At 51.1% G+C, this 57671-nt stretch carries 54 protein-coding genes and 3 tRNA genes (2 of these 57 cut by a window edge); 36 read left to right on the forward strand and 21 right to left on the reverse strand.

Translation table 11 applies throughout. The features are described 5' to 3' along the window. The 4 genes from cls to FWG96_03495 form a co-directional block, all read left to right on the forward strand. A protein-coding gene (gene cls / locus FWG96_03480; protein ID MCL2032315.1) for a cardiolipin synthase crosses the window boundary here: on the forward strand, nucleotides 1–1101 show its 3' portion. 378 nt of this gene lie to the left of the window's left edge; 1101 of the gene's 1479 nt are visible here — the last part of the coding sequence; the start codon falls outside the window, past its left edge; its stop codon occupies nucleotides 1099–1101. A gap of 114 nt (nucleotides 1102–1215) precedes the next feature. Next, nucleotides 1216–1632, forward strand: coding sequence for a 30S ribosomal protein S6e (locus FWG96_03485; GenBank protein MCL2032316.1), 417 nt, complete (start codon nucleotides 1216–1218; stop codon nucleotides 1630–1632). Beyond that, a complete protein-coding gene (locus tag FWG96_03490; GenBank protein MCL2032317.1) occupies nucleotides 1632–2867 on the forward strand; it encodes a translation initiation factor IF-2 subunit gamma in 1236 nt (411 codons plus the stop codon). The genes FWG96_03485 and FWG96_03490 overlap by 1 nt, the downstream gene beginning before the upstream one ends. Before the next feature lie 4 nt (nucleotides 2868–2871). Beyond that, nucleotides 2872–3228, forward strand: coding sequence for a twitching motility protein PilT (locus tag FWG96_03495; GenBank protein MCL2032318.1), 357 nt, complete (start codon nucleotides 2872–2874; stop codon nucleotides 3226–3228). Here the strand turns inward: FWG96_03495 and FWG96_03500 are convergent. Both FWG96_03500 and FWG96_03505 read right to left on the reverse strand, forming a co-directional pair. Next, complete coding sequence (locus FWG96_03500) at nucleotides 3182–4051, reverse strand: DUF2099 family protein (protein ID MCL2032319.1); 870 nt, start codon at nucleotides 4049–4051, stop codon at nucleotides 3182–3184. The two genes, FWG96_03495 and FWG96_03500, sit on opposite strands and share 47 nt — an antisense overlap. Beyond that, complete coding sequence (locus FWG96_03505) at nucleotides 4048–4527, reverse strand: peptidylprolyl isomerase (protein ID MCL2032320.1); 480 nt, start codon at nucleotides 4525–4527, stop codon at nucleotides 4048–4050. The genes FWG96_03500 and FWG96_03505 overlap by 4 nt, the downstream gene beginning before the upstream one ends. Nucleotides 4528–4737: 210 nt before the next feature. On the opposite strand from FWG96_03505, the gene FWG96_03510 reads away from it, so the two are divergent. The 4 genes from FWG96_03510 (at nucleotide 4738) to FWG96_03525 (ending at nucleotide 6459) form a co-directional block, all read left to right on the forward strand. Continuing rightward, nucleotides 4738–5451 carry a TraB domain-containing protein gene (locus tag FWG96_03510; GenBank protein MCL2032321.1) on the forward strand — a complete coding sequence of 238 codons (714 nt, stop codon included), beginning with the start codon at nucleotides 4738–4740 and terminating at the stop codon, nucleotides 5449–5451. Then, on the forward strand, nucleotides 5448–6116 hold the full coding sequence (gene thyX / locus FWG96_03515; GenBank protein MCL2032322.1) for an FAD-dependent thymidylate synthase: 669 nt from the start codon (nucleotides 5448–5450) through the stop codon (nucleotides 6114–6116). The genes FWG96_03510 and thyX overlap by 4 nt, the downstream gene beginning before the upstream one ends. A 36-nt stretch (nucleotides 6117–6152) precedes the next feature. Next, nucleotides 6153–6344, forward strand: coding sequence for a 30S ribosomal protein S17e (locus FWG96_03520; GenBank protein ID MCL2032323.1), 192 nt, complete (start codon nucleotides 6153–6155; stop codon nucleotides 6342–6344). A 38-nt stretch (nucleotides 6345–6382) separates the two neighbouring features. Beyond that, a tRNA-Arg gene (locus tag FWG96_03525) sits at nucleotides 6383–6459 on the forward strand. A gap of 1 nt (nucleotide 6460) precedes the next feature. On the opposite strand, the gene FWG96_03530 is transcribed toward FWG96_03525, so the two are convergent. Further along, a complete protein-coding gene (locus tag FWG96_03530) occupies nucleotides 6461–8386 on the reverse strand; it encodes an NFACT family protein (protein ID MCL2032324.1) in 1926 nt (641 codons plus the stop codon). 242 nt (nucleotides 8387–8628) lie between these two features. Here FWG96_03530 and FWG96_03535 point away from each other — a divergent pair, with 242 nt between their 5' ends. The 6 genes from FWG96_03535 to FWG96_03560 all read left to right on the forward strand — a co-directional run bounded on the left by FWG96_03535 (nucleotide 8629) and on the right by FWG96_03560 (nucleotide 15101). Beyond that, the gene (locus FWG96_03535) at nucleotides 8629–9783 is read left to right on the forward strand and encodes a pyridoxal phosphate-dependent aminotransferase (GenBank protein MCL2032325.1); all 1155 of its coding nucleotides are present in this window, start codon (nucleotides 8629–8631) and stop codon (nucleotides 9781–9783) included. Between the two features lie 76 nt (nucleotides 9784–9859). Beyond that, entirely contained in the window at nucleotides 9860–10930 is a 1071-nt protein-coding gene (locus FWG96_03540) for an aminotransferase class V-fold PLP-dependent enzyme (protein ID MCL2032326.1), read from the forward strand. Further along, nucleotides 10927–12516 (forward strand): phosphoglycerate dehydrogenase, encoded by a 1590-nt coding sequence (gene serA, locus FWG96_03545; GenBank protein ID MCL2032327.1) that lies wholly within the window; start codon nucleotides 10927–10929, stop codon nucleotides 12514–12516. The genes FWG96_03540 and serA overlap by 4 nt, the downstream gene beginning before the upstream one ends. A 9-nt stretch (nucleotides 12517–12525) precedes the next feature. Continuing rightward, nucleotides 12526–12915, forward strand: coding sequence for a hypothetical protein (locus tag FWG96_03550; protein ID MCL2032328.1), 390 nt, complete (start codon nucleotides 12526–12528; stop codon nucleotides 12913–12915). Then, nucleotides 12915–14819 (forward strand): ATP-dependent DNA helicase, encoded by a 1905-nt coding sequence (locus FWG96_03555; GenBank protein MCL2032329.1) that lies wholly within the window; start codon nucleotides 12915–12917, stop codon nucleotides 14817–14819. Before FWG96_03550 ends, FWG96_03555 begins: the two co-directional genes overlap by 1 nt. A 66-nt stretch (nucleotides 14820–14885) precedes the next feature. Continuing rightward, nucleotides 14886–15101 (forward strand): hypothetical protein, encoded by a 216-nt coding sequence (locus tag FWG96_03560; protein ID MCL2032330.1) that lies wholly within the window; start codon nucleotides 14886–14888, stop codon nucleotides 15099–15101. On the opposite strand, the gene FWG96_03565 is transcribed toward FWG96_03560, so the two are convergent. The 7 genes from FWG96_03565 to FWG96_03595 all read right to left on the reverse strand — a co-directional run bounded on the left by FWG96_03565 (nucleotide 15102) and on the right by FWG96_03595 (nucleotide 19282). After that, nucleotides 15102–15728 carry a tRNA 4-thiouridine(8) synthase ThiI gene (locus FWG96_03565; protein MCL2032331.1) on the reverse strand — a complete coding sequence of 209 codons (627 nt, stop codon included), beginning with the start codon at nucleotides 15726–15728 and terminating at the stop codon, nucleotides 15102–15104. After that, complete coding sequence (locus FWG96_03570) at nucleotides 15725–15907, reverse strand: hypothetical protein (GenBank protein ID MCL2032332.1); 183 nt, start codon at nucleotides 15905–15907, stop codon at nucleotides 15725–15727. The genes FWG96_03565 and FWG96_03570 overlap by 4 nt, the downstream gene beginning before the upstream one ends. Continuing rightward, a complete protein-coding gene (locus FWG96_03575) occupies nucleotides 15904–16464 on the reverse strand; it encodes an exosome complex RNA-binding protein Csl4 (protein ID MCL2032333.1) in 561 nt (186 codons plus the stop codon). The genes FWG96_03570 and FWG96_03575 overlap by 4 nt, the downstream gene beginning before the upstream one ends. Before the next feature lie 6 nt (nucleotides 16465–16470). Continuing rightward, entirely contained in the window at nucleotides 16471–17064 is a 594-nt protein-coding gene (locus FWG96_03580; GenBank protein MCL2032334.1) for an METTL5 family protein, read from the reverse strand. Nucleotides 17065–17128: 64 nt separating this feature from the next. After that, a complete protein-coding gene (locus FWG96_03585) occupies nucleotides 17129–18175 on the reverse strand; it encodes a Fic family protein (protein ID MCL2032335.1) in 1047 nt (348 codons plus the stop codon). Nucleotides 18176–18384: 209 nt separating this feature from the next. Then, on the reverse strand, nucleotides 18385–18810 hold the full coding sequence (locus FWG96_03590; protein ID MCL2032336.1) for a hypothetical protein: 426 nt from the start codon (nucleotides 18808–18810) through the stop codon (nucleotides 18385–18387). Nucleotides 18811–18856: 46 nt separating this feature from the next. After that, complete coding sequence (locus tag FWG96_03595; GenBank protein MCL2032337.1) at nucleotides 18857–19282, reverse strand: DUF3784 domain-containing protein; 426 nt, start codon at nucleotides 19280–19282, stop codon at nucleotides 18857–18859. 465 nt (nucleotides 19283–19747) lie between these two features. On the opposite strand from FWG96_03595, the gene FWG96_03600 reads away from it, so the two are divergent. The 3 genes from FWG96_03600 to purH all read left to right on the forward strand — a co-directional run bounded on the left by FWG96_03600 (nucleotide 19748) and on the right by purH (nucleotide 25532). Next, entirely contained in the window at nucleotides 19748–21349 is a 1602-nt protein-coding gene (locus tag FWG96_03600; GenBank protein ID MCL2032338.1) for an FMN-binding glutamate synthase family protein, read from the forward strand. 516 nt (nucleotides 21350–21865) lie between these two features. Beyond that, complete coding sequence (locus tag FWG96_03605) at nucleotides 21866–23590, forward strand: hypothetical protein (GenBank protein MCL2032339.1); 1725 nt, start codon at nucleotides 21866–21868, stop codon at nucleotides 23588–23590. Nucleotides 23591–23975: 385 nt separating this feature from the next. Beyond that, nucleotides 23976–25532, forward strand: a complete 1557-nt coding sequence (purH, locus tag FWG96_03610; protein MCL2032340.1) for a bifunctional phosphoribosylaminoimidazolecarboxamide formyltransferase/IMP cyclohydrolase — start codon at nucleotides 23976–23978, stop codon at nucleotides 25530–25532. Here purH and FWG96_03615 read toward each other — a convergent pair whose 3' ends face one another. Genes FWG96_03615 through FWG96_03625 form a run of 3 tightly spaced genes read right to left on the reverse strand, consistent with a single transcriptional unit; the run spans nucleotide 25533 to nucleotide 27804 of the window. Beyond that, on the reverse strand, nucleotides 25533–25724 hold the full coding sequence (locus FWG96_03615) for a hypothetical protein (GenBank protein MCL2032341.1): 192 nt from the start codon (nucleotides 25722–25724) through the stop codon (nucleotides 25533–25535). 24 nt (nucleotides 25725–25748) lie between these two features. Next, nucleotides 25749–26576, reverse strand: coding sequence for a carboxylating nicotinate-nucleotide diphosphorylase (gene nadC, locus FWG96_03620; GenBank protein ID MCL2032342.1), 828 nt, complete (start codon nucleotides 26574–26576; stop codon nucleotides 25749–25751). Next, on the reverse strand, nucleotides 26569–27804 hold the full coding sequence (locus FWG96_03625) for an MBL fold metallo-hydrolase (GenBank protein ID MCL2032343.1): 1236 nt from the start codon (nucleotides 27802–27804) through the stop codon (nucleotides 26569–26571). The genes nadC and FWG96_03625 overlap by 8 nt, the downstream gene beginning before the upstream one ends. 224 nt (nucleotides 27805–28028) lie before the next feature. On the opposite strand from FWG96_03625, the gene FWG96_03630 reads away from it, so the two are divergent. From FWG96_03630 to FWG96_03675, 10 genes are all read left to right on the forward strand, one after another. Beyond that, nucleotides 28029–29495 (forward strand): hypothetical protein, encoded by a 1467-nt coding sequence (locus FWG96_03630; GenBank protein ID MCL2032344.1) that lies wholly within the window; start codon nucleotides 28029–28031, stop codon nucleotides 29493–29495. Nucleotides 29496–29569: 74 nt separating this feature from the next. Next, entirely contained in the window at nucleotides 29570–30364 is a 795-nt protein-coding gene (locus FWG96_03635; GenBank protein MCL2032345.1) for a hypothetical protein, read from the forward strand. A 65-nt stretch (nucleotides 30365–30429) separates the two neighbouring features. Then, a complete protein-coding gene (locus tag FWG96_03640) occupies nucleotides 30430–30729 on the forward strand; it encodes a transcription factor S (protein ID MCL2032346.1) in 300 nt (99 codons plus the stop codon). Nucleotides 30730–30755: 26 nt separating this feature from the next. Further along, on the forward strand, nucleotides 30756–31493 hold the full coding sequence (locus FWG96_03645; GenBank protein MCL2032347.1) for a DNA polymerase sliding clamp: 738 nt from the start codon (nucleotides 30756–30758) through the stop codon (nucleotides 31491–31493). 18 nt (nucleotides 31494–31511) lie between these two features. Then, a complete protein-coding gene (locus FWG96_03650) occupies nucleotides 31512–32336 on the forward strand; it encodes a transketolase (GenBank protein ID MCL2032348.1) in 825 nt (274 codons plus the stop codon). Continuing rightward, entirely contained in the window at nucleotides 32333–33289 is a 957-nt protein-coding gene (locus FWG96_03655; protein ID MCL2032349.1) for a transketolase family protein, read from the forward strand. Before FWG96_03650 ends, FWG96_03655 begins: the two co-directional genes overlap by 4 nt. Further along, nucleotides 33286–33933: a fructose-6-phosphate aldolase gene (gene fsa / locus FWG96_03660; GenBank protein MCL2032350.1), complete on the forward strand. Its 648-nt coding sequence runs from the start codon at nucleotides 33286–33288 to the stop codon at nucleotides 33931–33933. The genes FWG96_03655 and fsa overlap by 4 nt, the downstream gene beginning before the upstream one ends. Nucleotides 33934–33937: 4 nt before the next feature. Next, complete coding sequence (locus FWG96_03665; GenBank protein ID MCL2032351.1) at nucleotides 33938–35089, forward strand: NAD(P)/FAD-dependent oxidoreductase; 1152 nt, start codon at nucleotides 33938–33940, stop codon at nucleotides 35087–35089. Next, nucleotides 35086–36108, forward strand: a complete 1023-nt coding sequence (locus FWG96_03670; protein ID MCL2032352.1) for a class I SAM-dependent methyltransferase family protein — start codon at nucleotides 35086–35088, stop codon at nucleotides 36106–36108. The genes FWG96_03665 and FWG96_03670 overlap by 4 nt, the downstream gene beginning before the upstream one ends. Before the next feature lie 250 nt (nucleotides 36109–36358). Then, the gene (locus tag FWG96_03675) at nucleotides 36359–36499 is read left to right on the forward strand and encodes a hypothetical protein (protein MCL2032353.1); all 141 of its coding nucleotides are present in this window, start codon (nucleotides 36359–36361) and stop codon (nucleotides 36497–36499) included. Nucleotides 36500–36769: 270 nt separating this feature from the next. On the opposite strand, the gene FWG96_03680 is transcribed toward FWG96_03675, so the two are convergent. Continuing rightward, a complete protein-coding gene (locus tag FWG96_03680) occupies nucleotides 36770–38275 on the reverse strand; it encodes a hypothetical protein (GenBank protein ID MCL2032354.1) in 1506 nt (501 codons plus the stop codon). A 401-nt stretch (nucleotides 38276–38676) separates the two neighbouring features. Here FWG96_03680 and FWG96_03685 point away from each other — a divergent pair, with 401 nt between their 5' ends. The 6 genes from FWG96_03685 to FWG96_03710 all read left to right on the forward strand — a co-directional run bounded on the left by FWG96_03685 (nucleotide 38677) and on the right by FWG96_03710 (nucleotide 46943). Further along, nucleotides 38677–40575, forward strand: coding sequence for a DUF4435 domain-containing protein (locus tag FWG96_03685; GenBank protein ID MCL2032355.1), 1899 nt, complete (start codon nucleotides 38677–38679; stop codon nucleotides 40573–40575). Nucleotides 40576–40750: 175 nt separating this feature from the next. Continuing rightward, nucleotides 40751–42385 (forward strand): TCP-1/cpn60 chaperonin family protein, encoded by a 1635-nt coding sequence (locus tag FWG96_03690; GenBank protein ID MCL2032356.1) that lies wholly within the window; start codon nucleotides 40751–40753, stop codon nucleotides 42383–42385. Between the two features lie 66 nt (nucleotides 42386–42451). Continuing rightward, nucleotides 42452–42976, forward strand: coding sequence for a nucleotide exchange factor GrpE (locus FWG96_03695; GenBank protein ID MCL2032357.1), 525 nt, complete (start codon nucleotides 42452–42454; stop codon nucleotides 42974–42976). Beyond that, nucleotides 42964–44820 carry a molecular chaperone DnaK gene (gene dnaK, locus FWG96_03700; protein MCL2032358.1) on the forward strand — a complete coding sequence of 619 codons (1857 nt, stop codon included), beginning with the start codon at nucleotides 42964–42966 and terminating at the stop codon, nucleotides 44818–44820. Before FWG96_03695 ends, dnaK begins: the two co-directional genes overlap by 13 nt. A 10-nt stretch (nucleotides 44821–44830) precedes the next feature. Next, entirely contained in the window at nucleotides 44831–45979 is a 1149-nt protein-coding gene (gene dnaJ / locus FWG96_03705) for a molecular chaperone DnaJ (protein MCL2032359.1), read from the forward strand. 40 nt (nucleotides 45980–46019) lie between these two features. Continuing rightward, entirely contained in the window at nucleotides 46020–46943 is a 924-nt protein-coding gene (locus FWG96_03710) for a TerC family protein (GenBank protein MCL2032360.1), read from the forward strand. 238 nt (nucleotides 46944–47181) lie between these two features. Here the strand turns inward: FWG96_03710 and FWG96_03715 are convergent. Continuing rightward, a tRNA-Ser gene (locus FWG96_03715) sits at nucleotides 47182–47264 on the reverse strand. A gap of 226 nt (nucleotides 47265–47490) precedes the next feature. Between FWG96_03715 and FWG96_03720 the strand changes: the two genes are divergently transcribed. From FWG96_03720 to proB, 3 genes are all read left to right on the forward strand, one after another. After that, the gene (locus FWG96_03720) at nucleotides 47491–50589 is read left to right on the forward strand and encodes a hypothetical protein (protein MCL2032361.1); all 3099 of its coding nucleotides are present in this window, start codon (nucleotides 47491–47493) and stop codon (nucleotides 50587–50589) included. Nucleotides 50590–50655: 66 nt separating this feature from the next. Next, on the forward strand, nucleotides 50656–51981 hold the full coding sequence (locus tag FWG96_03725) for a glutamate-5-semialdehyde dehydrogenase (protein ID MCL2032362.1): 1326 nt from the start codon (nucleotides 50656–50658) through the stop codon (nucleotides 51979–51981). 5 nt (nucleotides 51982–51986) lie between these two features. Next, entirely contained in the window at nucleotides 51987–53105 is a 1119-nt protein-coding gene (gene proB / locus FWG96_03730; protein MCL2032363.1) for a glutamate 5-kinase, read from the forward strand. Here the strand turns inward: proB and dcm are convergent. The 6 genes from dcm to FWG96_03760 form a co-directional block, all read right to left on the reverse strand. Further along, the gene (gene dcm / locus FWG96_03735) at nucleotides 53100–54311 is read right to left on the reverse strand and encodes a DNA (cytosine-5-)-methyltransferase (protein MCL2032364.1); all 1212 of its coding nucleotides are present in this window, start codon (nucleotides 54309–54311) and stop codon (nucleotides 53100–53102) included. The two genes, proB and dcm, sit on opposite strands and share 6 nt — an antisense overlap. A gap of 70 nt (nucleotides 54312–54381) precedes the next feature. Next, on the reverse strand, nucleotides 54382–54870 hold the full coding sequence (locus FWG96_03740) for a very short patch repair endonuclease (GenBank protein ID MCL2032365.1): 489 nt from the start codon (nucleotides 54868–54870) through the stop codon (nucleotides 54382–54384). Then, a complete protein-coding gene (locus FWG96_03745) occupies nucleotides 54867–55505 on the reverse strand; it encodes a hypothetical protein (GenBank protein ID MCL2032366.1) in 639 nt (212 codons plus the stop codon). The genes FWG96_03740 and FWG96_03745 overlap by 4 nt, the downstream gene beginning before the upstream one ends. Before the next feature lie 56 nt (nucleotides 55506–55561). Beyond that, a tRNA-Val gene (locus FWG96_03750) sits at nucleotides 55562–55637 on the reverse strand. A 97-nt stretch (nucleotides 55638–55734) separates the two neighbouring features. Next, nucleotides 55735–56772, reverse strand: coding sequence for a hypothetical protein (locus FWG96_03755; protein ID MCL2032367.1), 1038 nt, complete (start codon nucleotides 56770–56772; stop codon nucleotides 55735–55737). A 98-nt stretch (nucleotides 56773–56870) separates the two neighbouring features. After that, on the reverse strand, nucleotides 56871–57671 hold the 3' end of the coding sequence (locus FWG96_03760) for an ATP-binding protein (GenBank protein ID MCL2032368.1). The gene runs 1029 nt beyond the window's last position; only the last 801 of its 1830 coding nucleotides appear in the window; its start codon lies beyond the right edge, outside the window; its stop codon occupies nucleotides 56871–56873.

Raw genomic sequence — 57671 nt, forward strand, 5'->3', positions numbered from 1 at the left:
CTCGATCTCTGTCTTACGGGCGAGGAATTCTTCAGGCGCATGTTCGATGACCTGAGGAGGGCGGAGAAGTACATCCATGCGGAATACTACATAATACGCAACGATAAGCTGTCCAATGAGTTCATGGATGTGCTGATCGAGAAGGCCAAGGCCGGCTTGGAGGTGAAGCTTATGGTGGACGCCGTAGGCTTCAACAGCGGGCTCGGTAAAAGGATCAAGGAGCTCAGGGGCGCGGGAGGGGAGTTCGAGTTGTTCCATCGTTCAGTGACGGTCTTCCTCAGCCCGAAGAAGAACAACCGCAACCACAGAAAGCTCATGGTCATCGACGGGACCGTCGGATATGTTTCGGGGTTCAACATCGGGGATGAGTATCTGGGTAAAGGCGAAACAGGCAGATGGAGGGACACAGGCCTGAGGATAGAAGGGCAGAGCGTGATCGCCATAAACCTCAGATTCTTCATGGACTGGGGATATGCGTCAAAGAGGCGCCTGGACCTGAATGCGGAAAGCGGAGGGAAGTATTTCACCGTCGACGAGTCCGCCCATTACGGAGAGGATGTCATGCAGCTGATATCAGGAGGGCCTGACACGAAGAATAACCCAATCGAGCTGCAGTACCTCAAGATCATAGGCGCCGCAAAGAAGACCCTGTACATCCACACTCCATACCTCGTGCCGAGCGACAACGTCATGAAGGGGCTGATACTATCCGCCCGCTCCGGCGTCGACGTAAGGATAATCATGCCCGACAGGCCCGACCATCTTTTTGTGTACTGGGTAAGCGTCATGAATGCGGGGGAACTGATGAAGAATGGGGTCAAAGTATACCGCTACATAGGCGGCTTCGTGCACTCGAAGACTCTGGTCGCCGACGGGGAATACTGCTCCGTAGGCTCCGCGAACCTCGACCAGAGGAGCATGACGCTCAACTTCGAAACGAACGCGATGGTATACTCCAAGAGAATAGGCGAGCAGATGCAGGAAGCCTTCATGAAAGATCTGGACCACTGCGCCGAGTACAGTCTGGAGGAGTACGGCAGACTCAACAGATGGCAGAACTTCAAGATGAGCGTCGCACGCCTGTTCAGTTCATGGGCGTGAGGAAGGCGTTCAACCCTGCTTTTACGAACGTTCATGCTCCGATGGACCCATCTGCGCAAAGATTTGAACAAACATTTATAAGGGACACTATGATAGGGCGGCAAAGGTGTTCAAATGGTAGAATTCAAAGCCATCGTAAACGATGTGAAGACCGGCAAGTCCTACAACAGGGCGGTCTCAGGCCACCACGCGAACTCTCTGATCGGTAAAAACATTGGAGAGATCGTGGATGGGATTTTCGTCGGTCTCCCCGGATATAAACTGAAGATAACAGGCGGCAGCGACGGTAACGGCACCCCAATGAGGGCGGACCTTCCCGGGCCGAAGAGAAGGAAGCTCCTGCTCTCCGACGGGCTCGGCTTCCGCGAAAGATACCCCGGAGAAAGGAAGAGAGTGACGATCCGCGGCTCCACAATATCGGCCGAGATCGTCCAGATCAACCTTGCGATCGCGGAGTACGGGCCGAAATCCATAGAGGAATCCTTCGCGCCGGCTGTTGCCGCCGAAGGGGCTGCTGCGGAGAAGAAGTAATGAAAGTCCCCAAGCAGCCGGAGGTCAACATCGGGATGATAGGCCATGTTGACCACGGTAAGACCACGCTCACGAAGGCGCTGTCAGGAGAATGGACCGACCGCCACTCCGAAGAGTTGAAAAGAGGGATCTCGATCAGACTGGGATATGCGGATGTCGCATTCTATAAATGTTCCAGCTGCGAAGGGCCGGCCGCCTACGGCACATCCACCAAATGCAAATGCGGAGGGAAAGCGGAGTTCCTCAGGGCGGTGTCATTCGTCGACGCGCCGGGACACGAGACCCTGATGGCCACCATGCTATCCGGCGCCGCCCTCATGGACGGAGCGTTGCTGCTTGTGGCGGCCAACGAGAAATGCCCCCAACCGCAGACCAAGGAACATCTGATGGCGCTGTCCATAATAGGGATCGATAAGATCATAATCGTTCAGAACAAGATCGACATCGTCACAAGGGAGCAGGCCGTCGAGAACTACAAACAAATAAAAGAATTCACGAAGGGGACGATAGCGGAGAACGCGCCGATAATACCGGTCTCTGCGAACAGAGGGGTCAACATAGACATGCTCATTGAGAGCATAGAGGAACACATAATCTCGAAGATCGAGAAGGATGTCTCCTCTCCGCCGCTGATGCATGTGGCAAGATCCTTTGACATAAATGTTCCCGGGACAGTCCCGAAGGACCTTAAAGGAGGGGTCATGGGAGGGACGCTCATCCAGGGCAGGCTGAAGATCGACGATGAGATCGAGATAGTGCCAGGCAGGAGAGTGGAGGTCGCGGGAAAGCCTACGTATGAGAAGATATCCGCAAAGGTCGTGTCCCTCCAGGCAGGAGGGAAGAGCGTTAAAGAGGTTGTGCCCGGAGGGCTGATAGCCATAGGCACGGCGCTCGACCCGTCAATAACGAAATCGGACGGGCTGACCGGAAGGGTAGTGGGTATGCAAGGGGAGTTGCCTCCTGTGGTCCACGACTTCAAAATGAAGACGACCCTTTTGGACCGTGTTGTAGGCTCATCAGCCGATCTTGTCGTGGATGAGATCAAAAGCAACGAGCCGCTGATGCTGAGCGTAGGTACGGCCACAACGGTGGGTGTGGTCAAGAGCGCAAGGGCAGGCTCCGCGGAAGTGGTCCTTAAGATACCCGTATGCATCCTCCCGGGGCAGAGGGTGGCGATATCCAGAAGGATCTCCAACAAGTGGAGACTGATAGGCTACGGGATAATAGAGCAGTGAGCTCATGCAGACCGTGGTCCTGGACACCAATGCGCTTCTGATGCCTTTCGAAGAGAAGATAAACATTGATCTGGCGCTGAGAGATCTCCTCGGTGAGGTAAGGTGCGTTGTCCCCGGTCCGCTTATCGGCGAACTCAAGCGCCTTGACCATAAGTTCTCCAAAGCGGCGCTGGAGCTCGCAAGGAGATACGACATTTTGCAGACACCCCTGTCCGGAGACGACGCGGTCATTGACATCGCGCAGTCGACCGGAGGCTACATCCTTACTAACGATAAGGACCTCAGGGCCAGAGCAAGGAAGCAGAGGATACCGCTTATCTATCTCCGTTCGGGAACGCATCTGGTGGTCGAGTCCCTCTGATGAGGGGCCTCGGCGGGTCCTCCGGCTCTTTCCCGTTCCAAGGTTCCCTCCCGACTTCTTCCAGCCTCATCATAACCAGCTCTTTTCCTTTCTCCGTTACGCCATAGATGGGGACCTTGTTTCCGGCGATTATCAGATCCCTTCTTTTGGATTCTTCCCTCACCGCCTCGGAGGCGCATGCCGTGATGACATCGCAGACATCGAAGGCGGTGCGCGCATCGTCCGGCGGCATGCATGAGGTGTGTACGGCCATTATGATAGCGGAGTTCCCGAATTCCGCTCTTATCTCGGAGGCTGCCCTGACCGACGCAACGGTGACGGCGATCGTCCCGTACCCCATCGCTCTTGCTTTCTTTACTCCCCTGACCATATCGATCACCGCGGAGGCTGGATCTAGAACGTTCTCCCTCCCTACGCCTTCGATAACATCATCAATGGGGGATGTTTCGCACAGGCCGGATATCCTTCCTCCCAGGCCCTGCACTATCTCAGGGTCGGTAACTACGACGGTGCCGACGCCGTCGGCGGCGATGACGGCGGCGTCTATCATCCTCCGTCTCAGGGCGGAGCTGAGGATCTCCGATATCCCGAAGGAGAGGAAGTCTTTCATCCGAATATCACGGTTCCCGGTGCACATACCGAAGGATTCGATCCTGAACTCTATGTTCGTTCTCACAACATCCTCGGTTATCTCATCGATATTGCGGTATTTTTTGAAAAGGGGGCAGAATTTGATCTTGGGCCCGCTTACCACGGTCACTTTTCCGTTTTCGATGACGACCTTGGACATGCCGAGGCATTCCATGACGTGGCGGTCACTCATCGGGTGACCTCTGCCTTTATTATCCGGACGTCGGTCACAGGGCGGTCGCCGCGGGCGGTGGGGGAGTTACCGATCCTGTCAACGACGTCCATTCCATTGACGACCCGGCCGAACACCGGGTGCGCATAGGGAGTCTTGGGATTCTCTTTGTCAAGATAGCAGTTGTCCACAAGGTTGATGAAGAACTGGCTCCCGCCGGTGTCCGGCCTTCCCGTGTTTGCCATGGATATGGTGCCCCTGACGTTGGAATGACCGCTTCCGAACTCATCCTTGATCGTATAGCCCGGACCGCCGGTCCCGGTGCCCTTCGGATCCCCGCCCTGTATCATAAAATCTTTAATGACTCTGTGGAAAATTGTCCCGTCGTAGTAGCCTTCTTCTGCCAATTTTATGAAGTTGCCGGTGGTTATCGGCATGTCGTCATGCATAATTATCTCTATGTCGCCCTCGGTTGTCCGGAGTATAACTTTGACCATGGGTATAAAACGGCCCTTTACATAAAAACGTGTTGAGGCGCCGGCATGTGAACACAGTCCAGCATATACGGAAAAACATCTTTTTCCAATTAACCGTTATTATTGCACATTTAACTATTCTTTGAATACAAGGATTTCATCACAGGAAGACAAAGGAATTATGCACAATCGATGCAAAATATTCTATCTGAAAGAGGCATTCACAGCAATATGATGACGATGATAGGGACAGGCCACGTTTTCAAGATATCGGAACAGGTCTCCTTCATCATAAAGTACACCTGGCCGGACGCAGTCCTTCTGGAACTGGATGACAGAAGGTATGCCGCACTGATGAATGGCTCAGGGGACAGTAAGGGATCGGAGAATGTCCCGAAGCTGTACCGCGAGTCCGCTGAATACCAGAATAAAATGTCAGAAAAGAACGGGACCCGGCCGGGAGGCGAAATGCTCGCCGCGATCTCTGCGGGGAAGATCGTCGGCGCCGATATAATATGCATAGACAAGGACGCCGAACAGACCATGAGGGAGGTGGAGGCAGAAATGTCTCTCTTTGAGAGGATAAGGTATTCTGTATACTCATTCTCAGGTAGTTTGCCCCGAAGGGGGAATACGAACGTGACGCAGAAAGGGTTCGCTGCCAATGAGGAGGAGTACATCCGCAGGATGCGCAAGAGGTTCCCGACGCTGGTGGAGAAGCTGATAGATGAAAGGAACGTGTACATGGCCGAAAGGATCAAAGAGGCATCGGAAAAATACAAGAACATAGTGGTCGTGGTAGGGGATGCGCATGTCAGAGGCATATGCGAACTATTAAACGGCGTTGACATCTACAAGATAAGGCTGGCGGACATGATGGATCAGGAAAGCATGAATGAGGTTAAATCCCGTATCTGGAACAGAAAGGCGGAAGTGTCTGAATGAACGTAAGACTGCTCGCACACACGCCTGATGCGGACGCCATCTGCGCCGCGGCGGGAAGGTCCTGCTATTCCGAGAAAGCCTCGGCAGACCTTATGGGCATGAAGGATCCGGAGAAGATCCTCGGCAATATAGTAGGCATGGGTCACCATTCGGTGGTGGAGCACGCGGTATTCACCTTCTCCGCCGACGGCGTCTCCAGGGCGCTCACGCATCAGTTGGTCAGGCACAGGATAGCCTCCTTCTCCCAGCAGAGCCAGAGGTATGTCTCTCTGAAAGATCCGACCTATGTCGTCCCCGAAACGGTAAAGGCAGACCCCGATGCGCGGGAATTATATGAAGAAACGATGAGGACGATATGGGACGCATACGGGAAGCTTGCGGAGACGATACCTGCGGAGGATGCGAGATATATCCTCCCCAACGGGTGCACCACAAACATAACGATAACTATGAACGCAAGGGAACTGCACCACTTCTTCTCGCTTAGGTGCTGCGAGCGTGCCCAGTGGGAGATAAGGGAGCTTGCGGACAGAATGCTGGCACTTTGCAAGGAAGTATCTCCCGCCATTTTCACTGACGCGGGGCCGCCTTGCATCAGGGGACCGTGTCCGGAAGGGAAGCTTTCATGCGGCCATCCCCGCAGACCCAACAAAGCCTTTAAATAAGGAATCCACTTAATCGGGGACATATCGGTGAAAAATATGGGAAGAATAAGGCCCACATACATCAAAAGAGTCGCCATCGAGCTTATTGCAAAATACCCCCAGGCGTTCAACGGGGATTTCGAGAACAACAAAGAGATGGTGAACAATCTTACGGACGTTTACTCGGTGAAGATGAGGAACAGGATAGCCGGATACATAACGCGCTACAAATCCCGCCCGGAAATCTGAAACCATTTATAATAAGTAGTTTTTCCGCGGTACAATTCGCCCGCGTGGGGTAGCTTGGATATCCTGAGAGATTGCGGATCTCTTGACTCGGATTCGAATTCCGGCGCGGGCACCAATCATTGTCCGTCCTTCCATATGCGCTTAACGATCTCAACGTCGCCGGGAGGCAGTATCCTAGATATCTCTTCCTCTGGCACATGGAAGTCCTTCGCTATCTCTCCGGACATCCTTCCGCTTTTCCCCCTCCCGGGATTAAGGATGAGGTATCTGTCTGAATCCTTGAAGATATCAACAGGGCCGCACATTATCTTCCTTGCGCCTTGGTAGGATATCTCTCCGATCCCCAGCTCCATCTTAAGATGGTGTTCATAGTTCCTTTTGCCCCTTACGATGAACGCTCCTCTGGGAACGAACTCTCCCGGGTTCGGCGTTTTGCTCACCTGATCCGGATAGGCCCAGAACGCCGCTCCCTCCATGAGAGCAGCCACCCAGGCCTTAGATTGTGCCAGAGCGAAAATGCATGCCTCTCTTAATTCATCCGGTGTGGCGGCGGAGCCGTCCTTCAATATCACGGAAGGAGCGCCGTGGACGTCCGCGTGAACGAACACGTCCTTCTCTTTCAGGTGCTTCTTCACAACATTATCGTTCGTATGGGCGTCCCTTCCGGCGATGACGAGCTTCCCGGAGGAAGTGATGAACCATTTGTATCTCTCGAACCAGAACTGTTTGGTCGGCTGAGCTTTGTTCAGGGCGAGGATCTTGGCCTTGTCGATGCCTTTCTGTTTCTTCTCAAGCTCGGCAACGCTTTCTTTCATCGCGTTCTCGGCTCTCTTTGCCTTCTCCGAGATGTCTTTGCTTTTTTGATATATGTCCGAGGCGTTGGCATCGATCCCCTTTGTATAGTCCAGAGATACCCTGAGTTCGGATATGTTAGCCGCGACGGTACTCTTGGAGGGGTCGATGTCCGTGACAAACGGTATCTTCATTGCGCCTTCCGCGAGCTTTTCCCAAGTGAGTTCTTTCGATTTCCGGCTGAGAACGGTAAGGAGCTCGTTCACTTTCTGATATTCCATGTATATTGCGTCCGCCCTCTTCTTCAGGTCTTCGGACTCTATCCTGTATTCGTCCATGGTCTCGGTCTGCTTCTGTATCCTTTTCCTGAGCTTTTCCACCTCCGGGTCGACGTAAGCCTCCTCCTCGGTCTGGCCGATCTCCTGCATAAGGGCGTCGATCGCCAAGGACATGCTCTGGACCATTTGCGGCTCAGCGTCGTCATAGATATGCAGACCGACGGGAGCGACATCCACGATCTCCCCGTCCTTCCTGAAGATCGTCGGCTCGCTGCTTTGTACCACGCGATCCACTATCTCCCTGAGCGAAGAGTACATCTTGTCAAGGAGATCGTCGCCGACCCCGGCGGACGGCGCATTCTTTTCGACACCCGCCCTTTTGCAGATCTCCTCGGAATATTGGCCGCCGAGGTTGACGACGGTCGCCAAAGTTCTTACGGTGTCGGACCCGGAGGACCGGAACGTATCTCTGAATTCCTCGAATGAGGATTCGATGGGGTCGAATCTGCTTTTTGGCATGACGTAGTCCTCGCCGGGGCGGGTGGAGCGGTCCCTCCATGTTTTGTGGGTAAGGCAGTTGACTATCTTACCGTCCAGCACCAGCAGCACGTTCCCTCCTCCGAACATCTCAAAGATAAGCTTATATTCCGCGTCGGACTTGAAGACCTCCGTAACCGTTATCCTGTCGAAACCGGCCTGGACCGTCTTCCCTATCCTTGCGTTCGTGATGTATTTCCTCATGAACGTCGCGAACGAGGTCGGGGTATCCGGCGTATCGGGGCGCGACGGTGCCAGATACAGCCATTTCTTATCTCTGAAGAACAGCTCCCTTTTGCCGTCGCCCTGTACGTTCAGGCGGAAAAGGACGTTCCCCGCGCCCCAATGGAATATCTTGTCGATGTGTGCTCCTTCCAGCGACGCCATCTCCGAAACGACGGAACGGACGTCAAAAGAGCTCATCTCCTTTTTCATGGGGTATGTTATGCAGGTAACGGAGATAAAGTTTCTTTACGGGGAAGCAACACAGTATAGAACGGCATTCCGTCATGCCGTTCGGACGGTCCGAGCCGCTCCTGGCCTCTTGCGACGAATGTTTTAGGCGGCGCATCCTTTGCCGGACGCCTTGTGCCTTATGCCGAATGACCGGAATTGTCTCCCTGAGGAAAAAACAATAAAGGATAGACAATATACAGGAGGCTCACTGGTGGTCGTCAATGGTATCTAAAAGGCTTTCGGGGATTCCTGCATCTGGCACGGTGGCGCTTTCTAATCTTGTAAGTCATATGAAGATGCACGGCATAGATGTCATCTCGTTCTCAATGGGGGAACCCGATTTCGTAACGCCCGGGAACATAATAGAAGCATGCAAAGCATCCCTTGACGAAGGTTTCACACACTACACCCCCTCGGCAGGCATACCCGGGCTGAGGAAGGCCGTGGCCTCAAAGGCATTCTCGGACAACAAGATACACTGCACTGTCAAGAACGTTCTGATCACGCCCTGCAAGCACGCGATATTCATGTCCGCGCTGGCGTTCCTCGATCCGGGAGATGAGGTCATAATGCCGGACCCCAGCTGGGTTTCGTATGAAGCGTGCATAAGGCTCGCGGGGGCGAAGCCCAAATACGTCCCGACGGAGTTTGAAAAGGATTTCATCATTGAGCCGGACAAGATCGCCGAAGCGATAACACCGAAGACGAGGATGATCCTGCTGAACTCGCCGTCCAACCCTACGGGCAGCGTAATGCCCTGTGAGACTATCAGGGAGATAGCCAAGATCGCCATCGAGAACAATCTGATGGTGCTTTCCGATGAGATATACGAGAGCATAATCTACGAAGGTAAGCACCATTCCATAGCGGCGGTGCCGGACATGTTCGACAGGACGATCACGATATCCGGTCTGTCGAAGACATACGCCATGACCGGCTGGAGGCTCGGTTGGGCCATCGCATCCGAGAACAACATAAAAGAATTGGACAAGCTGCAGACGCACTCGATCTCCTGCTGTGTATCTTTCACTCAGCCGGCTGCCATCGCGGCCATAAACGGGCCTCAGGTGGAGAGGGACGCTATGATAAGGGAGTTCAAGAAGCGCCGTAATCTTGCAGTAGACCTCATAACGGAGATCAAGGGCCTGGACGTGAACATTCCAAAAGGCGCTTTCTATCTTTTCCCCAAATATGACTCCAAAGTGAAGTCGGAGATATTCTGCACTAAGATGCTTGAAGAAGCGCGCGTCGCCGTGACCCCCGGATCCGCATTCGGACCCAGCGGCGAAGGGTTCTTCAGGATGTCCTATGCGGCGAGCGAGGAACAGATAAGGGAAGGGCTGTCGAGGATCAAACACTTCATACACAACCTTTGATATAACGCGGGCACGTGCGTTATAATAAATATTGGTTAGCAGATAGCGGAGCCAAATTACATCCCGAGGGATAATGTTGAACAGGAAGCTTTTCACAGTGGGGCCGGTGAATGTGGAGCCTGAGGTCCTTCACTCAATGACCAGGCCGATGATAACGCACAGGTCCAAAGATTACAAGTCATTGCATCAGGCCGTCATCGAGAAGATGAAAAAGGCGCTGGACACAGATATGGATATTCTCATGGTGAGCGGCTCCGCGTCGGTGTTCCTGGAAGGAATGATCAGGAACGGCGTGAGGTCCAAGACCCTCGGATTGACGAACGGCTCATTCGGTGACAGATCCATAGAGATAGCCGAGCTCAACGGCAAGACCGTCGATAAGGTGCGGGCCGGGTGGGGGAAAGCGATACGCGCCGAGCACATCAAAGGTAAGGTGAAAGAGGATGTCGAAGCGGTGCACTGGGTAAGCAATGAATCGTCGACGGGGGTGTTCAGCGACTCGAACGAGATCGCAGACGAGGTCAGGTCGCAGAACCCGGACGCATTGGTGTTCATCGACGCGGTGACCTCGGCATTCGCAATGGACCTGAAGCTCAGGAAGCTGGATGCGGACGCATTGGTTTTCGGCACACAGAAGGCCCTGGCGCTCCCGCCGGGCCTGGCTATGATGGCCGTTTCCGAAAGGCTGCTGAACAAGGCCAAGACAGTATCCAACAGAGGCTTCTACACAGACCTCCTTAAGGTAAAGAAACAGAATGACGAGAACTATGCCCTTACGACGCCCCCCGTGTCCCTGATGTATGCGCTGGACTTCCAGCTGGACCGCATCCTTTCGGAAGGTATGCAGGCAAGGTACAGAAGGCATAAGGAGATGGCAGACACCGTCGAAGAATGGGCCGGCAGGAAGCTCAGCGGCATATTCCCCGAAAAGGGGTTCCGCTCCAACTCGATAAGCGTCCTTAACCGGGGGGATCTCGATTTCGACAAATTCCATTCGTCCCTGAAATCAAAAGGCTATGAGATATCCGGCGGTTACGGGGAAGTGAAAGAGAATACGTTCAGGATAGGGCACATGGGAGACATCATGCCCGCGGGAGTGAGGGAACTGCTCTCCGTGATGGATGAGGTATTGGAGGAAAAAACATGACCGCCAGAATATTGGTCTCAGACGCTCTCGACGAAGAGGGCATGAACATACTGAAAGACTCAGGCTTCCCTGTGGACGAGAAGGTTGACCTCACGGAGGACCAGCTCTGCGGGATAATCGGAGAGTACGACTGTCTGATCATCAGGTCCGGCACTAAGGTCACCAGGAAGGTGATAGACGCCGGGAAGAAACTGAGGGTGATCGGAAGGGCCGGGGTCGGCGTTGACAATGTGGACATCCCCTATGCGACGGAGAAAGGGATCCTCATAATGAACACTCCCGCCGCCAACATCATCTCCGCTGCCGAGCATTCATGCGCGATGCTGCTGTCATTGGCAAGGAACATACCCTTTGCACACAATTCCATGCACAAAGGAGAGTGGAAAAGGTCCAAATACACAGGAGTCGAACTTAACGGAAAGACCCTGGGGATAGTCGGCGTAGGGCGCGTCGGAGGAGAGGTCGCCAAGAGGATGAAGGCGTTCAACATGACCCTCGTAGGTTACGATCCGTACCTGCCGAAGGAGGTCGCGGACGAGATAGGAGTGAGGCTGACCACCTTCGAAGAGGTGATACAGATCGCCGATTTCATGACCATCCATACCCCGCTGCTGCCGGAAACAAAGAACATGATAAGCCTGCCTCAGTTCAGGATGATGAAGCCAAACGTCAGGATAGCGAACGTGGCGAGAGGAGGCATCGTGAACGAGGGCGATCTCTACACCGCGTTGAAGGAGAAGGTGATCGCAGGCGCGGCCTTCGACGTCTGGTGTAACGAGCCTCTTGAGGAAAGTGACATGAAGCTTCTGGAACTGGACAATCTGGTCACCACCCCCCACCTGGGGGCAAGCACGGTGGAGGCGCAGGAAAGGGTCGCCGTGGAGGTCGCGGTCGCGGCCGTGAAGTATCTGAAGGACGGGGAGATAACCAACGCCATAAACGCACCCCGCGGCAAGATGGATCCGGAAACGGAATTGTTCGTCCCGCTGGCGGAGCGCATGGGCATACTTGCCCATGAGATCAACGGCAACAACCCGATAGACGAACTTGAGATAACATACTGCGGCGAACTTGCGAACAAACAGACGAAAATGCTTACAGTGTCCGTTGTCATCGGCATTCTGAAGAAAATAATAGGCGCCGACAACGCTAACATCATCAACGCGATGCCCGTCGCCAAACAGAAGGGCATATCGATCAAAGAGTCATCGACCCAGAGGTCGGATGATTATTCTAACATGATAGAATTGAGAACGGTGTCCAAAGGAAAGAGGGCATCCATCAGAGGGACGGTATTCGGAGACCAGCCTAGGCTGGTGGGGTATGATAAGTTCACTTTCGACGCGCCGATGAGCGGGGACATGGTAATGGTATCCTACAAGGACTCCCCCGGCATAATCGGCGCCGTGGGAACGATATTCGGCAACAGCAACATAAATATCGCGCAGATGTCGGTGGGAAGATCCGAATCGGACGCGCTGATGGTCTTGACAGTCGATCAGCATGTTCCGCCCGAGGTCCTCAGGAAGATCGCCGAGGTCTCCGGCACGAACGATGTCAAATTTGCGGATCTAGTGGAGAACTGAGGTGCGGCCATGGACGATACTATAACGGTCGAGGAACTTACCCTTGCGATAAGGAACAGCATCGACAACAGCATGGGGATGGAGGAAGAACAGGCATACATGCTTGCGAGACACGTCCTTAATTTCTTCGGATATTCGGACAGGATAATCGACAATGTCCTTGAACCGGAGGACAGGGACGCATTCTATATGCTTGAGGATGCAGGCCTCCTCACCACAGAAAGGGAAGAGACCACGCTCTATGACGGAAGAGAGTGGAGGATACACTACTGGCTCTTCAGGAAGGAGAAGATAAATGAGCTGATGGGAACCAGCCCTTCCGGGACGTCGGAAGAGTCCAGTGACGAATCGGCGGTCTACGAAGAACTTCCCGACAGCATCTGGCGCAGAAGCGAGTGATGAACGAAGATCCCAAGGCCGCAGATATCTTCCCCTATGAATACAGAGGGGGGCAGAGAGATATGGCGGACCTCATAAGGGATACCGTGAGGAACGGAGCCTCGGTCGTGATCGAGTCAGGGACCGGCACCGGTAAGACCGTGGTCTCGCTGACGGGCGCTTTGGAGGCTGTTTTTGGGACCGGCAATAAAGTGATCTATCTCACAAGGACGAAGTCCCAGCAGAAGCAGATAATACATGAGGCCAAAGCAATATCCGGAAAGAGGCCGCTTGTCTGCATAGGGGTTCAGGGCAGGAGCATACACACATGCCCGATGATGTCCAAGGACCCGGAGAACGAGACCGGAACGTCCGAGGAATTGTCGAGGCTGTGTTCGGAGTACAAAAAGGATGCCGGCGACGGCAGGCCGTGCAGATATTATGAGAACATAGGCAGCATCGATCTGCCGGCCCTGCTCGGGTTTGTCAGGGATGAGCACCCGGAGCCTGAGAAATTCGCAGAATACTGTCTTGGTAAAGGGATATGCCCATATGAGACGGTAAAGCATCTTATGAAGCACGCGGACGTCGTCGCGGCGCCGTATTCTTTCATATTCATGCCGCACATCCTGGAAAGGTTCCTTGAATGGGCTGGGACGCCCCTTTCCGGTATGGCGATGATAGTCGACGAAGCGCACAACCTTCCTGACTATCTGAGGGAGGTAATGACTCTGGAATACGGCTCGAAGGCGATGGCCCTCGCAGAGAAGGAGGCGCGGGAATGGAATGATCCGGAGATCCACGCCGGCCTTTCGGTGACTGACATCATAGCGGTGTTAAGGGACTGTCTCGATGAGGCGCTGTCCCAATATCTCACGGGCGACGACGGGATGATACCTTCCACCTTCCTCCAGGATGAGCTGATGGAGAGGCTTGGGATGTCGTCGCGTTCCCTCAGTATGGTATACAAAGGCCTTATGGATCAGGGGGAGATGATCGCCGACATCAAAAAAGCAAGGAAGAAGCTGCCCAGATCCTACATAAGGTCTCTCGGGGCCTTCCTTTCCGCCTGGAACACAGCGGATGAGGAAACGAACATATTTCTTATCGCGGGGGGAGAGAACCCGAAGTTCCAGGCGTACTGCCTTGATCCGAGGGAAGCGGCGGAGCCTCTCAGGTCATGCTTGTCGTCGGTACATATGTCAGGTACGCTGGCGCCGCTGTCAGACCACTCCAGAGAGATAGGCCTGGAAGATGCGGTCGAGCGTGTATTCCCGTCCCCGTTCCCGCCGGAGAACCTCAAGATACTGTATGTCGATGACGTATCGACGAAGTTCGACGAATTCAACAACATACCGGAAGTGTATCTCAGGATGAAGGATCATTTGGTCTCTCTTGTCAGAACAGTCAACAGGAACACGGCGGTCTTCTTTCCGTCATATGCGGTGATGGAGAGATTCCTCGCCGACGATATAATGGAAGGGATGGGAAAGGATGTCTTCATAGAAAGAAGGGGAATGACCCAGCCGGAGCTTATGGAGGAGGTTTCTCAATTCAGGCTTTCGGAAGGAAGCGTCCTTTTCGCGATCACAGGCGGAAGAATAAGCGAAGGGCTGGACTTCCCCGACAAGGATATGGAGATGGCGGTGCTGGTCGGGATCCCGTATCCCAAGCCGACAGCCAGGCAGGAAGCGCTGAGAAGGTACTTTGACATGGTGTTCGGCAACGGATGGGAACACTCGTCTAAGATCCCGGCGATGAGGAAGATGAGACAGGCGATAGGCAGGCTCATCAGGTCCGGCACGGACAGAGGCGTCGCGGTCATCCTGGACCGCAGGGTCTTCAATCTTGAGGACATAAAAGCGGAGCTGACGGGTGACCCGTGCGGGGACGCGACGGAATTCTTTCTCAATAGGCAAAGATAATAAAGGTGCCTGTATTAAGCGAGGTTAATGGAAATAACCGTGGATGGCGAAGTCAGTAAGCTGATTATGTCGGAAAGGCGCGATTACAGGATATGCACCTCCTGCACCGGCCCCGCCTTGGTACCAACGACGGTAAAGATGCCGAAAGAGTCAGACATCAGGATACCTGTGGGAAACAATACCCTTTATGTTTCAAGGGTTCAGGCCAGATATATAAACAGGATAACCATCGATATGCTGTATAACAGGGATGACATAGGCTCCTGTTCGGTATTCTACTGATCAGGACAATCTTATCGTATTTTCGGCAGCGTTCGACACAAGTTCGTCAATTCCGGATGATACGTCGAATCCCGCCATTTTATTCAGGTCGGCCTCCGTGACGGGTTTGGACGGCACTATCGAACAACCGACAGATCTTTTGATAGAGATATCGTAAGTTCCGATCTCTTTTGCGACGGCCTCTATCTCGATCTTGTCATATCCGATGAGAGGCCTTACGACAGGCATCTTAAGGCCGCTGCTCACGTATCTCAGGTTCTTCAGTGTCTGCGAGGCCACCTGCCCCAGAGAGTCGCCCATGACGATCCCGCCGCAGCCGAGCCGGGAAGAAAGCTCCTGGGCGGTCCTGAGCATGGTCCTTTTGCAGAGGACGCACTGATAATTGCGGTCGCAGGTCTTTGATATCCTCTCCTGCGATATCCCGTGAGGAGCGGAGTAGAGGGGGAAGGGTGAACCGGTAACGGCTCTCAGCCGCTCCGCCAGTTCCCCGATCTTTTCTATCGAGACATCATCCGCAAAAGGGCGGTTGTCCATGTGCAGGAGTATGACGTCCGCACCGATCCTATCCATCAGGTAAGCCGCGACCGGGGAATCGATGCCTCCGGATATCAAAGCGAGGAGCTTCAAGTGTTGTATCTCCCGAATCCGGAGTTGCCTCCGAACGCCATCGGCGGATCGTCGTCGTATTCCTCATCGTCGCTGATCATGCTGTACATGGCTTGTATGAACTCTTTGAGCCCGGCTATTTCGACCTTAAGAGCCTTGACCTCTGCTCTCAGAGCAGCCATTTCATCCGTCTGCTTCATAATTTTACATCACCGTAATCGTCAGCAAGTTTCCTGAGGAACGAGCGTTCGCAGTTCGTGCAGTACAACCCCCTTCCTTTTTTGACGAGTTCTGTTTTGCATGCCCCGCAGAGCGATCTTATCACTCCGAAGTGGTCATCCCTGGTCATGAGCTGGAGAGAGGGGGAGGTGCTGGTGACCTTCGCTCGTATGAAGTCTCCTTTTCTCAGTTCTTTCGAAACGTCATCGGTGTAGCCCTGCGATATCTTGGATACGTGTATGGTTGCGTAGGTCTCCCCGCCCAGTCCTCTTCTGGTGCCTTCTTTCGCGACGACGTCCGCAGTGGCCATGGTGTTCCTGATGTCTGCCACTATGGCATATACTATGTCTCCCGTTTTCAGGATGTTGGGGGGGTTGGGGGATATGACCCTGGCGACGCATTCATCATCGTCCAGCTCAAGGATCCCGATCTGCGACGCATATATCTTTCCGTCGCTCGCGAATGTCCCGTCGGAGGCCAGATATTCCTCCTCCACGGCGACCTCGTCGCCGGGGAATACTTCCGTGTTGTCTGTCATTCGATCTCACCTTATGTTGACGACCACAATGTCAACGCTGTGCTTCTCTTTACTGTGGAACGTGAATGTATTATGGATATCGTACTTATACATTTTATTGTAGACTATTTCTCGGTTGTGTTTTTTCACGTACTCAGTGACAAAATCAAGCGTCTCCGCCATGTGGAAAGAGTACACGCATTCGGCGGACGCCATCGCTTTCTTCAGGAAATCCCTGTCGGCGCGGCGGTTCTGACAGCCGAAGGGCGGGTTCATGACGACGGTGTCCGCCTCCTCATGAACTTCGTTCACGTCCGACACCGCGAACGTTATCTCTGCGCCCACCGAGGCGGCGTGGGCGGTCGCGAGGTCGATCGCTCTCTGAGAGACATCGTACCCTACGACAGCCCCTGCGCCGAGCATCCACGAACCGAACGAGAGCATTCCGGTCCCGCACCCCAGGTCCATAACCTTGAGGCCTTTGACATCCCCCCTTGCATAAGCGCCGAAAAGGACGTCGGCGGCTATTGAGGCAGGGGTCATGTATTGCTCAAGCGAGGGGTCGGGGTCCTCGAACCTCGGAACTTTCTCCAGCTCTATCTCAAGGTCCTTCTTTTTCATCCGGCGCTCATATATGCGTCTATATTAAAGCCATTATTTATGGGCGGACGCCGTTGCGCGTCGATCATCTTATCCATACGTACTTAGCGTCTTTGTAGCTTCCTGTCTTCCTGACCCTTCCTTGCTTCTGAAGCTCGGACAGCTTTGCTTCGATGGTCGCCTGGCTTATGTCAGGCAGGAGTTCCATGATCTCCTTTTTAGAAATGGATGGGACACTGTTTTTCACGGCCGCTTCTATGCGGTTGCCTTTGTTCGCTTTCTTCTCCCCCACCACATCAAACCGCCTCTCTAATTCCCTATAGCAGACGAACAGCGTGAAAATGAAGTTCTCTATGAATGGGAGGTAGTCGTTGCTGTTATCGTGCCAGCCATCCGACGATGCCCTGAGGGACTCGTAATAACTCCCTTTGTGTTCGTTGATCTGCCCCTCGAACGATATGTACTTACCAACATCGATACCGTTCCTATACATCAGGAGGAGGGACAGGAGTCTGGACATCCGCCCGTTGCCATCAGGGAAGGGGTGTATGCACAGGAAGTCCAGGATGACGCACGGGATGAGGAAGATTGGGTCTATGCTGCTGTCGTCCTTTGCGTCGACGTACGCGAGGATGAGCTGTTCCATTGCCTCCTTCGTCTCCTCCGACGGGGTCGGCCTGAACCTCACTCGTCTGGCCCCGTGCTGGTCGACCTCCATTATGACGTTATCGCTTGTTTTGTACCTCCCTCCGCCGTTAGGCGTGTAGGACATCATCATCCTGTGCATATCCAGTATCAGCCCTTCGCTCAAATCCATTGACATGTGCTCTTTGTGTACCGTGTCCAGGACGTCTCTGTATCCGGCTATCTCCATCTCGCTGTGGTTGAGAGGCGCGCTGTTCTTGTTGACTATCTCCTCAATGCGCCTGTCCGTCGTCACAATCCCCTCAATCTCATTGGAACCCTTGATTGATTGGATCCTCGCAATTGATTCCAGGGCGGTGAACGCCTCCCGGTTGCTCTTCTTCCTGTCTTCTTCTCTTATCCTGAATGCCTCGATCCCTTTGGTGAGCCCCACGGTGTCCGCCCGTATTCTGATGTCTTTTATGAAGGAGTAGTCGTAGCGCCGCATCTTTCTGCCTCTTGGTAAATGTTACTGCATATATTTTATAATATTTATATGCAGTATTTCTCAGATCCGATAGATTTACTGCATATTTTTCAGCTACCGTTCAAACGCGAGGCAGAATACGACATCTATTGAATATTGTCTGAAAATATGTTGAAAAAGAAAGGGGACACAGGATAGATATACTCAGCGGAGGGTGCCGGTCATGCCCATTATGGGTTCTTTGTTCCAAACGGACCCCTGTGCTTTTGTATGCGGAAGAGCGTGAAAACATTGTAGATAATCAGCAACGCCGCCGCGAGCATCGCCATCTCTCCCAGGATCCCGTCGAAAGCCAATTTCAGGAGCCATAGGAATGATACCAGGACGTATAGCACCCCCATCTGGGATGTGAGCCTCTGCGCGTCGAACCCCGGCCTCCCTTGCCCCAGCATGTCGCCGGAAGGCGTTCTGAGCATATTGTCCCATCCTATGTAAGTGGCTAAACCAGTGACCAGCATCATCACCGAAAGGGACATGAACACCCATGCGGACAAATCTGCCGCCTCAAAGGTTCCGAAGCGGAGCGCGCCTGTCGCGCCGGCGATCCACAGCAGGAGCATCAGTGCGGCGCCCTTCCATCTTCCCTTGGCGAACATAATATGGGACCAGTGTGCTCGCATATCAAGCTTTCCCCGAAGCCCGTCAGGATCTTTTCGGCGGGTCGACCTTGAACCTTCCCGTGTTGAGGAATACGGCCATGAAAACGACCCCCGCAACGAATGCGACGGTCATCACCCAGAACATCATGGGGCCGTAAAACACGGATGACGGCCATGAGAGGAAGAACACATATGACAGCAGGACAAGGGAGGCCCCCGTGAAGGACGTGACCTTCTCCATGTCGAAGGCCGACCGTTCGTCTTTGGACATTGTGTTGAATCCAGCCAGCAGCATATAGCCGCCCAGGTACACCCCTATCCCGCATACCATGACGATCGACGAGAAGAGCGGCCAGAGCCACACCATCATGCCCCAGTCGTCCTCGGGGATGCACAACATCACCGCCGCTATGACGGCGGCCCACAGCAGTCCCATCGCCAGGGCACCTTTCCACCGGCCTCTGATCATCGACGCAAAGAAAGGGTTTTGAATATATAGCTGCGCGTTTGTTGTTTAAACCTTTTTTTGAAGGAGGACATCCTCTCGTGGGCTTTCATAGGGTACTTGCCGCACATCTTTGTGTGGCAGCACGGCGTATTTTGGGGCAGGAACAAAACCCTCAAATGCCGCAGCAGAAAACCGAATAGTCACTACAGAACGACCACCTCTCTCACATCATGCGGAAAGGTCAACGGGCCTAAGGCGGCCGTTGCTATACTGACGGCGGCCAACGGCGCCGAATCGCGGGCAATTCAGCGCCGGTATGGGGCTTGCAGATTTTGTGTGGAAACAAGGGACTTTTTACGAAAAACGTCTGTTTTTATTCGTGATGATCGCAAAGATATCCGCCGATGGTTTTTCAATGAACAAGAGGCTTAAATCCTATGAAAGCTAATCCGCTCCCTTCGTAGGGAACTACGAAAGAAGGTTAATATGTCGATAGAGAACTCTAAATCAACCACAGGAACGGCGATCCGAGTTAAGGATCCGTGTCCGATAAACGGAATGTGCCCCGTCTGCATCGAAGACTGTAATGTCCTCTGCGAGGTCGGGAAAGGCGCGCTGAGAGGAAGAGAGGTGCTTTACCCAAGCCCCGAACACTTCGGAAAATCAACAGCCGCCTCCAACAAGGACTATTTCTTGGACTGGTCTCACTTCCAGATCATGGCGGAGCTGCTGGGTGCGAAAGGCATCGAGCCGGACCCCGACGTGGCGTTCTTCGAGAATGTAGACATCTCGACCACAGTAGGCTCGAAGGGGAAGAACCCGATAAGCATGAAGCTGCCCGTACACATCGCGGGCCTCGGCTCTACGGCAGTTGCGAAGAACAACTGGAAAGAACTGGCCGGAGGCGCGGCGATAGCGGGAGTAAGCGAGGTCATCGGAGAGAACGTATGCGGGATGGATTCCGATTCGGTGTACTCCAACGGAAAAGTGCAGTCCTCGCCGGACCTGGCCTTCCGCGTGAGCTCTTACACGGACCACTGGGACGGCAAGAACGGACGGATAGTCCTGCAGACGAATGTCGAGGACACCCGTGGCGGCGTGGACGACTACGGATTATCGAAGCTGAATGTGGAGGTTATAGAGAGGAAATGGGGACAGGGAGCGAAGGCCATCGGCGGAGAGGTAAGGCTCAGCACGCTGGAGAGGGCGCTTGAGCTCAAGTCCCGCGGATACATAGTGATGCCTGACCCGGAGGACCCGGAGGTACAGGCCGCTTTCAAAGCGGGGGTGTTCAAGACTTTCGAGAGGCACAGCCGCGTCGGATTCCCCGATGAGCGGTCCTTCCTTGAAGATATAGAGAGCCTGAGGCAGAAGGGCGCCAAGAATGTATTCCTGAAAACCGGAGCATACAAACCGGAGGTTGTGGCGTTCACGATGAAGTGCGCTTCCGAGGCGAAGATAGATCTTCTCACTTTCGACGCCGCCGGAGGCGGAACGGGAATGTCCCCGGTCAGCCACATGAATGAGCTCAGCTCCCCCGGGATATGGCTGTTCAGCCAGGTGATGGCATGCGCCAAAGAGCTTAAGAAGCAGGGAAGGTTCGTTCCGGACCTGTCATTCGCCGGAGGTTTCATCAACGAGACTCAAATGTACAAAGCGTTCGCGCTGTCCGACATGGGCGACGGCCCGCTGGTCAGATCGATAGGGATGTGCAGAGGACCCATAGCCGCGGCGGTGAAGGGAAAGCACTTCGCGGAACTCGCGGCAAAGGGACAGCTTCCCTCATCCTTCTCGGAACATTACGGGAGCGATCCGAACAAGTTCTTCATAGGCGCGATAGGACTGCAAGAGAGGTTCCCCGGCAAGAAGATAGGGACCGACATCCCCTGGGGGGCGGTCAGTCTGTACACCTATTTCAACGACAGGCTGGGAGAGGGACTCAAACAGCTCATGGCCGGAACCCGCAAGTTCAAGCTTCAATGCATAGAGAACGAAGACATCGTCACTCTGTCCGAATATGCAAGCAAGGTCTCCGGGGTGGAGACGCTTGACGCAAGAGCTGCCAGAGTTATGAAATCACTTCTCTAAACCCCAAAGGGCCGCCGAGGCCCTTTGAATTTTATTTTTTAGGCCGGACGGCATGCAAGGAATATTGTTGGAAGGAAGCCTTATAATATGACCACTTCTTATGATTTATTCCCATTAATGCCGTTTTTTGAATAATACCTACTATATTTATCTATATATTCATATATATGTAAAATAATGCAGAATTGTTGATAGATTTGCTGTGTTTCTGCAGTCGGAAGTTTGTAGCCAGCTTATTTTTTTTGCATGTGCGGAATCAGGTTTTTTATGCCATAGAATGGTCTTCTATTAAAAAGTCTCGTATATACTGCAAATATATTGTACCTATTGGTTATATATATTGACAAAGGAATATCTATAATGAATCGGAAAAATCTCAGGATGCCGCAACATTCGTGCTCCCCTTTGACGGAGAAAATATCGGAAAGGGGATCATCGAACGGGATCGGTTCCGGCAGATGGCCGATCACACGTTTCAAAAAAATACGGTAAAAAGCAGATATGGAGGAATAAGAAATGCAGAACAAAGGCAGAATAGGTATATGTCCCTTGCTCGCTCTGGTAGTGGCACTGGTAATGATACCAGCTGCCGCTGTTTCTGTGACAGGGATTAACGACATCTCATTCGAAGATAGTTTTGGCGGAAACAGAGCGGATGTTTTCTGCGACGTGACCGCAGTATCCGACGGGGTCGTCGCGGTAGGATGGGCCGAACAAGAGTCCTTCAGGACCGGCGATTGGGCCGGTATCAGCGGAAAAGGCGGCACCGATGCGACCATTGTGAAATACAACGACGCAGGCGACGTTATATGGAAGAAGAATTTTGGAGGACGGGGCGATGATATGTTTCATTCGGTGACCGCAGTATCCGACGGGATCATTGCTGTCGGAGCGTCAGGATCGGCATCGTTCGGCAATGGCGATTGGAGCGGCATCGAGGGAAACGGCGGCACCGACGCGATCATTGTGAAATACAATGACGCAGGTGAAGTCATGTGGAGGAAGAACGTCGGAGGAGCGGGCGCGGACGTGTACCATTCGGTGACCGCCGCCCCAGGCGGATTCGTCACCGTGGGATTGTCCGACATCCCCTTTTCCTTTTTTGAAAAGGGGCCGGACCTCGAATGGAGCGGCTACGGTGTTGCGGTCATTGTAAGATACAATGATAAAGGCGATATTGTGTGGGTAAAGAGCTTTGCAGAGCCCGGCGGCCATTCTTTTGTTTCGGTAGCAGCAGTATCAGACGGGTTCGTCGTCTTGGGCACCAGTAGCCCTGATGAAAAAGGAAATCGGGACTATGTCGTAAAGTATGACAGTGCAGGCAATATGAAATGGTGGAGATATTTCTGCGCGGGGGATTTTCGTTCTATAGCGGCTGTTTCTGACGGATTTGTCGTCGTAGGTAGTATTTCGGCAAATTATTTCGGATCCGGTATCTGGACGGGGGTCAAAGCAAAAAGCAGCGTTGCGGACGCGGTCATTTTGAAATTCAACAATGCCGGCGATCTGGTGTGGAACAAGAACTTCGGCGAAGGTACCAGGCCTGTGAAATGCTATTATTTCCATTCGGCAACGGCGGTGCCTGACGGCATCATCGCCGCGGGCGATGCGCATGCCGCAAGCGGCGCCAACATAACCTACAGCAATGCAATAGCTGTGAAGTACAGCAACGCCGGCGAGGTCCTGTGGGAGGATGACTCGTCAGGGGATCTTCACAGCAAGTTCTACTCGGTGACCGCGGTGCCGGACGGCTTCGTTGCTGCCGGGGCGTCCGGACCGACCCCGATCGAAGGAAAGATAAAACAATACGACGCGCTCGTCGTGAAATACGGTACAGTGGGAATCATTCACGTTACGAATATAACCAATGTGCCAAACAGGGCGGCCGTGGGAACATACCTGTCCTTAACAGGCACGGTGGCTCCGGCCAACGCCGCCGGTATGGAGATCGTATGGACGGTCAAGGATCCTGGGACCACAGGGGCCACGATCAATGGCAACGTACTCCATACGACAAGCACAGGCACGGTCATTGTGACAGCCACCGTTGCGAACGACACGTATGAAAAGGACTTCGCGATCGTCATCGGCACTTCCGAACACGTCGTTGTAAAGGATGACGGTTTCGGCTCGAACATGCTGCTGTACGCAGGCGCAGGGATAATGATCACTGTGCTCTGCGCCGGCGCGGCGACGATGTTGATTGGAAGAGGAGCCAAAAGAAACTTCTCCGGGTCTTGACGGTAACATCAATACGTATTCGGATACCAGCGGGGGGCTTCTTTCAAACCTAAAGGCTGTAAAAAGGAATGGCCTCTCTGATCCGGCATGCATTCTTTTTTGCAATCTGAGGTTCCAATTCTCTTTCACGGTTTCGAAATGAGATTTTTTCTGAACAGAACGCCGCTTACTGTCAAGGCCAGGAACAATATGAGCAAGAATGAAGCAGGCCGCTGCCCGAATACCATGGTGATGATGAATATGGCTGCGACCGCACATACGGACAGAACCATCAACACTTCTTAAGAGTGGCCCTTCGTCTATTTCCGAAAGGAGCCTTTATCTAACACGACCACCTTTCAAAAACGTACTCACAAAAATGCGGGGTGCCTCGAAGAAGGGGGTAATGAATTTGGTCAAGATAAGAAGGGCTATTGTCAGCGTTTCCGACAAGAACGGAGTGCTGGAACTCTCGAAAGAACTGACCCGGATAGGGGTCGAGATAATATCCACAGGCGGCACGCACCGGCTCCTGAAGGACAACGGGATACCTGTAAGAGAGGTGTCGGACGTAACGGGATTCCCGGAGATGCTGGACGGGCGCGTGAAGACCCTTCACCCCATGCTGCACGGCGGCATCCTTGCCAGGAGGGACGTCCCGGAGCACATGGCCGCAATTGAGGATAAAGGAATAATGCCGGTCGACATGGTCGTCGTGAACCTGTATCCGTTCAAGGAGGCCGTCCTCAAGGACGGAGCGAAGTACGAGGATATCGTAGAGAACATCGATATAGGCGGCCCCAGCATGATAAGGGCGGCGGCAAAGAATTACAGATCGGTCGCGGTGGTCACGAACCCCAGCCAATATCCCCTGATACTGGAAGAGCTGAGCTCCGGAGGGGAGATATCCGAAGGCTTGCTCGAGAAGCTGATGCTTGAGGCGTTCATCGCGACCGCCGAGTATGATTCAATGATAGCCTCATACATGTCTGAAAGGTTCGGCGAGGGATTCCCCGCATCGTTCCCTATCCCGTCCGAGAAGGTGGAGGACCTCAGGTACGGAGAGAACCCGAACCAGAAAGCGGCGTTCTACAAAGCACCGTTCGCAAAAGGCACCACCGTGGCCAAGTCGGAACAGATCCACGGAAAGGAATTGTCGTACAACAACATACTCGATCTGGACAAAGCTCTGGATATCGCTTTGGATTTCGAAAGGCCCACGGCCGTGGTCATGAAGCACACCAATCCCTGCGGTCTCGCCTCGGAAGATAACATATTCGATGCGTTCAAAACGGCGTACAACGTCGATCCGTTATCCGCGTACGGCTGCGTCATTTGCCTGAACCGCAACTGCGACATGAGAACGGCGGAGATGATATCGCAGTATTTTGTCGAGGCCGTGATATGCCCCGACTATGAGCCGGGCGTGTTCGATCTTCTGTCGAAGAAGAAGAACATACGTCTCCTTAGGACGAACTCCCCGATCGCGCCGTCGGAGAGGCACAGGGAGTTCAAGATGAAGAAGGTCCAGGGAGGGATACTCGTTCAGACCGACGAGGATGTGGTTATAGATCCCAAGGACCTCAAGGTGGTCACGGAGCGCCGGCCGACCCAGGAGGAGATATCCGCGCTGCTTTTTGCCTGGAAGCTTGCCAAACACGTGACGTCGAACGCAGTCGTCTTCGTAAAAGGGGAAAGGGCGATAGGCATCGGCGCGGGACAGATGAGCCGTGTGGATTCCGCGAAGATAGCGGCGATGAAAGCGAATGAGCCCACGGCAGGGTCGGTGATGGCGTCAGACGCGTTCTTCCCATTCAGGGACGGCGTGGACGAAGCCGCGAAAGCGGGCGTGACGGCGATCATACAGCCAGGCGGGAGCATAAGGGACCAAGAGGTAATAGACGCGGCCAATGAGCACAATATGGCGATGGTCTTCACGGGCTGCAGAGTGTTCAGGCACTGATCATTCTTCAAGGTTGTCGGGCAGCATCGGTCTGCCTTCAGCTTTCCTTTTCATATGGCCGCCGGGGCCGCCTCTTTCTTCTCTTGCCTTATCGATGCATTCCGCGTCGTCACATACGAACGCAGCATAAACGAAGTTGGTGCTGGTCTTGCCGCAGAACTGGCATTTGTAATCTTTGAAGTCGATCGCCATCGCCCCCGCATCGCATTTTCTAAATTAAGACCTTTCCTCAACATCCAGTGAGAAGTGCACAGCCTTCGGGGAATGTGTCAGGGAGCCCAGGGAAACGATGTCCGCACAGCCCGCAAAGTCGGCGGCATTCTCTTTGGTTATATTGCCGGAGGCCTCGACCAGCACGTTCTCGCTGACCGATCTGGCCCTATTCCTCAGTTCCTTCGTGTCGGAGGGAGACATATGATCGGCCATGATGATATCGGCTCCCGCTTTTGCGGCAAGGACGCCGTCATCAATGTTCGACACTTCTATCTCTATTTTAACGCCTTCAGGCACGTCGGATAGAAGACTCAGAGCGTTTTCGACGCCGCCGCAGGCAACTATGTGGTTGTCTTTGATCATTACCATGTCATAGAGGCCGGATCTGTGGGGCCACCCGCCGCCCAGAGCGACGGCCTTCTTCTCAAAATATCTGAACCCCGGAGTGGTCTTCCGAGTCCCGGCTATTCTCATGCATGGGTCCTTCTCTCTGACCATCCTTACGGCGGAATCGGTCTCGGTGGCTATCCCGCTCATTCTCATCAGGAAGTTGAGGGCTATCCTTTCCCCGGTCAGTATCCCCCGGAGGGGACCCTCGAGAATCAGGACCTCGGTGTTCTTCGGTACCCTTTCCCCGTCGGCCGCCGTCTGTGAAGAGGATACGCCGAGCAGTCTGAATATCTCCGCCGCCTCCTCCAGACCGGCGACCACGGCATCCTCCTCGCATACTATGCGCGCCCTCCCGGGAACGTCTGGGACGAAGATGCCCGTCGTTATGTCTCCGGACCCCACATCCTCTTCCAGGAATGGTCTGAGGTCCATCTCAGACATCCAGCTCGAATACCTTTCCCAGTTCGGGAAGGATGACATTGTAATCCTGAAGGTCCGGGAGGAAGAGCTCTCTTGTTTCGGAGTGCATCAAGACTATGTTGTCCGGGTCGCATTTCTTTGCGAACTCCACAAGTTCGTCGTGGCCCGCGTGAGCGGAGAAGTCATACTTCGCGATCTCGCATTTGATCTTCACCATCTCTCCGTCGAGGATGATGCTTCCGGTCTCGAGAAGGAGCCTCCCGTTCGTGTCCTCCGCCTGGTAGCCGACAAGGAGTATGGCGTTCTTCGGATCGTCCTTGAGGGTCCTCAGATACCCAAGCACCGGGCCGCCGTCAAGCATTCCGCCGGTCGTGACGATGATCTGCCCTTTCACAGAGTGTTTCCTCATGTTCGCGTTCCTCACTTCTCTGAATGTCTTCTTGGCACTTCGCATGGTGCGCGGATCCCTCAGGTATTCCGGATAGCTCAGGAAGAGTTCCGTGACCGATTTACCCATCCCGTCGACCCACATCTCGTATCCGAGGTCCTTCAGTATGATCATTATCTCCTGCGTCCTGCCGACCGCAAAACACGGGACTATCACCGTCCCTCCCCTGTCTATCACTTCGTCAATCTTCGCTATGAACGCGTCGGCCGTCTCATCCCGCGAGGGGTGGTTCCTGCCGCCGTACGTACCTTCGATTATCAGGTTCTTGCATTTCACGGGTTTGGCCCCGAAGACAAGCTTCTGGTTCGCGGTGTGCAGGTCGCCGGTGTACACCGTGCTGTTGTCGTATTTGAATTCGAACATGGCCGCCCCGGGGACGTGGCCCGCCGAGTGGAGCGTGACATCAGTGTTCCCGAGCTCGATGGTGTCCTTGAACGTGAAAGGCACCACCAGGTTCAGTGTTCTCTCCACGTCGCCGATGGTGTAAGGTTCGCTATATCCTTCGGCCGTTGCGATCTTGAGACTGTCGTAAAGCATGATCTCCGTTATCTCCGCAGAGAGCGGGGTCGTGAACACTTCGCATTTATCCCTTCCGCATACGGACGGAACCATGCCGCAGTGGTCCAAATGACAGTGCGTCAGGAACAGGTGGTCGACCCTTGGCGGCACTAGTGGGTATTCGGGTGGTTTCGTCGGACTCATGCCGTATTCGACAAGCATGGTCTTATTATCGCCTTCTATCGTCATTCCCATGCGGCCGACCACGTCCGCGCCGCCGAGAAATCTAAATTTCATTATCATTGATGGAGTTCTCCTTTTTTTTGAATGCCTTTTCGGCACGTGTGAAAAGAGAGCCGCGCCGCGGCATCTCTTCGACAGTGAATAGTGATGCCATTATCCATGGCAGTTTGCACGTAGTAAGGTATTTATCTTGCATATATTTAGTTTCCTAGTGTGGGTATGTTGGAGAAAAAATCTCCCTATCCATGCGAAAATACTAAAATATGTATGCTGGTTATGTAGACATGGCAACAGCTTTGAAAGGAGAGAAAATCATAGGCGGAGTGGGTATAGCCGCCGTCGTAGTGTTTCTTGTTGCAATGATCATTACGGTCATCACAAAAGATGGTTTCATCTTTGGGAGCGGAAGTTTGAGCGACCTTTTCCCAGAGGAAATCTTTGCAGTCGGCTGCATATTAGCCGGTGCGATAGGAGCGCTTTTCGGCCTATTGATAACATACAAAAAACCGGAAGCGAAAGTATTCATAGGCAAGGTCCGCGGACTCCTGATGATCCTGGCTGGCGCCGTGCTCGCCACACTTGGGATAACGAGCATCCTGGAAATAGCGGACGTAGAACAAATGATCGTCTATCTGCTCATAGCGCTGATAATATTGGCGGCGGCCGCGGACATGTTCTGTGACTGGGTCACCGACCAAAAGATACTCATGGCGGTCTCTCTGATCCTGACGCTGATCATGGCGCTCACAGGAGTACTGAGTCAGACAGGCGACAATAACATAATGGGATTCGTCTTCGCGGTCTTTGTGGCGGCATGGGTCGCGATGCTGGCCATGATGAGGTTCGTTCCCGTAGCGGAACCGGTACCCGAAAAATCGGGTAAGAAAGGCAAGAAAGGGAAGGCACAGGAAAAAGGAGCGAAGAAGAACGCACCGATGCCGAAACCTTATCCTGCAAAGAAAGAGGCCGCTCCGGCGCCCAAAAAAGCAGCGACGGAGAAGCCTGTCTACAAAGAAGTTCCGAAGAAAGAGGAGCCGAAGAAGAAAGAGGAGCCGAAGAAAGAAGAGCCAAAACCTGCCGCAGAGGCCAAAAAAGAGGAGCCGAAGCTCAAGGTGATGAGTTCCAGAGAGGCGGCGGCGGCAAGGGACGCCCGCAAAAAAGAAGAGGAACCCGTACCGGAACCTGTGGCGGAACCCGTACCGGAACCTGTGGCGGAACCCGTTGCAGAACCTGTGACAGAGCCTGTGGCGGAACCAGTTAAGGAACCCGTACCGGAACCTGTGGCGGAACCCACCGTAGAACCTGCGGCAGAGCCGGCGTCAGAGACCGTTACGGAACCGGTTGCAGAGGCCGAGCCGGAATCCATTGTGCTTGTTGTGCCGGATGATTCGGAAACAGAGACCGAGGAAGCGCCCGAAGAGTATTACGAGGACTTTGATATCATGGAAGAGACCCCCGACGCACTGCTGAGGAGGGCAACGTGGAATAAAGGACTCAGATGCAGAAGGGACTATGGGGAGAACCAGATCCCGATAGCCTTCGTCAAGGCCAAGGTCGCGGTGTATGTGCTGCCGGAGATGGGAGACACATCCATTGACGACAAGCTCAGAGCCGAGGGATGGACCGTGTTCCGTTATCTGGAAAGCGAGATAACGGACGGCAAGGAGCAGGCGGAGGAGATCAACAAGGCCGTGAAGGAGAATCTCAAAGCGGAACGCGCCGCAAAGAAGAAGAAAAGCTCCAAGAAATGATCCTTTTACCAAACCCTTTAAACCTTTCCATTTTTGCGCAGGTTTTTAAATGCCTATATTGTTGATGTAGCGGGATGAGGATGGATAACAGCCCTGTTCGCCAAAAAGTGGTAAAGCTGCTTGATATTGACAACGACGTCTACAGCATGAGGATGGCGGCCGTATTATGCCTCGGACTGTCCGCACTTCTCTGGTGGATACCAATATTCGGTCCGGCTGTCGCCGGCTACGTCTGCGGAAGGAAAACGGGATCGATGGTAAAAGGAATGATCTGCTCGCTGGTCTGCGGAGCGGTCCTGCTCTTGATCGTCTGGGGTCTCTCCGCGTCCGTTCTGGGTCATGGGGGATACCCTGATGTCCCGGCGGGTGAGGCGGCCGCTTCCCTGAAGGGGATAGTCGGCGCCACCGCCGCTTATCTTCAGACATTCTTCACCGAAGGGACCTCAAGCATAAACCTTGTGAATCTGGGCGTCGTCACGGTGTTCGGAGGGGTAGGAGGCATACTGTCAAGGCAGATACGGAAGGAAACGGCGCATCTGATCGCGATAGGTGCCACGGAAGGTTCCGCAAGACCCGTCGCCAGGTCCATGCTCCTGTACAGCAGGAACAAGGAACTGGGATTCGAGTCCTTCGACGACTGCATAGCCATGCAGAAGATGACGACAAACGAGAACAAGGACACGAAAGCCGAGCGTAAGGAGGAAAAAGGCGGAACGGCAAAGGCGCGGGAAGGAAAGCCCGTGGCTACGACCGTTCAAACAGTAACGACCACGGTGTCGAACACCGCGCCCCAGGCGCAGAGCGGCAAGGCCGAGAGCCCTTTCTCCGATATTCTGGAGAGGTCGGAACGAAAAAAGGGTAATATTTAAGCGCAAATGCGCGCGCTAAAAATATTTTAATATTGTCAGCCGTTGTACTAACAGAGGTAAAAGATTTGTTCTGTTCCGCATGCGGCTCGATGATGTTCCCGAAGGAAGAAGTATATGTTTGTAACTCGTGCGGCTTCACCAAAGAGAAAGGAGGCAGGGCGCAGGTTTTCGTGACCGACTCCGAAGACAGAGAAACGACCGTCATAACCGAGAATATCGCCACTCTTCCGAAGACACGCATAACCTGTCCCGAATGCAACAATTCCGAGGCATACTTCGTGTTAAGACAGACGCGTTCGGCCGATGAACCGGAGACAAGGATATACAGATGCTGCAAATGCAATCACTCGTGGAGAGAATACTGAACCTCAGGATGGATGTTGGTGAGTAAATGTTCAAGGCAGAAATAAAATCGGAAACCCTCAAGGGACTGGTCAACATCATCTCGACGCTCATAGACGAGGTAAAGTTCACGATCACCCCGGAGGGCATGACGCTGAAAGCGGTCGATCCGGCGCACGTCGCTATGATCGAGCTCAGGATAGGGGCGAAGGCTTTCGAGTCATACTCCGCGAACGAGACAGAGATAGGCCTCGACCTGGACAAGGTCAAAACGGTCCTTAAGCTGGCAGGCCCGGGCGATATCGTCGCGATGGAACAAGACGAGGACAAAGGGAGATTTGTCTTCAGGATAAGCAACGTTACGAGATCCATGAACCTGGTGGAGACCTCAAGCATGAACGACCCAAAAGTGCCGCAGCTGACGCTCTCGGCGAACGCGGTGATGCCGGTGGATCAGCTCCAGAGAGGCATAAAGGCGGCCGAGTCCATATCGGACCACATATCGCTTAGGGCCGGACCGGGGATATTCGAGCTGTCGTGTGAAGGCGACACAGATGACGCCAGCCTGAAACTGACTGGTTCCGATCTAGACAGCCTGGAGGCGCCGTCCGAGGTGCAGAGCCTGTTCCCCCTCGACTATTTTTCCAACATCCTGAGAGCTATACCCTCGGGAACCAAGGTAAGAGTGGAACTCGATAAGGACTTCCCGGTCAAACTGGTGTTCGAACTGGCCGGAGGAGAGGCCAAAGTGGTGTATTTCCTGGCACCCAGGATCGAGAGCGACTGATAAGGATCCGGAGTTGTCATGGTCAGCACAAAAGAGGAGCTGGAGAGTAAGGCCAATATTCTAAGGCGGGATGTCATAGAGGCCACTTCGAAGGCCGGATCTGGACATCCGGGGGGCTCTCTCTCCTCCGCGGACCTGATGGCCGTGCTTTACTTCAGTGTGATGAACCACGATCCCGCTGACCCGGAATGGGAGGACAGGGACCGTTTCATCCTGTCCAAGGGCCACGCCGCGCCGATACTGTACGCCGCGCTGGCCGAATCGGGGTATTTCCCCAAAGAGGAGCTTCAGACCCTCAGGAAGATAGGCTCCAATCTCCAGGGACACCCCGTAAGAGGAAAGGTGCCCGGAGTGGAGATGTCCACGGGCTCTCTGGGCCAGGGACTTAGCATGGCATGCGGCATGGCGCTGGCCGGAAAACTCGACAAGAAAGAATACAAAGTCTTCTGTCTCCTCGGGGACGGGGAGCTTCAGAGCGGGCAGAACTGGGAGGCCGCGATGCTCGCCCGCCATTATCAGCTTAACAATCTCATAGCGTTCGTGGACCGTAACCAGCTGCAGATCACGGGCGGCACGGAATGCACAATGTCTCTGTTCCCCCTGCAGGACAAATGGAGGGCCTTCGGGTGGAACGTCATCATAATAGACGGACACAGTCTGCCCCAGATACTGGAGGCATGCTCGAAGGCGAAACGTTCGGAGACGAACCCCACGGCGATCATTATGAACACGGTAAAAGGAAAAGGCGTCTCCTTCATGGAGAACAACTGCGATTTCCACGGAAAGGCATGCAAGACCGACGAAGAGGACAAAGCGTTAAAGGAACTGGTGTGCAGGGCATGACCGAAAATAAGCTCGCCCAGAGGAATTATTACGGGAAGGCGCTGGCCGATCTCGCCGCGACGGATCCCAATGTGGTGGTGCTAGACGCCGACCTTGCCGATTCTACGAAAACATCGGAATTCAGGAAGGTCGCGCCGGAGAGGTTCATCGAAGTGGGGATAGCGGAGCAGAATATGATCGGCGTCGCGTCGGGACTGGCGGCCTCCGGGAAAACGGTGTTCGCATCCACGTTCGCCGTGTTCGCCACAGGGAGATGCTGGGAACAGATAAGACTGGCGGTGGCTTACCCGAAGCTCAATGTGAAGATAGTGGCGACCCACTGCGGAATAAGCGTAGGCGAGGACGGGGCGTCCCACCAGGCGCTCGAGGACATTGCGATAATGAGGGCGCTGCCGAACATGACCGTCATATCTCCCGCCGACGCATACGAGACGTACGCGGCGACGATGGAGATAGCCGGATTCTGCGGCCCGGTCTACATGAGGATGGGGCGTTCCGAGTTCCCAGTGATAACGGAGAAGGATGCCAAGTTCGTCATAGGCAGGGCCGCCGTACTCAGGGAAGGGAACGACGTGACCCTTGTGGGAACGGGGCAGATGGTCTACCACTGCATGGAGGCTTCCAAAATCCTCTCCGAAGAAGGAATAGATGCGGAAGTGGTCAACATGTCCACGATAAAGCCGCTTGACAAGGTCACCCTGAGAACGTCGCTGCAGAAGACAGGCTGTTCGGTGACCGCCGAGGAGCACAGCGTCATCGGAGGGCTGGGATCGGCGGTCGCCGATTTCCTGTCCGCAGAGATGCCGACCCCCCTGGAGATGGTTGGCACGAAGGATACGTTCGGGGAGTCCGGGACTCCGAGTCAGCTCTTTGAGAAGTACGGATTGACACCGCGTGACATCGCGGAGGCGGCGAAGAGGGCCGTAGAAAGGAAGAGGGAGTTGGAAGGATGAGGATATTCATTGACACTGCAAACCTTGACATGATAAGAGAGATAAACAGCTGGGGGATCCTGGACGGGGTCACCACGAATCCGAGCCTGATAGCAAAGGAGAACACCGACACAAGAACGAGGGTCAGAGAGATAGCGGACATAGTGAACGTTCCGATATCGGCGGAGGCGATGTCCCTCGACGCCGAGGGAATGATAGCGGAGGGCCGCGAGCTCGCTTCCATCCATCCGAACATAAACGTAAAACTTCCCATGTGCATAGACGCCCTCAAAGCCACTAAGGTGTTATCCGGCGAAGGCATCGACGTTAACATGACGCTGATATTCTCGCCTCAGCAGGCGCTGCTGGCGGCAAAGGCCGGAGCGAGGTATGTCTCCCCCTTCGTCGGGCGCCTGGATGACATAGGGACGTACGGGTCGGAGGTCCTGGGACAGGTGGTCGACGTTCTTTTCAACTACGGATTTGACACGGAAGTGATAGCGGCTAGCATAAGAGGGCCTATGCACGTATTCGAGGCCGCGTCCATGGGATGCGACATTGCCACCATACCTTACAATGTGCTGCTTCAGATGGTGTCCCACCCCAAGACGGACGAGGGCATACAGAACTTCATAAAGGACTACGAGAAGTCCAAGAAATCGTGATGATATGCATGATGCGGTGGTGGTCGGCGGAGGCCCGGCCGGAACCGTCACAGCCGGCCTTTTGGCGAAGGATCATGACGTTGTCGTCATAGAGGAGCACGCATCATCCGGGCTGCCCATGCAGTGTGCCGGCCTTCTGACAAAGAACGCCGTCGGTCTGTTCGGCGTCAGACCGGACATTCTCAGCGAGATTACAGGCGCGGACGTTATCTTTCCAGGCGGAGGGAAGTTAGAGTTAAGGTTCAAAGGCGCCGCAGCGGTGCTAATAGACAGAACGGATCTAGACAGGAAACTGGCACATAATGCAGAGGACAGCGGCGCCGACATAAGGTACGGCGTGAAATACCGCGGCAGCAGGGTATCGGAGGATCGTGTTTCCGTATCAACGAACGAAGGGGAGACGGAGTCCAGGCTGCTGGTCGGAGCCGACGGACACAGCTCCAAAGTGGCCGCATCCCTCGGCGGTAATTTACCAAGAGAATATGTCTACGGTATCGGGGCGGACGCCAAACTAAGATCGGAGCACAGTGACATCATGACGTTAAGGATAGGATCGGAGTTCGCGCCTGGGTTCTTCAGCTGGGAGATACCGTTTGGAGATATGGTAAGGGTCGGCCTTTGCGTAAAGGAAGGAACGGGAAGCACCCCCAATGAATTCCTGAAAAGGCTGCTGAAAGCCTCCGGCATCGACGGCAAAGACGTGGAAACAAAATACTCTGGAAAGATACCTCTCGGAGGAAGGCAGAGATCCTACGGGGAGAGGACCCTTCTGATAGGGGACGCCGCGGGGCAGGTCAAACCGGTATCGGGCGGAGGTCTGTATCCCATATGCAAAGCGGCCCCGATCCTGGCAAGGACCGCAAAGGAAGGTCTTCTGAATGACGACATATCGGCAAAATATCTTTCCGGATATGAAAAAGGATGGAAAAAAGAGATCGGGAAAGAACTTTCCAGAGGATACAGGATAAGGAAGATATTCACCAAACTGTCAGACAAAGATCTGGACAAAGTGTTCGGAGCGATAGACAGGAACAATATGAGATCGATCCTCAGCGATATCGACATCGACGACCCGAGCGGCGTGGCGGTTCCCATGCTCAGAGATCCGCGGGTAGGATTAAGGCTCCTTCCATTCATCATACGGGGGATCCTATGAGGGTGGTGAAGCAGGCGCGCATAAGATCGTCGGAGGCGGCCGACATAATCCCATACCTGATGGAGCTGGGTCTTGTCGACAGGTCGGCAAAGATAAGCAAGGACGGGGATCAGAGGCTGGTGCCGGTCACCGCCGGCAGAGAGGGCGAGATGATCGAGATGGGGTATGAGCTCACGGAAGGGCAAGCGTATACGGTTGAAAGAAGAAAGCCGCAGGAACGGATCCTGGACGAGCTTTCCGACCTCCCGGAGGAAGCGGCGACGGCGCTGCCCATGAGATGGGAGTACGCCGGAGAAGTGGTCATACTGAGACTTGACGAGAAATGCCGCCCTTACAAAGAGAGGATAGGGGAGGCGTACGCCCGCATCCTCGGAGCTAAGACCGTATGCGCCGACATCGGCGGGATCGCCGGAGAACTGAGAAGACCCAGCACAGAGATCCTTTACGGAAGCGGCACAGAGTCGGTCAGGCTGGAGAACGGCATATTCTATGAGTTTGACGTAAGCAGGATAATGTTCGCTTCCGGGAACATTGACGAAAGGTTACGTATGAAAGAGATCAACTGCGAAGGGGAGACGGTGGTCGATATGTTCGCCGGGATCGGATATTTCACTCTCCCTGTGGCAAAATTCACCGGCGCCAGAAAGGTGTTCGCCTGTGAGAAGAATCCGGATTCGTACCGGTATCTGATAAAAAATTCTGAACGGAACGGGGTCGCCGAAAAAGTGATACCGATCCTGGGGGACAACAGGTCCATTCCCGGGAAGAGGTTCGCCGACAGAGTGATAATGGGATATGTTCAGACTACCTCGGCGTTCCTGCCGAAGGCGCTGGAGATCGTGAAACGCGGCGGGATCATCCACTATCACGACACGTTCTACGTGAACGAATACAAAGAAAGGATCGAGGGGATATTCTCAAAGGCGTCCGGAACGGATTTTGAAATAGAACTGATAAAGGAAGTGAAGTCCTTCGCTCCGTCCGTCTCCCATTATGTCGCCGATGTGAGAATACTTTAAACGCCGCTTTTATTGGCCTTTAACAACAAGGTGAAAGTGATATACCCAGCAATGTACAGATCAACGCCGACCATAAGATCTTAGCGATCTTTGCGGGCGCGGAGCGCAGGATGCCGGAGTTTGAAACGACGCTTTAAAGCGTGAGCGGACGTATAAGCATCCAACCGCGGACCATCCGTACTTTCGGAAGATTCGGAGACCCCTATGTTATGTATTTAAGCGAATTTGGACATGAAATACTGCCGTTAGGATGGGAAGCCCCGGTTCGGAGCCTTCCACAGAGGCGGCGAACCGGGACCATCCGGCAGGAGGTGATAACGTAGCCAACAGCCCCATCGGCCCGGTGATCCGCATTAAGATCGGGGACGTGATCGTTACGATCCGTACCTGATCCCAATGCGGGACGGTTGATCCACGTTACGGATCCGTCTCCTCATAGGAGGGGACGTTAAACCCGCTGCGTAATGTATGAATGAGCTGTCTCTTTATATACTCTCCCGTGAAAACGGCTTTCAGGAAATCATATTGAAGAATAATACCTGGGCGAACTTTTTTCTCTCGCAGACCCAACTCACTCCACCAAGAGGGGCCGACCTAAGAAGAAAGTCTCTCCAGGGTGGGATTAGTGTGGGATGCAGGAGTGCCGCTCAGGCGGCGACGTTCAAACCGATTCGCCTGAACTGCTGGCCGTCAGCAGGGTGTTCATCGCCTCGCGGTATCTTTCGCCCTCGGCCTCTATCACGGCCTTTGCGAAAGGCACAAGGAAATTCACGAAGTCTGTTTCATCGGAGGTAAGATGCAGGGGAAGCTTCACATTCGGGTCGGCCGCGACGGCGAAGGCGGCATAGATGGACCTGTACTTGCGATCCTTAAGCGTATCCGGGGCCACCGACCTTACGACCGCATCGCCGCCGCCCACCTTCGCCGCTTTTGCCAGGGTGTCCGAGAACTTGGTCATCGGTTTCGGCTTCCTGAATTCCGGAAGCTTTGCGACCACATCGGCGGAGATGAACGATCTGTGGGCCTCACCGAGCGCCTGCGACGGCGTACCCTTAGGCTTTTCAGACATCTTATCGGCGAATTCCTGCGAAGTGTGGAAGGCTATCAGTTCCTTCCAGTGGCCGTCCCAAAGGTATGTGAGCGCTTCCGAGGTCTTGCCGTTCTTTACGACCACGCATTCCGGCACGGAGCTTAGGAATCTTTTTAGCGTTTCTTTCTCGTCATCCGGGCCGGAAAGGGCAGATATGAACGAATCCAGGCCGGAGCCGTAATTCTCCGTTCCTATTATGTATGCCGAGACATCCCCTTTCTTAAGGCTTCCCAGCTTCTCTCTCTTTATGGTGTTCAGCAGGATCCTGTCGTTGATCTCTCCCCGCAGATATCTCTTCAGAAGGTCGCCCTCGACCTTCTCCTTATCGCTCTCGCTTGCAGAGTGGTAAGGGTGTATGACGTTCACTTCGATATCATCCAGAGGATCGACCGCGCATATCTTCGATATAAGATACTGTATAGTGGAGACCTCTTTGGAGCAGTTCTCGCAGATCCTTATGTGCTCGTCTCTGGATTTTATTTTTATATCGAGGATCAGGGCGTCCTTGTGTCCGCAGTCCAGCCCGTCGTCCTTGAATTCATAAGGGGAGTCCCAGAATGTCTCGTAGAGATAATCCTCGGGCATGTTCGGGAAGTTTGTGCACACAAGCCCGTCGCGGAATGAGTAAAGATGAAGTTTGTTCCGTTTGATGAATGCGTTATAATAAAGAAGCCTTATCCTCGGGTCGTCGTAGTACTGGCAGCCGATGAGCTTGTCGTTCCCTACGGTCCCCCGCACGGCGAACGGGACCTTCTCTCCGGCGATCGTGGCGGTCGCCAGCATCGGTATCTTTCCGGCGGCGTTCAGAGATATGGTCCCCGCATAGGCCCTGGCCATGTCGTCTGAACCTTTGGACGCCAGCTTTATGAGCGCGTCCGCATCCCCTTTATATCTGGAGATGCCGTCGATGGCCTTGAAGGTCTTATCGAAGATACATTTCCTGCAGTTGCCGGCGCACATGGGCCTGAGCAGAGCAGGATCGTTGGCGAGGTTTCTGGAACGTTCGAGGATCTCCTCCTCAAGTCTTTTTGGTGTCTGTTTGACGCCTCTCATCCTAAAGCGCTTCTTCTCTGCCATTATGAGTCCTAATGTAAACCAGTCTTAAATAGCTGATGAGAGTTGGGCTCAATCCATTCGATACACTTGGGGCAATCCAGAAACTCTGAACTATCAGTTTAGAGGGAGGGCCTTTTAGAGGGCGGGTAGCCTCACTCTCTTTTCTGCATGTACCAGATGGAACGGAAAGCATCGGCCGTTGGCCTTTGGATGTGGTTAGGACACAGGAAAGAGAATGCAGACGTCTCTATCTGTAAGAGAGAGGGGAGGGGGCATTTATGGGTCCTTCTCTGAGTTGAATAGAAAGGGGCGTTGGCGTAGCCAACAATTATTCCTATGCATATCCGATAGGGATTCAACCATTGTATATATAATTCGAATTGTATTTAGAATTCTATAAGCTTGGATTGGAAAAATGTATTATGGCAGATGACACAAAGTATAAAACTCAACAACAAAAGAGAATCGATGGTTATGTTAGGGCTATCGACTCTGCATTAAACATCATTAATGAAATGAAAATGGAGCAATGGACCGAGGAATCAATAAACAAACTATTTTCTCAAAGAGGTATAATTGTTGTCGGACCACCTCAAATGCATCAGCACAATGTCAAATATCTAAATGAGTTTGATTTCGACCGGTCTTCAAAAAAGTTAGAAGATATGAGGGAACGTTCTAAGTTCATATTCAGTTCAAACGAGTGGAAGGGATACAATCCTTCGTACCAAGGTCATATTTCTTCTATGTTTGAAGCTTTTAAAGCAGAGGTTGATAAATTTCTCCTTAACCAAGAACCTAATGTATTCATTCTCGATAAAATAGTAGCTTTTCTGAGATTCATAAGTCAGAATTCTGACACACACATCGATGAACTCTTTGAGATCTTTAAATATGGAAACAAAAATTATGTTATTTTTGGCAAAAACGGATCAGGAAAGACAAAACTTCTGGAGAGAGTCTCCAGCAGTATTTTAACTGGGAGTTCTTTTGTTATTCCCGCGAAACGCAATGTGAATAGCATCGGAGGTGCTGGTTTAGTAAGGCAAAAAATCGACTTAAAAGAAATACTCTCTGAAAAAAATAATCCGGTTTATTACTTAACAAGAGCAGTTCGAAACCGAGCTTTTGAAGAAATTGATAAAAAAATTACCCCCAACATACAAGAAAAATTTTTTGAAATATTCAATAGTCTGGGACTTGAAAGAAAAATCCAGATAGAACAAGATCACCCATACCTATATGCGGAAGGGAAGAATAAGTATTCATTAATTGAGGGAAGTGATGGCGAAATAACGGTCGCATATATGATAATGGCCACCTTATTATTGCCATCCAACGCATTTGTTTTCATCGATGAGCCAGAAAATCATCTGAACGGTTCGCTTATGCAAAAACTATTTGACAGGTTGGAGGACGAAAGGCCAGATCTAGTATTCATATATCTCACACATGTGGTAAACTTTGTAGAGAGCCGTAAAAATGTTGAATTGATCTACCTGGAGAAGACCGCCGCAACCCCTCACGAGTTTAAATTCAAGAACGTCAAGGATTTTGACTCGGTCGATTTGGATATGATTTTAAGCATAGAGGGCACGCAAGATGATATTATTTTTTGCGAGGGCGATGACAAAAACTCGATCGATTGTAAGATTCTTGAAAGCGCATATGCTAACTATATCGTAAAACCTGTTGGTTCATGTGAGCGAGTCATCAATTGTGTCTACGGATTGAGTGAAAAATATAACTTCCTCCGCAGAAATGCATATGGCATCATAGATGGTGACTTTAGAACAGAAGATGAGAAAAAGAGCCTACGTGATAAAAATATATTTGTTTTAGAATACAACGAGTTGGAAAACTTATTGATAGATAGCGAGATTTTGGCGTGTGTTAACAAGAACACGATGGATAAAGACATTGAAAAAGTAAATAAAGATTTGATTAAAATCATAAAAAAGAGAAAACGCGCTACGATGGATGATTACCTCAACAAGCGCTATAACAGGATACTTAAGGCAGAAAAGCTCCGCTATAATGAAAATTTAGTGGAAGAAATTGACAGTCTTAATGAAAAAAACAAAAAAACCATCATGGATGAAATACATAAATATGAAAGCGACTTCGACGATTGTATCTCTCGGGGCGATTATAATGCCCTGATAAGGCTAGTTCCAGCGAAAGGGATTGTTGACGAAGCGGCACAGCAGATTGGGATCAAAGGAAAAGATGATTACATAGGCAGGGTCATTAAACTCATAAAACAAAATAAAGAGGTCAGACAACTGGTTTTGAATAAAATCGGATTCGATATCAAATGAATTTTTTTTTGTCTTTCTTTGTTATACGAGGGAGTCGGACAGGCATAGTCCGAACCCCTTCCCAATCGGTTCCGAGAATCGCCTTTTTATAGGTTAGTTTATATAGAAGAACAAACCATAACCCCCTTAGAAATTCCATAACGATAAAGGAATAATACTTGGAGGTTTGAATAAAATGGGTTTGGGTAACGCACCTATCTTGATCCTCAGGGAAGGAACCAAGAGGGATAAAGGAAAAGACGCACAGTACAACAACATCACCGCCGCCAGGGCTATCGCTGACGCAGTCAGGAGCAGCCTCGGACCGAGAGGGATGGACAAGATGCTCGTAGATTCAATGGGAGACGTGGTGATCACCAACGACGGTGTCACGATCCTCAAGGAAATGGATGTACAGCACCCCGCGGCAAAGATGCTGGTCGAAGTGGCCAAGACGCAGGACGCGGAGGTAGGGGACGGAACGACCACATCCGTCATAATCGCGGGCGAACTCCTGAAGAAAGCGACCGACATGATAGATTCCAACGTACACCCGACGATCATAACCGCGGGATACAGGCTCGCTAACGTGAAGGCCCAAGAGGTCCTCAAGAAAGTTTCTATGAAAGTGAGCGTAAAGGACGAAAAACTTCTGAAACAGATAGCGGAGAACGCAATGATCAGCAAACAGGTCGGAGGATCGAAGGAATTCTTCGCGGACATGGTCGTCGACGCTGTCAAAACAATCCTTGACAAGGATGACAAAGGCAATTACACAGCCGACCTGAAGAACATTCAGACGGTCAAGAAAGCAGGCGCGAGCATGAACGAGTCGCTGCTCGTCAAAGGTCTCATACTGGATAAGGAACCGGTCTCCCCCTCGATGCCTAAGAAGGTGAAAGGAGCGAAGATCGCCATCGTCGACGCGGCATTCGAGATCAAGAAAACGGAGATAGACGCAAAGATCCAGATAACCGACCCCTCGCAGCTCTCCGCCTTTGTGAAAGAAGAGGAGAACATGCTCAAAGCGATGGTCGATCAGGTCAAGAACGCGGGCGCGAACGTCGTGTTCTGCCAGAAAGGCATAGACGACCTTGCGCAGCACCTCTTTGCGAAAGCAGGCATCTATGCATGCAGGCGCGTGAAGAAATCGGACACGGAGAGACTGGCAAAGTCCACCGGAGCGAGCATCTGCCACAAGATCATAGAGTTCGGCCCGGAGGACCTCGGATACGCGGACCTCGTCGAGCTGAAAGTGGTCGAGAATGAAGAGATGACCTTCATCACCGGATGCAGAGACCCCAAGACAGTGTCCATACTGGTCAGGGGGGGAACAAACCACGTCGCGGACGAAGTGGAGAGGTCCCTCGTCGACGCATGGTCCGTCGTCAAAGTTTCGATAGAGGACGGGATGATCGTCACCGGCGGAGGCTCCACGGCGATGGAGATAGCGATGCAGCTCAGGGATTACGCGGCGTCGGTAGGCGGAAGGGAACAGATCGCCATAGAAGCATTCGCTTCGGCGATGGAGATAATCCCGACCACTCTGGCCGAGAACGCCGGGCTTGATCCGATCGATATCAACATCCAGATGAGGAAAGAGCACAAGAGCGGAAAGGTTCACGCGGGCCTGAACCCCTTCACGGGGAAGGTCGAGGACATGAGCAAGCTCAATGTCATCGAGCCGCTCAGGGTCGGTAAGCAGGCCATCAACTCCGCTACCGACGCAGCGGTGATGATCCTCAGGATCGATGACGTCATAGCATCGAAGTCAAGCTCGATACCGGAATACGGCACCGGCGACGAGATGCCTTCGTTCGATGACGACTGAAACCATTAAAACGGGGCCTCTGGCCCCATCAATATTATATATATTTCAACTAAAGGAGGCCTACCGGTGACTGAGAAGTCTAAAAAGAAGAAGGCGGAAGAGGATGTCGAGGAGACATCCGGAGATATGGCGGATGCCCTTTCCGAGGCCAATGCCAAGGCGGAAGAGTATCTGAACATGGCCAGAAGGCTTCAGGCGGACTTCGACAACTTCCGCAGAAGAACGGAGAAGGAGAACGAAGAGTTCAGGAAATTCGCCGCATGGGGCATGGCAAAGAGTCTGCTGAACATAGCGGACGATATGGAAAGGGCATTGGGAACGGCAAAAGAGGAAACGGAGCTGGTAGCAGGAATAAGAGGGATAAGGCAGAATCTGATGAAGATCCTGGAGGAGAACGGTCTCACCGAGATACCCACGGACTGCAGGTTCGATCCGAACCTCCATGAGGCTCTGTGCACAGTGGAAGCGGACACCGACGGCGAGATAGCCGAAGTGTTCCAGAAAGGATACCGCATGAACGATAAGATACTTAGATACCCGAAGGTCAAAGTAACAAAGAAAAAGGAAAGTGATGAAACATGTCAAGAATAATAGGAATAGATCTAGGAACGAGCAATTCAGCCGCATCGATAATGGAAGGCGGAAGGCCGACCATGATCCCCAGCGCGGAGGGAACCAGCGTCGGAGGGAAGTCATTCCCGTCCTATGTGGCATTCACGAAGGACGGCCAGCTGCTGGTCGGAGAACCGGCGAGAAGGCAGGCAGTGACGAATCCGGACGGCACGATAAAGAATGTGAAGAGGAAGATGGGGTCGAACGAGAAGGTCACCGCCCTCGGAAAGGAATACACCCCTCAGCAGATCTCGGCGTTCATTCTTCAGAAAATAAAGAAGGACTCCGAATCATACCTCGGCGAGAAGATAGAAAAAGCGGTCATAACCGTGCCCGCATACTTCAACGATAACCAGAGGCAGGCGACCAAGGACGCGGGAGCGATCGCCGGGCTGGAAGTGGTCCGCATAATAAACGAGCCTACCGCCGCGGCGCTGGCTTACGGATTGGACAAAAGCGGGACCTCTCAGAAGATAATGGTCTTCGACCTCGGAGGAGGAACACTGGACGTTACGATCATGGATTTCAGCGACGGCGTGTTCGAAGTCATTTCCACGTCAGGCGACACCCAGCTGGGAGGGTCGGACATGGACGAGGTCATCACAAAATATGTGCTGGCACAGTTCCAGAAGGAGACCGGGATAGACCTCTCCAAGGACAATATGGCATTCTGGAGGGTCAGGGAGGCATGCGAAAAGGCGAAGATCGAACTGTCCACAACAATGCAGACTGAGATCAACCTCCCGTTCATATCGTCGGACGCATCGGGCCCGAAACACCTGATACAGACGATCACCAGAGCGAAGCTGGAAGAGCTGGTGGAGCCGATAGTCCAGAGATGCAAGAAATCCATCGATCAGGCGGTCTCCGATTCGAAGCTTTCGTCGGACGCGATAGACAAGATCATAATGGTCGGGGGGCCGACAAGGATGCCGATAGTTCAGAATTTCATAGAGAGCATCGTCGGGCCGAAGATACAGAGGGGCATCGACCCGATGGAGTGCGTCTCCATGGGCGCGGCCGTCCAGGGAGCTGTGCTCTCCGGAGACGTGAAGGACGTTCTGCTTCTGGATGTCACGCCTCTTTCGCTCGGAATAGAGACGCAGGGAGGCATCGCCACCACCCTTATAGAAAGGAACACCACGATCCCGACAAAAAGGGCGCAGATATTCTCCACCGCGACGGACAATCAGCCGGCGGTGGAGGTCAACGTCGTCCAGGGAGAGAGGAAGATGGCGGCGGATAACACCTCGTTAGGAAGATTCATCCTCGACGGCATACTTCCGGCGCCCAGAGGGATGCCTCAGATAGAGGTAACCTTCGACATCGACGCCAATGGGATAATAAACGTCTCCGCCAAAGATAAGGGAACCGGAAAAGAGCAGAAGATCACCATCGCGTCCAGCAACAAACTGTCGAAGGACGAGATAAGCGAGCTCGTAAAACAGGCGGAGATGTTCGCGGACGCGGATAAGAAGAAGCTTGAGGCGATCGAAGCGAAGAACCAGGCGGAGACCATGATCCACTCGGTCCGCAAATCGCTGGACGAACTGGGAGAGAAGGTCTCCCAGGAGGAAAGGGTGTCGGTGGAAGCAGCGGTGAGCGACCTGGAGGGCGCGGTCAAAGGAGGTAGCGCGGAAGACATTAGATCAAAGCTCGATGCGCTGATGAAAGCGATGGGTCCGATCAGCCAGAAGATATACCAGGAAGCTGCGGCGCAGCAACAGCAGGCTCAGGGCGCGGACGCCGGGCCCGAGAACGCGGAACAAGATGATTTCATCGACGCGGACTACAAGATCGTGGACGATGAGGATAAGAAGTAAGGTAAGCTGAATGCCGAGAGACTACTACGAAGTGCTGGGCGTCGCCAAGGACGCATCATCCGATGATATAAAGAGAGCGTACCGCTCCCTCGCTAAAAAATACCATCCGGATGTGACCGACCTCTCCAAAGAGGACGCGGAGGCGAAGTTCAAGGAGCTGTCCGAGGCGTATGAGGTGCTTTCCGACGAAGGGAAGAAGAAACTCTATGACCAGTACGGGCACGCCGGAGTGAACAGCCAGTTCGGCAGCGGAGGATTCTCTTGGGAAGATTTCACCCACGCGGATGATATCAGCGATATATTCGGCGATATATTCGGCAGCATGTTCGGAGGAAGCTTCGGAAGGCGTCAGCAGACAAGGTCCAGGAGCTCCCAGAGGCAGGGGGAATCCCTCAGGTACGATCTGGAGGTCTCCCTCCAGGATGTGCTGAAAGGGAAGACCTCCGATCTTACCGTTCCGCACTCCGTCCCCTGCGGCGACTGCAGGGGCACCGGAGGCAAGGACGGTAAGATCGAAACATGCCAGACATGCAACGGCGCAGGGCAGGTCCAAAGGGTCAGCCGCACGCCGTTCGGTAGCATGGTCTCGGTCACCGACTGTTCCGCATGCGGCGGATCCGGAAGGTCATTCAAAGAACGCTGCCCCAGGTGCAAAGGCTCGGGGAGATTCAACGTCTCTTCCAAGGTTTCGGTCGATATTCCGAAGGGAGTGGAGGAGGGAATGAGGATCCGCGTACCGGGAGCGGGGGACGCCGGATATAACGGAGGACCTCCCGGGGACCTGATAGTGGTGATCCACTTAAAGGACGATAAGAGCTTTGAGAGGGACGGAATGAACCTTTGGTCCGAGGTAGTAACCACTTACTCCAAGCTTGTCCTCGGAGGGGAGGAGACCGTCAAAACGATCGACGGGGAAACAATATCTCTGACGATACCTCCCGGGACCCAGGTCGGCGGCGTCCTGAGACTGGCGGGCAAAGGCCTGCCGAGAATGAACCAGAACACAAGAGGGAATATGTTCGTCCGCGTGAAGATGAACGTTCCAAGCAAAGTATCGCCTTATGAGAAAGAATTACTAACTAAACTGGACGAACAGGCAGGAAAGAGACCCGCCGGGAAAACCAAATCGAAGCTGAGGCAGAAACTGGACGACCTCTGATTTAAACCAATACCCATATACCATAGAAAGGCGGCGCATCATGATAGACACTCCGATCATGTGGGCGATATTCTTCGCGGTGATCATCGTGATGTTCGCCGTGGACATGGGGGTCCTCAACAGAGGATCCAAGCACATGTCTGTGAAAAAAGCGCTGGGAATGACGGCGCTCTGGGTAAGCATTGCGCTGTCATTCGGCGTTTTCATATATTTTGAGATGGGATCGGCCGCCGCGACCCAGTATGTCACAGCATACGTGATAGAGGAGATGCTCAGTGTTGACAATCTTTTTGTTTTCATTGTGATTTTCGGGTACTTCTGCGTCCCGGACGAGTATCAGCACAAGGCGCTGTTCTACGGAATAATGGGGGCGTTAGCATTCAGGGCGCTGTTCATATTCGCCGGATCGGAACTTCTTGAGACGTTCGACTGGATGATGTACATCTTCGGCGCGGTGCTGATATACGCCGCGATAAAGACGGTCATGAAGAAGGACGAGAACAAAGACAGCAAAATGGCCGCGAAACTTAGCAGGAGATTCAATATGTGCTCCGGTTTCCGCGGGGATAAGTTGTTCACCGTTGTCGACGGCGTGAGGATGGTGACCCCGCTGTTCATGTGCATACTCGTGATCGAACTGACCGACATAATGTTCGCGTTCGATTCCATACCGGCGGTCCTGGCGATCACTACGGATAAGTTCATCGTCTATACGTCGAACATTTTCGCGGTGGTCGGCCTGAGGTCGCTGTTCTTTGTTATAAAAGGATCGATGGAGCACCTGGAGTATCTGAAGTACGGGCTGGGGGCGATATTGGTGTTCATAGGCGCCAAGATGCTGCTGTCTGAGTATTATCATGTGGATGTGGTGTTGTCCCTTGCGTTCATACTGGCCGTGCTGGCGGTGACCGTGGCGGTCTCGCTGTATGCGAGGAAGAGAAAGGTGAAGGCTGCAGGGACATAATTGCGCTCTTTTTTTTTTTGAAAAACTCTGATGTTGAAAAAATGGTGCCGAGGAGGAGATTTGAACTCCCGAGGCGAAACACCAGCGGTTTTCGAGACCGCCGCTCTACTCAATATCTATTACTGTCAGACTCCGGCTACCATAACAAAACATTGACAATTCCCACAATAGGGAGTGTTTTTCAATCAACATTTCAAAAGAAAGTAGATATTTTCTGTAATGCGGTGTTATTTATAGGCGCCGAGGAGGAGATTTGAACTCCCGAGGCGAAACGCCAGCGGTTTTCGAGACCGCCACCTTACCGGACTAGATTACCTCGGCCCATTCAGGCAATTAGTTACTTGTATTATTACTCTTCCATAATGGCCTTTCCGTTTGAAATAGTGATTGCACACATAATTCAGCTATTGTTATGGATTGTATAGGCCTTGAGGGGTTAATTGCATCCAGAATTGAACAACCAGCCTGTGGACCACAATGATAAACATTTTGCTTGGACCACCATATATAGTATCGATGTGATATTCTCTTCATTGGTCAGGATAGAATGTTGTCGGAAAAGTTGAAGGTGCATCTGGAGCAGGCGTATAAGAAGTTAAAAGCAAGCGTGTATTATGATAAAACCCAAACAATTTTAAGAAAACAAATAGCAGAGTTTGAAACGAGTGACGACATTGAGGAAAAGATCGGCGATATGGCGAAAAGGATATGCGATGATTGGGAAGGGTTTCAGGAAGAGATACTACGGCGCATTTCGATTTTTAGTTTTCCAAAAAAGATTTCCGATTCAGTTTCGAAAATAGAGGGAAAAGTGATTATTAACGCGCCATCAAAAAATCTCAAAGTAGAGTCTCTGAATTATTTCATCGATTTGCCCGTCGAAGGACACATACTAGGCATCTTATGGGTCATGGAGGTAGGCTCAATTTTAGACAATGAGCTTTATGAAAAATCATATGGCAATCGTTTGAGGAAGGAATTCCGTGACGAAAAGGAAATGGGAAATGGGTATTCTCCTTATTTGTTTAAACACTATTTTGAAGAATATGAATCATGGTGGAGTAAAGCACTCGACTCTGCAAAATCTCTTATGAAAGAAGAAAAAGATGCACTTATTCTGTGCATGGACCTCTCAAAATTCTACTATTCTGTTTCCTTTAGCGAAAATGACTTTTCTCAAATGTTTAAAAAATATGAAGAAACAGTTGAAAAAATAGGCACAGAAGCATCGGAAAAAATGGATTATTGTTATAATGTCGTCATGCAACTCAACAAGTTCGTTTTCAATGTAATGGGGGTTTATGGAGCAAAGTTGTATCCCGCAATGAAAAAACATATGGGAAAGGACAAACAATGTCTGCCGATTGGGTTTTCTCCATCATGCATTCTTTCCAACTACAAGTTGAAAAAGATGGATAGTGCAATATTAGATAGTCTTAGTCCAGTGTATTATGGCCGGTATGTAGATGATTTTATCATAGTATTAAGCATAGACAAGACTTCGAAAGTTAGAGAAACAATATGGGAAAAAAATAATGAAGTCAAGTCTTCTGACATCCTTACATTGTATTTTGAAAAAGAAAGGCCAAGTGTCAAAAATGGGATTCATTTAGTTCGTGTAGGGAGGAAATCTTCAAAAATTTCAGAATATTCAATATTTATAAACGATGAGAAGACCAAATTTAAAATCAATATAGAGAAGGTCCAGTGTTTTTACTTCTATTCAGATAAGACTGATGCACTAATAGACGCATTTAAAAAACACATATCGGAAAATGTAAGTGAATTCAACTTAATGCCCGAAGAGTATCTTGGTATGGAGAAGATAGACCAGGTCTACAACCTCAGGAGGGCGGAAGCATCAAAGTTCAGAGGCGTAGAGGGCATCGAGATAAGCAAGTTTGAATTATCAAAGCTTGTTGGGAAACAGATCACAACAAGCAACATAACAAAAGACTATGATCATCAGTTTCTCAACGATTCTCTAAAAATATTTGACGAATTCAATATTCTGAGCAACTATACGCTTTGGGAAAATATGTTTTTATACTACATTATCAACGATAAGTATGTTTTTGTGATGGAATTTATAAAATCAATTTTGAAATCACTTGACAGCATAACTATTGATGCTGAAAAAAATCTGAATGGGGACATAAAAACAGTAAATGCGACACTGAAGGAGCATTTCATTTCCTCCCTGTCTAGAGCATTGTCTTTGCGCATCGGAATACACACAAGGAACTTCTTGAAAGGGCTATATAATGAACTGTCTCAGCAAAAAATAGGACAGAACTGGTTTAAAGATAGCACCACCGTCAAGGAAATAGAAGATCTATGCAGAGCGTTTTATAGATCTGGATTTTTCGATAAGCGTTTAACACCCATACTTATTTTACATGGGTTGGAAATCGATGAAGAAAATGAGGACGTGAAATTGTATTGCCTCGAGGATGTAATTAAGTTATATGGCAAAGTTTCAGATGCTGATTTTCGCTATAGCAACTATCCTTATATGGTATCTCCCTTTGATATCAAAATGTTGAGGTCACTTCTTTTAATGAGAGGCGGCAACCCGACCGATTCTAAAAAAAGTGAATGGAAACAAGTTTCAAAGGATTACTGTACAATTAATTTCAAAAAGGATACGAGGTGTACCTTGCTCGATGATGCTGTGTTTTATGTTGATAGTGAAGAAATTGAAAACAAAAACACGGACAGAAGATACAGTGTGATCAAGGTAGGCAACGAAAAGAAAAACGAGTTCAAAATTGCGATTGCCAATACAAATGCAACCAAAGATGGGCTGAAAGAAGTATTAGTAGGAAATCCGGAGAGAACTCTAAAGCGCTATAACAACCTGGCAGAGATCGTCAATCAAGCCATAAAAGGTGGTGCGGATATGCTGATTTTTCCAGAGACGTATGTGCCTTTCGATTGGTTAAAGTTGTTGAGTAAAAAAGCTCTCCGAAACAATATGTCGATAATAGCTGGCGTCGAACACTTAAAATTCGTTGATAAAGATGGAAATAGTAATGTTTACAACTTGACGGCAACAATCCTTCCCTTCAGAGGAGAGGTATATCGGTATTCATTTTTAGAATTCCACAATAAAGTTCATTACTCTCCTATCGAGGTAGGCCTTATCAGTGGTTACAGGTGCAGACATGTTTGCGGAAAAAGGTATGAGGTTTTCTGCTGGAATGATGTTTGGTTCGCACCTTATTGCTGTTATGAGGTAACTTCTATCAAAGATCGTTCACTTTTCCAGTCAGTAGCCGATTTGATCGTAGTGGTTGAATGCAATATGGATGTGAACTATTTTGGGAGTATCATAGAATCTTTGAGTAGGGATCTTCACTGTTATTGTGCACAGGTAAATTCTGCGAAATATGGAGACAGCAGGATAACACAACCGACAGAGACTGAAAGGAGAGACATTGTAAGGACAAAAGGCGGTAAAAACCACACCGTCATCATCGATAAAATTAACTTAGATAGCCTTAGAGATTTCCAGCTAAAGGAACACAATTTACAAAAAGAAGACCCGAGATTCAAATACACTCCTCCAGACTTTGATAAAGAACATCTGATAAAGAAAATCAAAGGAACGTGGTTTGATGATCATAAAGGAAAAAACACGTGAGGTGCTGTTAGGCAAAAATATAATCAAATATCTTAATATCTGAATATCATAAGGTGTGTCAGCGCCATGTCTCAGATTGCATCAGAAATAAAGAAAGCTAAATCTGCTGTGCTTGTAATTGCAACTATCAGTACGGAAGTAAAAAACAATGCGCTCAAAGCGATGGCTAGGGCTTTAGATAAAAATAGGAAAATGATTCTTGAAGCCAATGCCAAAGATGTCTTAGAAGCAGATAAGGTGGCGGAGAAAGGCTATCTATCCTATGCCCTTGTGAAGAGACTAAAAGTCAATGATGAGAAGATATCTGGAATGATTGAAGGAATAGAAGACGTGATAAAGCTTGCAGATCCGGTCGGAGAGACCATGTCAGCACTCAGGCTGGACGACGGCCTGGACTTGTACCAGATCAAATGCCCGATAGGGATGCTGGGAGTTATCTTCGAATCCCGGCCGGACGTCGTCCCGCAGATATTGTCGCTTTGCCTCAAAAGCGGCAACGGAGTGGCGTTCAAAGGTGGATCGGAAGCGTCGAATTCAAACAGAGTTTTGTTTGATGTGTTAACAGAAGCGGCTGCTTCGGCAGGTATTCCGAAAGAAGCGTTCGTCCTGATGGAGACAAGAGAGGATATAGGCCAGATACTTGGAATGCACGAATACATCGATCTTCTGATTCCGAGAGGATCAAATGAGTTTGTCAGGTACATTCAGAACAACACCAAGATCCCAGTGCTGGGACACTCGGCGGGGATATGTCATGTCTACATTGACGATGAGGCCGATATCGATCTGGCACTTGCAGTTACGCTGGACTCGAAGATACAGTATCCGGCCGTTTGCAATGCGGTCGAAACACTGCTCGTAAATTCAAAGATAGCGGACAAATTCCTCCCGAGGATGGCTAAATTATTCAATGAGAATAATGTGGAGATTAGAGTTGATGAGAGATCCAAATCCTCAATTCCGAAAGAAATCCCGGTCGTTGACGCCAAAGAAGAGGACTGGGATACTGAGTATAATGATATGGTAATCTCCATAGCAATAGTAGATGGCTTAGAGGAAGCGATCGACTTCATCAATTTACACGGATCACATCATACAGATGCGATAATAACAAAAAATAAGGACAAGCAGTCCGAGTTTGTAAGATCTGTGGACTCCGCTGACGTTTTTATCAATGCATCAACCAGGTTCTCCGACGGATTCAGATACGGGAAAGGTGCAGAGGTAGGAATAAGCACAAATAAGATCCATTCAAGAGGCCCTGTTGGAATGGAAGGTCTGATAATCTACAAGTATGTCCTCGTAGGAAACGGACAGGTCGTCAAAGATTATGTCGGAAAGGACGCAAAGAAATATCTGCATCAGAAAACAGATCAGAAATACGGTCAGTGATATGCATGGATAGAAAAGAGCTTCTTGGAGAGGTTGAGAGGATCGTTATAAAAGTGGGGACCACAACGATCACCAAGGGCAGTTCGATGGCTTCTAAGGAAATGATGGATTCTATAGCCAGGCAGGTCAAGGAGCTTAAGGATGGGGGGAAAGAGGTCCTCATCGTGACATCAGGAGCGATCGGAATAGGGCTCAATGTAATGGGTGTTAAACCGCATCCAAGTGACATCCCTCTAAGACAGGCGGCATCGTCCGTCGGTCAAAGCATCTTGATGCAAAAATGGAACGAAAGCTTCCAAGAATATGGCCTCACAGTAGCGCAGATATTGCTTACGATGGATATATATTCTGACAGGGACAGTGTTCTTAATCTTAACAATACGGTAGATGTGCTATTATCACACAACATTGTGCCAGTGTTCAATGAGAATGATGCAGTATCGATCAAAGAGATAGACGCGGTGTTCGGGGACAACGACACTTTATCCGCATTGGTGGCCAGCAGGATGGATGCAGACCTTCTCCTTATACTGTCCGATGTAGAGGGACTATATGACAGGAATCCAAAGAAGTATGACGATGCAAAGTTCATATCGGTCGTTACCGAGGTCACGAAAGAGATAGAGGATATGGCAGGGGACCCCGTCACAGGTTTGGGTGTCGGCGGGATGAAAACGAAGATCAAGGCCGCAAAGATCTGCAAGGATGCAGGGTGCAGGATGATAATAGCATCAAGCGAGGTCGACAATGTGATAGGAAAGGCGATCAGTGGCGAAGAGGCCGGTACACTATTCATTTCGGATATGCACATCGGTAAGAAACGCCGTTGGCTGAAGACCGCTCGTTCCTATGGCGTCATTATGGTCGACGAAGGCGCGTGCAAAGCCATACTGGGGCACAGGTCCCTTCTTCCTGCGGGCATAACTGAGGTCCAAGGCAATTTCAGCAGAGGGGATGTCGTAAGCATCTGCCACAATGGAGCGGTCGTTGCAAAGGGAACTCCTCAGTATGATTCCGTAGAGATACAGAAGATAAAGGGAAAGCACAGCAGCAGTATCAAGGACACACTAGGTCACGCAATGAAGTCGGCCGTGATATTGAGCGAGGACATGGTGATCTTATGAGGGCCCCTTTACAATCGAATCAATCTCGATGAGTCTTCTTCCCATTTTTTCCACCAGCGGCACGACCAATGCGTTCCCCATTACGAAGTACCTGAATCTCTCAGGCATAGCCTTCGTCCAATCATCATCGAAACCGTTGATCCTTTCACACTCAATTGGAGTAAGGATGCGGTATCCGCCAGTATCGTCTTTGATGATATGGGAACTTCTGTTGACTGTGCCCTCACTTGTCAACATGGTACGTGCCGGTCTGTCTAGATGGTCCGGGAATGCCATGCTCCCCTCGGAATAGCTGTATTTTATCCCATCCTTACTGACCCTTTCTAGCTTTTTTGACCCCTTCAGTTCCTTCCATTTGCTGGTGTCAGCAACATAGTATTCCTTATCGACCGTTTCCTCAAGTATCTCACTGAGGGTCCCTATAGCCCCGTTATATTCGGGAAGGCACTCTCTTGTGTAAACGTGATAAGACCTCATTATCCCCCCGTTGTAGAGGTGTTCTGCAAAGTCATTAGAGATGTCGGCCAACGAGGGGTATCTCGTCTTTCCAATGAAGAATGAAGCGGACCTCTTCGGGTCTGGTCTTTTCATTGGGAATTCTTTAGCAAAGAAACCATCGGTGCTGAGCAGTCTCTTCCTGTCGGCCCCCCGAATACGTTTATAGTAATCTGTGCCCTTGTGATATGCGAATATGAACACACGGCGTCTTCTTTGAGAGAAACCATACTCTGCTGCGTTGATCACTCTCCATTCCACGTCATATCCTTTCTCCGCAAGACATCGCAGTATGATGCCGAAATCCCTGCCCCTCTGGCCCGCAGGCGAGCGAGTCAGTCTGTCAACATTCTCCAGCAAGATATATTTGGGGCGCTTTTTGTCGATGATGTAATCAATATGCCACCAAAGGACACCTTTTTTCCCCTCTATTCCCTTTGCCTGCGTTCGTGCTACAGAATAGTCCTGACATGGGAAGCCGCCTACTAAAAGATCATGGTCCCTTACGTTCTCCCTTGCGATGCCCACGTCCTCATTGACATGGAATTCGGAGATGCCATAGTGCTGCTGATAGCAATCGAATGCGTATTGGGATTTGCTCCCAGGCTCCCACTGATTAGACCATACTATCTCAAACTTAGAGGATGCCCTCTCCAGACCAAGGCGGAACCCGCCCACTCCTGCGAACAACTCCACGACACGCATCCTCATCCAACGCTACTACGCCCGACATCTAATTTAAGGTTGATTAAGAGGTCACCGAATGTACCCGAAAGTGAACTCACCTTTCATTTAGGGTCGATAGTATCGTATCGACGATCGACTTTAAATTACTATTGATCCCACATTCCCAGACAGTAATGACGGCCCAGCCCTTTTCTTCGAGGAGAGCTGTCTTTATTCGATCCCTTTCTTTGTTCTTTTCGAACTTGTCACTCCAGAAATCAGTATTGCTTTTTGGGAGAGGTAGATTGCAATGGGGACATCTGTGCCAAAAACAGCCGTTCACGAATATGGCAATCTTTTTTCCCGGATAAGCTATGTCTGGCTTTCCAGGGACTTTCCATCGGAGCCTGTATCCTCCTGCTCCGTTCTCCTTGAGCGATTTCCGAAGCATCATCTCCGGCCCGGTGTCCTTCGATTTATTAGAGCTCATTACTTTTGAGACTACTTCGTTCTTTGGAAGAGGAGAACGCTTGTCACGTACGTATGCGGTTCGTTTGGGCATATAATAAGGTCCTTTGTTATCGATTTTTCTCCATATTATCACAGTTTATACTGAGAAACTTTGTTCATAATAATAGTGGGGGGCGTTGTGCCCGCCCTCGGTTCGATGTAAAATGTCTCGGGGCCCTCTATACCAACAATCATCAGTGGAACGCTTATTATATTGCTAAAAGGCAGAAGATAGTCTAAGAATTTTTCATATGTTCCTACCGCGCTATCGAAGTTACCCTTATCCTTTAAGTCGTTAGTTGCAGTTATGATCACTCCGGCTGAGGTCTGAATGGCCTTCCTGACGTGATTGAGTTGACTCGATAATACAGGTTTCATAAGGTTCCATGCCGTAGCCTCTCCATGGTTGAAGGCAACCTCTATGGCAATGAGGTCCTTTGAGAAATCAAGCGTCCACTTGGTGCCCCTCTCACTCAAATAGCGAGAATCGTTGAATATTGGACTCTGTCTGTTCCAGCCTCTTTTGACCAGTCGCTCATCGATCAATCGGTTAATCGGCTCAGACAGACTTTTTTTCCTAGATCTTTTTACCTCTTCGTATTTCCTAATAAGGTCTTGATCCGTTATGCTCTCAATGACCTTTGTTACGTCCTCCCAAAGTCCAAGATAGGCAGGGTCGTTCTCAAATATAACTCTGGCATCTCTGAAGGAATGTAGCCTATATCTCAATAGCACACCATATGATAAAACGATCCGTCTGGTTAATATTCTTATTGTAATGATAATGGTGGGCCCGGCCGGATTTGAACCGGCGACCTCCGCCATGTCAAGGCGACGTCATAACCCCTAGACCACGAGCCCAGCACTTCTCGTAATGGATGGTGGTTATTATATCTTTCTGGTTCTTCCGATTCAAACCGGTTCTTCCTAACATTAATTGGAGATAGGTTTGTTGAAATTAGAGTGGTAAATCACAGGCCATCATCATTTTGGTAGATGTCGAGGTTTCTCTCTTACGTTCCTCTAATCTGAAAGCTTCATCAAAAGACCCAGCCTTTTTGAATTTTTGGACTAAAGCAGAATATGGTGGAAAGCTCCCCCCAAACCCTATTACTCTTCTAGCTTTTGCAACAGCCTCCAGCTGGTTTGGTTTCCACAACGGAGACACGAATTCGTTTTTTGTCTTTGTGTTGAACGGCACAAACCGCATGGGATATGTAACGCAACCCAAATCCATTATGTCGATAACTCGCTCGTAAAATTCTTCGGGCGTGTCGTAGAAATCACTTTCGTAATCATAGAAGTTGTATAGCGCATAAAATGAGATTCGCCTTCTATCAAAACCAGCCGAATCAAGCATTCTCACGGCTCTGTGTACTGCTTTTTTTTCATGTAGTCCATCATATGCCATTCGCATGTCTCTGATTTTAAGCTCTGAGAGTGCTTTCGCTTTTTCCTCCGTCATCAACCTTGCATCGAGACCCTGATTAAAATCAACTGTTTTGTTCAATGGTGCAAGCTTGTCCAGTTTATTTTTCCAATCAGGGAGAGCAAGAAAATTATTGTCCCATATGATGATGTTCTTATGTTCAGGGTGTACATGGAATGATGGGTCAAGGAGAACATTTCTAAGGTCACCCTCCATCGTTGGTACCATACAAAATGGACACTTGTTTATACAGCCGCGGGATGTAAATAATATCGACCCATCCCACCCTTTCCACTTTTCTATGGTTTTTAGTATGTCATAGTTTGGCATAAATTTTTCGGCCTGAGCATTGAGGCCTTTATGAATTTTCACATATGGATACTCAGTAGTTATTTCATCAGGAAGAAGCGATGCATATATTCCCCCAACATGTATTTCTGCATCAGGAAATTGTTTGTGATAGAATTCTATTGCTTGATGGACAGGTTTCCATGCATATGTGAAAAGCGATGTTATTTCTATTCGGTTCGGTACCATGTCTGTTATGACAACCGTACCTCTTACCATCTTAACATTATCTGCCAACGCAAGATAATGTGAAGCGAGCTTCATAAGCCCCAATGGAGGGTAGCGCGAGTAATATGAAGGTTCCACAAGCAAAATGTTCATGGACTTCCCTTGCCATTATTATTTTTTGCAAGATATTTTATTGTCTCTTGGATGAAACAACATCCCCTATAATCCGTAGCGATTCCTTCTAGTCTTTCGCTACTAATTGCACATGTGCCGGGGATATGAACGACACTGCTCAATGCAGACAGCATATCTACTTGTAAAAGTTGCCTATATGCGTCTCTGTGGTTAGAGTTTATTTTGCCGCGAAATGGACCATTGTTATCCAAAATCGCGCTTTTAAGTCTACTCTCAGCCCCTCTGATATTTTTACGAAAAGAGGCATCATCCCACAATCCTGCTGATTCAAGCATCCCTTCTATGCAAAGCGAATATGCGGTTCTTAATAGACAAGCTGATGCGAGAGGATATCGAGAATAGGCTCTACCTTTCGATAAATGTTTAAGTTCTTCTGCGACACGGATAATGCCATTTTGAACGTTGTCTGTATTATCCAAACCAGCCCATTTAAGTGTCCCAAAGAATTTATCTGGTCTTGGGTCCATAGCTACGCTGAGTGCTTTTTCAGAACTTTTGACAACCAATCCATCGAGCAAATCTTCTTGTCTTTTTTTCTCAGCGATAACTTCATCTAGTACAGGCCGAATATCATTTTCATAATCGCCAGGTAAATTTTTTATATCTTTCCATTTTTTTCTTATGGAACGAGCTTTTTCTTTTGCGGAATCATCATGTCCCTCTTCTAATAGAATTTCTATTTTATCGATATTATTTTTTTGAAGCAACCCTGATGTTAAGTATGCAAGTGGATTGAGGCCTTTGTTTATGAATTC

The organism is Candidatus Methanoplasma cognatum, assembly GCA_009777615.1.
Lineage (GTDB): Archaea > Thermoplasmatota > Thermoplasmata > Methanomassiliicoccales > Methanomethylophilaceae > Methanoplasma > Methanoplasma cognatum.

What these genes read in the sequence shown, in the direction of transcription:
- FWG96_03725 (MCL2032362.1), top strand. Translation starts at nt 50,656, where the DNA reads ATGTCTCAGATTGCATCAGAAATAAAGAAAGCTAAATCTGCTGTGCTT.
- FWG96_03535 (MCL2032325.1), top strand. Translation starts at nt 8,629, where the DNA reads ATGGTATCTAAAAGGCTTTCGGGGATTCCTGCATCTGGCACGGTGGCG.
- FWG96_03625 (MCL2032343.1), bottom strand. Translation starts at nt 27,804, where the DNA reads ATGATAATGAAATTTAGATTTCTCGGCGGCGCGGACGTGGTCGGCCGC.
- FWG96_03675 (MCL2032353.1), top strand. Translation starts at nt 36,359, where the DNA reads ATGGGAAGCCCCGGTTCGGAGCCTTCCACAGAGGCGGCGAACCGGGAC.
- FWG96_03495 (MCL2032318.1), top strand. Translation starts at nt 2,872, where the DNA reads ATGCAGACCGTGGTCCTGGACACCAATGCGCTTCTGATGCCTTTCGAA.
- FWG96_03650 (MCL2032348.1), top strand. Translation starts at nt 31,512, where the DNA reads ATGGTCAGCACAAAAGAGGAGCTGGAGAGTAAGGCCAATATTCTAAGG.
- FWG96_03530 (MCL2032324.1), bottom strand. Translation starts at nt 8,386, where the DNA reads ATGAAAAAGGAGATGAGCTCTTTTGACGTCCGTTCCGTCGTTTCGGAG.
- nadC (MCL2032342.1), bottom strand. Translation starts at nt 26,576, where the DNA reads ATGTCTGAGATGGACCTCAGACCATTCCTGGAAGAGGATGTGGGGTCC.
- FWG96_03685 (MCL2032355.1), top strand. Translation starts at nt 38,677, where the DNA reads ATGGCAGATGACACAAAGTATAAAACTCAACAACAAAAGAGAATCGAT.
- FWG96_03635 (MCL2032345.1), top strand. Translation starts at nt 29,570, where the DNA reads ATGAGGATGGATAACAGCCCTGTTCGCCAAAAAGTGGTAAAGCTGCTT.
- dnaJ (MCL2032359.1), top strand. Translation starts at nt 44,831, where the DNA reads ATGCCGAGAGACTACTACGAAGTGCTGGGCGTCGCCAAGGACGCATCA.
- FWG96_03755 (MCL2032367.1), bottom strand. Translation starts at nt 56,772, where the DNA reads ATGGTAAGAGGTACGGTTGTCATAACAGACATGGTACCGAACCGAATA.
- FWG96_03670 (MCL2032352.1), top strand. Translation starts at nt 35,086, where the DNA reads ATGAGGGTGGTGAAGCAGGCGCGCATAAGATCGTCGGAGGCGGCCGAC.
- FWG96_03510 (MCL2032321.1), top strand. Translation starts at nt 4,738, where the DNA reads ATGATGACGATGATAGGGACAGGCCACGTTTTCAAGATATCGGAACAG.
- FWG96_03500 (MCL2032319.1), bottom strand. Translation starts at nt 4,051, where the DNA reads ATGAGTGACCGCCACGTCATGGAATGCCTCGGCATGTCCAAGGTCGTC.
- serA (MCL2032327.1), top strand. Translation starts at nt 10,927, where the DNA reads ATGACCGCCAGAATATTGGTCTCAGACGCTCTCGACGAAGAGGGCATG.
- FWG96_03520 (MCL2032323.1), top strand. Translation starts at nt 6,153, where the DNA reads ATGGGAAGAATAAGGCCCACATACATCAAAAGAGTCGCCATCGAGCTT.
- FWG96_03550 (MCL2032328.1), top strand. Translation starts at nt 12,526, where the DNA reads ATGGACGATACTATAACGGTCGAGGAACTTACCCTTGCGATAAGGAAC.
- thyX (MCL2032322.1), top strand. Translation starts at nt 5,448, where the DNA reads ATGAACGTAAGACTGCTCGCACACACGCCTGATGCGGACGCCATCTGC.
- FWG96_03605 (MCL2032339.1), top strand. Translation starts at nt 21,866, where the DNA reads ATGCAGAACAAAGGCAGAATAGGTATATGTCCCTTGCTCGCTCTGGTA.
- FWG96_03690 (MCL2032356.1), top strand. Translation starts at nt 40,751, where the DNA reads ATGGGTTTGGGTAACGCACCTATCTTGATCCTCAGGGAAGGAACCAAG.
- FWG96_03680 (MCL2032354.1), bottom strand. Translation starts at nt 38,275, where the DNA reads ATGGCAGAGAAGAAGCGCTTTAGGATGAGAGGCGTCAAACAGACACCA.
- FWG96_03560 (MCL2032330.1), top strand. Translation starts at nt 14,886, where the DNA reads ATGTCGGAAAGGCGCGATTACAGGATATGCACCTCCTGCACCGGCCCC.
- dcm (MCL2032364.1), bottom strand. Translation starts at nt 54,311, where the DNA reads ATGAGGATGCGTGTCGTGGAGTTGTTCGCAGGAGTGGGCGGGTTCCGC.
- FWG96_03490 (MCL2032317.1), top strand. Translation starts at nt 1,632, where the DNA reads ATGAAAGTCCCCAAGCAGCCGGAGGTCAACATCGGGATGATAGGCCAT.
- FWG96_03630 (MCL2032344.1), top strand. Translation starts at nt 28,029, where the DNA reads ATGGCAACAGCTTTGAAAGGAGAGAAAATCATAGGCGGAGTGGGTATA.
- purH (MCL2032340.1), top strand. Translation starts at nt 23,976, where the DNA reads ATGAATTTGGTCAAGATAAGAAGGGCTATTGTCAGCGTTTCCGACAAG.
- FWG96_03595 (MCL2032337.1), bottom strand. Translation starts at nt 19,282, where the DNA reads ATGATCAGAGGCCGGTGGAAAGGTGCCCTGGCGATGGGACTGCTGTGG.
- FWG96_03505 (MCL2032320.1), bottom strand. Translation starts at nt 4,527, where the DNA reads ATGGTCAAAGTTATACTCCGGACAACCGAGGGCGACATAGAGATAATT.
- fsa (MCL2032350.1), top strand. Translation starts at nt 33,286, where the DNA reads ATGAGGATATTCATTGACACTGCAAACCTTGACATGATAAGAGAGATA.
- FWG96_03570 (MCL2032332.1), bottom strand. Translation starts at nt 15,907, where the DNA reads ATGAAGCAGACGGATGAAATGGCTGCTCTGAGAGCAGAGGTCAAGGCT.
- dnaK (MCL2032358.1), top strand. Translation starts at nt 42,964, where the DNA reads ATGTCAAGAATAATAGGAATAGATCTAGGAACGAGCAATTCAGCCGCA.
- FWG96_03585 (MCL2032335.1), bottom strand. Translation starts at nt 18,175, where the DNA reads ATGCGGCGCTACGACTACTCCTTCATAAAAGACATCAGAATACGGGCG.
- FWG96_03600 (MCL2032338.1), top strand. Translation starts at nt 19,748, where the DNA reads ATGTCGATAGAGAACTCTAAATCAACCACAGGAACGGCGATCCGAGTT.
- FWG96_03485 (MCL2032316.1), top strand. Translation starts at nt 1,216, where the DNA reads ATGGTAGAATTCAAAGCCATCGTAAACGATGTGAAGACCGGCAAGTCC.
- FWG96_03645 (MCL2032347.1), top strand. Translation starts at nt 30,756, where the DNA reads ATGTTCAAGGCAGAAATAAAATCGGAAACCCTCAAGGGACTGGTCAAC.
- FWG96_03655 (MCL2032349.1), top strand. Translation starts at nt 32,333, where the DNA reads ATGACCGAAAATAAGCTCGCCCAGAGGAATTATTACGGGAAGGCGCTG.
- FWG96_03580 (MCL2032334.1), bottom strand. Translation starts at nt 17,064, where the DNA reads ATGAAAAAGAAGGACCTTGAGATAGAGCTGGAGAAAGTTCCGAGGTTC.
- FWG96_03710 (MCL2032360.1), top strand. Translation starts at nt 46,020, where the DNA reads ATGATAGACACTCCGATCATGTGGGCGATATTCTTCGCGGTGATCATC.
- proB (MCL2032363.1), top strand. Translation starts at nt 51,987, where the DNA reads ATGGATAGAAAAGAGCTTCTTGGAGAGGTTGAGAGGATCGTTATAAAA.
- FWG96_03615 (MCL2032341.1), bottom strand. Translation starts at nt 25,724, where the DNA reads ATGGCGATCGACTTCAAAGATTACAAATGCCAGTTCTGCGGCAAGACC.
- FWG96_03555 (MCL2032329.1), top strand. Translation starts at nt 12,915, where the DNA reads ATGAACGAAGATCCCAAGGCCGCAGATATCTTCCCCTATGAATACAGA.
- FWG96_03665 (MCL2032351.1), top strand. Translation starts at nt 33,938, where the DNA reads ATGCATGATGCGGTGGTGGTCGGCGGAGGCCCGGCCGGAACCGTCACA.
- FWG96_03720 (MCL2032361.1), top strand. Translation starts at nt 47,491, where the DNA reads ATGTTGTCGGAAAAGTTGAAGGTGCATCTGGAGCAGGCGTATAAGAAG.
- FWG96_03590 (MCL2032336.1), bottom strand. Translation starts at nt 18,810, where the DNA reads ATGTTCGCCAAGGGAAGATGGAAGGGCGCCGCACTGATGCTCCTGCTG.
- FWG96_03575 (MCL2032333.1), bottom strand. Translation starts at nt 16,464, where the DNA reads ATGACAGACAACACGGAAGTATTCCCCGGCGACGAGGTCGCCGTGGAG.